We start from the raw sequence: 45,045 nt of genomic DNA, 5'->3' as shown, positions 1-45,045 counted from the left end.
GGTGGCATCGGCAACGATCTGTTGTTGGGCGGTGAAGGTAACGACAACCTTAGCGGCGATGCCGGCGACGACATCCTTGACGGCGGTGCAGGCAACGACAACCTTAACGGTAACGCAGGTAGCGATATCTACCGTTTCAGCCGTGGTTGGGGTCAGGATACGGTCAGCAACTACGACACCAGCGTAGGGAAGGTCGATGCCATCGTCTTCGCCGACGACATTGCACCGGATGACATCGTTGTTACTCGCTCCAGTATCAATTTGATCCTGTCACTCAAAGACAGCAGCGATAAGGTCACCGTCAGCGGTTACTTCAACACTGACGGCACGAGTGCCTACAAGCTGGAAGAGATCCGCTTCGCCAATGGCACCACCTGGACTGTTGACCAGGTCAAGGTCATGGCTCTGCAGAGCACCGATGGAAACGACACCCTGACCGGTTACGCTACAGATGACAGCCTTAGTGGTGGCCTGGGCAACGACTATCTGCATGGCCAGGACGGCAATGATGTGCTCGACGGCGGTGCCGGCGATGATCGTCTGTATGGCGAGAATGGCAATGACACCCTGATCGGCGGCACGGGTGCCGACCAGCTCAACGGTGGCATCGGCAACGATCTGTTGTTGGGCGGTGAAGGTAACGACAACCTTAGCGGCGATGCCGGCGACGACATCCTTGACGGTGGTGCGGGTAACGATTCGCTACTTGGAAGTGCCGGAAACGATATTCTTGACGGCGGCGCCGGTAATGACTCGCTCAGTGGTGGTACTGGTTCGGACACTTACCTGTTCGGCATCAACTCAGATCAAGACACCATCAATAACTACGACACCTCCGCTGGCAGTGTAGATGTGATGCGTTTCACTGAAGGGGTATCGATCGAGCAGTTGTGGTTTAGAAAAAACGGCTCGAGCTTAGATGTCAGCATTATTGGTACTACCGACAAGGCAACGGTCAGCAGTTGGTATTCCGGCAGTAACTACCGTCTGGATCAGTTCCAGACTACCGATGGTAGAACGCTGCTGGATGGCCAAGTGCAAAACCTTGTCGATGCCATGGCCGCGTTCGGCGTTCCGCCCGGAGGTGAGTCCAGTCTCACGGCTGATCAGCGTGCGCAGTTAGATGTGGTAATAGCTGCTAACTGGCAGTAAGTCTCCTGCATAGCCTCCAAGCAAAGGCCCATCATATGATGGGCCTTTGTTTCTTGTGGATATGATTCAGGTAGCTTTCTTAAGATTATGGCGCCGCTCGCTTAGCATCAATTATCTTATGCTAGTAGCGACAAACATATAGCGGTAAATGTGACGGTATTGCGCCACACAGTTTTCTACACATCCCTTCAACAATACGGGTTTTGGCGATCTGTTGATTATCGAGTGGGAGTGATTCAGCCAACAAGGGCAGCGCAAGCTGCCCTTGTTGTTTGTGCTGCGGCATTCTGTCCGCTTCCCAGGGTCGTCAGTCCCATTACTTAAATGAGAAGATATTTCAATTGATAGTCCGGGTTCATTCGGGCTGATAGCTACCCCGGATTGCATCCGGGCTACGGGAATTTCAATGTCCTTTACCCGCAGACAAATGCTGGCCGGTCTGGCTGGTTTAGGTGTCGCCGGCCTTGGCGCTGGCGGTGTGCGCTATTGGCTGGGCCGTCCGGAGAATGTGGCGACCCACGACTATGAGCTGATCGCCGCGCCGCTGGATATCGAGCTGGTTCCGGGGCATCGCACGCCGGCCTGGGCTTACGGTGGTCAGGCGCCTGGTGTGGAGTTGCGCTGCCGGCAGGGTGAGCGCTTGCGCGTGCGCTTTATTAACAAGCTGGAGGTGCCGACCACTATTCACTGGCACGGTATCCGTCTGCCGCTGGAGATGGACGGTGTGCCTTATGTGTCGCAGGCGCCGGTGCTACCGGGTGAGTACTTCGACTACAACTTCATCACCCCTGATGCCGGCAGCTTCTGGTACCACCCGCATGTCGCCAGCGGTGAGCAGCTGGGCCGCGGGTTGGTTGGCGCGCTGATCGTCGAAGAGCACGAGCCGACGGGCTTTCGCCATGACCACACGCTGAACTTGAAGAGCTGGCATGTCGATGAGCGGGGTGCATTTACCAATTTCAGTGTGCCACGCGAAGCGGCGCGCGGTGGTACGCCTGGGCGTCTGAGTACGGTCAATGGCAAACATGCGCCGACCCTGGATCTGCCTGCCGGGCAGGTGGTGCGTCTGCGCCTGATCAACCTGGATAACACCCTGACCTATCGCCTTAATCTGCCCGGCGCGGATGCGCGCATTTATGCGTTGGATGGCAACCCGGTCGAGCCACGGCCGCTGGGCAAGGAGTACTGGTTGGGACCAGGCATGCGCCTAGAGCTCGGGCTAAAGGTACCGGCAGTTGGCACTGAGCTATCGCTGCGTAACGGACTGCTACGCCTGGCGACCTTGCGTGCAGTTTCTAGTGTCGAGCCTGCGAGCGAGTGGCCGCCGGCCTTGCCAGCCAACCCGGTGGCCGAACCTGATCTGGTTAATGCGCAAACCGTCAAATTCAACTTCGAGTGGGCCGGTGCAGTATCGGTCGGCCTGGACCAGGGCGCGGCGCACAGCTTCTGGCAGATCAATGGTCAGGCCTGGGATATCAATGACAAGACCTGCGCCGACCGGCCGATTGCTCGCCTGCAGTTGGGCAAGAGCTATATCTTCGAGCTGCGCAACCTAAGCCAGTATCAGCACCCGATCCATCTGCATGGCATGACCTTCAAGGTGCTGGCTTCGGATCGCAAGGCGATCATTCCGTATTTCACCGACACCTACCTGCTGGGCAAAAATGAGCGCGCGCGCGTCGCGCTGGTTGCCGATAATCCCGGGGTATGGATGTTCCACTGCCATGTGATCGACCATATGGAAACCGGTCTGATGGCATCAATCGAGGTCGTTTAAGCGTGCGCCACCCCCTGATCATTGATCGCAGCCAGGACCAGCACTTTATGCGCGAGGCCCTGGCCCTGGCCGCCGAAGGCGCTGCCCTGGGCGAGGTGCCGGTCGGTGCAGTGCTGGTGCAGGATGGCCAGATTGTTGGGCGCGGTTTTAATTGCCCGATCTCCACCCATGACCCCAGCGCCCATGCCGAGATGGTGGCGATTCGCGCCGCCGCGCAAGCCGTGGATAACTACCGCCTGCCGGGCAGCACCCTGTATGTCACCTTGGAGCCGTGCAGCATGTGCGCTGGCCTAATTGTGCATGCGCGGGTGCAGCGCGTGGTGTACGGCGCGACCGAGCCCAAGGCTGGGGTGGCGATCAGCCGTGGGCAGTTCTTCGGCCAGGCGTTTCTCAATCACCGCGTGTTGATTGAGGGTGGGGTGTTGGCGGAGGAGTGTGGGGCGGTACTTAGCGCATTCTTCAAAGCGCGGCGCGAGCAACGCTAGAACCTGCGCAAAGTCTGCGCGCGTCGGCTCTGCTGCGTAAAAACAGGCTCGGAATGCTCATGTACAGCTCGTACACTCCGCGTCCTCGCCTGTTTTCGCCTTGCATAGCTCTAGCTCGCGAGCCTTTGAGCAGGTTCTGTTAAAGCGGTGGGGTTTGCTCATTCGGCTGACGCTTGTCGATGCCTGGTACATGCTGATTGCTTTCAGCGATTTGCGAGCCTTCCAGCTGTGGCTGGGTTACCCAGGTAAGAATGTCGTAATAGCGGCGGATGTTACGCACAAAGTGCACCGGCTCGCCGCCGCGGGCATAGCCATAACGGGTCTTGCTGTACCACTGCTTCTGCGACAGGCGCGGCAGAATCTTCTGCACATCCAGCCATTTGTTCGGATCCAGGCCTTCGGCTTCGGTGAGCTTGCGCGCATCTTCCAGATGGCCGCCGCCGATGTTGTAGGACGCCAACGCGAACCAGGTGCGATCCGGCTCCTGAATACTTTCCGGCAGCTGGTTCTTTACATAGACAATGTATTTCGCGCCGCCTTCGATGCTCTGCTTAGGGTTCAAACGGTCCGACACGCCCATGGCTTGGGCAGTGCGCAGGGTCAGCATCATCAGTCCGCGTACACCGGTTTTCGAGGTGGCGGTGGGTTGCCAGAGTGATTCCTGGTAACCCATGGCGGCGAGCAGGCGCCAGTCGACCTGATTGGCCTGGGCGGCTTCGCGAAAGTGTTTCTCGTAGCGCGGCAGGCGTTGCTGCAGGTGCTTGGCGAAGGTGTAGGCGCCGACATAACCGAGTACATCAACATGGCCGTAGTAGCGATCCTTCAGGCGCTGCAGGCTGCCGTTCTTGTGCGCGCGCTCGATAAAGGCATTCATCTCGTCAAGCAGGCTGCGGTCTTCACCAGGGGCGGTGGCCCAGGCCAGGTTTTGCGCATCGCCCAGATCAAAGGCCACGCGTACGTTGGAGAAGTACACCTGGTTCATCGCCAGCTCGTTGGAGTCCACCAGGGTCAGGTCGATCTGCCCTTCATCAACCATGCGCAGCAGGTCGACTACCTCGACGGCAGCGGATTCTTCGTAAGTCAGTTCCGGTAATTGCAGCTTGAGTGCGGCCAGCTGTTCGGCATGGCTGCTGCCTTTAAGTACCAGAATGCGTTTGCCAAGTAGATCATCCGGGCGGGTCGGGCGTTGCTGGCCGTTGCGGTAGATCACCTGGGGGGTGACTTCCAAATAGGGTAGGGAGAAACGTGCGTGTTGCTGCCGTCCGTCGCTTTCTACTAAGCCGGCGGCAGCGAGTACGGGGCCGTTGGGCTTGTTCAGGCTGGCGAACAGCTCGTCGAGGTTGTCGGCGGTTTCGATTTTCAGCTCAAGACCCAGATCGTCGGCAAAGCGCTTCACCAGCTCGTATTCGAAGCCGGTCTCGCCGTTACGGTCCTGGAAATAGGTGGCCGGGCTGTTGCGGGTGATCACCCGCAGTACACCCTCCGCCTGAGCGCGCTCGAGTGTGCTGGGTTCTTCAGCACAGCCGCCGAGCAGCAGGAGGATTCCGATCACCGACAGCCAGCAGGCGCAGCGCACACGGAACGCAGATTGGGCAAACATTGGCGCAGTATACGCAAAGCATGGGGCGCGCCATATCTCGACAGCGGGTTGCTTCTCTGCTAGCGCAGTCGCTACGTTTGGCCCGCCTTCACGGGTGCCGTTGGCGGCGCTTTAGGCTAGAATGCACGGCCTCAAAGTACACCCCTTCCCAGAGGCTGTCCCCGATGTTGATCCTGCGCGGCGCTCCCGCCCTTTCTGCTTTCCGTCACGGCAAACTGCTTGAGCAACTGACCAGCAAGGTGCCTGCGGTCACCGGCTTGTATGCCGAGTTTGCGCATTTCGCCGAGGTTACCGGCGTTCTGAGTGCCGACGAAGAGCAGGTATTGGCCCGTTTGCTGAAATACGGCCCGAGTGTGCCGGTGCAGGAGCCAAGCGGCCGCCTGTTCCTGACCATTCCGCGCTTTGGCACCATCTCGCCCTGGTCGAGCAAGGCCAGCGACATTGCTCGCAATTGCGGCCTGGCGAAGATTCAGCGCATCGAGCGCGGCCTGGCGTACTACGTCAGCGGCGAGCTGAATGCCGCCGAGGCGCAGCAGGTTGCGGACGTGCTGCATGACCGCATGACCCAACTGGTGCTGGATAACCTCGAAGGCGCCGCTGCGCTGTTCAGCCACGCTCAGCCCAAGCCGCTGACTGCCGTGGACATCCTCGGTGGTGGGCGCGCTGCGCTGGAGAAGGCCAACGTCGAGCTGGGCCTGGCCCTGGCCGAAGATGAAATCGACTACCTGGTGACCAGCTTCAACGCTCTGGGGCGCAACCCCCACGACATCGAACTAATGATGTTCGCCCAGGCCAACTCCGAGCACTGCCGACACAAGATCTTCAATGCCAGCTGGGATATCGATGGTGAGAGCCAAGAGAAATCCCTGTTCGGCATGATCAAGAACACCTACCAGATGCACAACGAAGGCGTGTTGTCCGCTTATAAGGACAACGCCTCGGTGATCGTCGGCAGTGTCGCTGGTCGCTTCTTCCCGGACCCAGAGACCCGTCAGTACGGCGCGACCCAGGAGCCCGTGCATATCCTGATGAAGGTGGAAACCCACAACCACCCGACGGCTATCTCGCCGTTCTCCGGTGCGTCCACCGGTTCCGGCGGCGAGATTCGCGACGAAGGTGCTACCGGCCGCGGTGCCAAGCCGAAGGCGGGCCTCACCGGTTTCACCGTATCCAACTTGAACATTCCCGGTTTCGAGCAGCCCTGGGAAGTGCCGTACGGCAAGCCTGAGCGCATTGTTACCGCGCTGGACATCATGATTGAAGGCCCGCTGGGTGGCGCGGCGTTCAACAACGAGTTCGGTCGTCCGGCCCTGACCGGCTACTTCCGTACCTTCGAGCAGGCGATCCAGACCCCGCGTGGCGAAGAAGTGCGTGGCTACCACAAGCCGATCATGCTCGCCGGCGGTATGGGCAACATCCGTGCAGATCACGTGCAGAAGGGCGAGATCACCGTCGGCGCCAAGCTGATCGTGCTCGGCGGCCCAGCCATGCTGATCGGCCTGGGTGGCGGCGCCGCGTCGTCGGTCGCCACTGGTGCCAGCTCGGCTGACCTGGATTTCGCCTCGGTACAGCGCGAGAACCCGGAAATGGAGCGTCGTTGCCAGGAAGTGATCGACCGCTGCTGGCAGCTGGGTGACAACAACCCCATCGCTTTCATCCATGACGTTGGTGCGGGCGGTATTTCCAACGCCTTCCCGGAGCTGGTCAACGACGGTGGCCGTGGCGGCCGTTTCGAGCTGCGTAATGTACCGAATGACGAGCCAGGCATGGCCCCGCACGAGATCTGGAGCAACGAGTCCCAGGAGCGTTACGTGCTGGCCGTCAGCGCCGTCGATTTCGAGCGTTTCAAGGCCATCTGTGAGCGCGAGCGCTGCCCATTCGCGGTAGTTGGTGAGGCCACTGAAGAAGCCCACCTGACCGTGACTGACAGCCATTTCGCCAACACCCCGGTGGACATGCCGTTGGAAGTGCTGCTCGGCAAGCCGCCGCGCATGCACCGTTCGGCCGCCCGCGAAGCTGAGCTGGGCGATGATTTCGATGCCACTAGCCTGGCCATCGATGAAGCCGTAACCCGCGTGCTGCACCACCCGGCCGTGGCCAGCAAGAGCTTCCTGATCACCATCGGCGACCGCACCATTACTGGTCTGGTAGCTCGTGATCAGATGGTTGGCCCGTGGCAGGTGCCGGTGGCCGATTGCGCTGTGACTGCCACCAGCTTCGACGTGTACACCGGTGAAGCGATGGCCATGGGCGAACGCACCCCGCTGGCGCTGCTGGATGCTGCAGCATCCGGGCGTATGGCGATTGGTGAGACCCTGACCAACCTGGCCGCATCGCGCATCGAGAAGATGTCCGATATCAAGCTGTCCGCCAACTGGATGGCCGCTGCTGGCCACCCGGGCGAAGACGCGCGTCTTTACGACACCGTGAAAGCAGTCGGCATGGAGCTGTGCCCGGAGCTGGGCATCACCATCCCGGTGGGCAAGGACTCGATGTCGATGAAAACCCAGTGGCGCGACGAAGGCGCGGACAAGAGCGTGACCTCGCCGCTGTCGTTGGTGGTGACCGGCTTTGCTCCGGTCAGCGATATTCGCAAGACCCTGACCCCGCAGCTGCGCATGGACAAGGGCGAAACCGACCTGATCCTGATCGACCTGGGCCGTGGGCAGAACCGTATGGGCGCCTCGATCCTCACCCAGGTGTACGGCAAACTCGGCACCCAGGCGCCGGATGTCGATGACGCCGAAGACCTCAAGGCGTTCTTTGCGGTAATCCAGGGTCTGAATGCTGACGGTCATATCCTCGCTTACCATGACCGTTCCGACGGCGGCCTGATGGTAACTGCGCTGGAAATGGCTTTCGCCGGCCACTGTGGCTTGAACCTGTTCCTCGACGCCTTGGCCGATAGCAGCGCCGAGCTGGCCGCCGTATTGTTCAACGAAGAGCTGGGCGCGGTGATCCAGGTGCATCAGGACGCCACCCCGGAAGTGCTGGCACAGTTCAGTGCCGCCGGTCTGGGCGACTGCGTGGCAGTGATCGGTCAGCCGGTCAACAGCGATGACGTGGCCATCAGCTTCAACGGTCGGCCGGTCTTCGGCGGCCAGCGCCGTCTGTTGCAGCGCCAGTGGGCGCAAACCAGTTACCAGATCCAGCGTCTGCGCGACAACGTGCAGTGCGCCGAGCAGGAGTTCGACGCCATCCTCGATGAGGAAAACCCAGGTTTGTCGGCCAAGCTCAGCTTCGACGTCAATCAGGACATCAGCGCGCCGTACATCCGCAAGGGTGTACGTCCGCAGATCGCCGTACTGCGTGAGCAGGGCGTCAACGGCCAGGTGGAAATGGCAGCGGCCTTCGATCGCGCCGGTTTCAACGCGATCGACGTGCATATGAGCGATATCCTCAGCGGCCGCGTCAGTCTTGAAGAGTTCAAGGGCCTGGTTGCCTGCGGCGGCTTCTCCTACGGCGATGTACTGGGTGCCGGTGAGGGCTGGGCCAAGTCGATCCTGTTCAACGCCCGTGCCCGTGATGGTTTCCAGGCGTTCTTCGAGCGCAAGGACAGCTTCGCCCTTGGCGTGTGCAACGGCTGCCAGATGATGAGCAACCTGCACGAGCTGATCCCTGGCACCGAGTTCTGGCCGCACTTCGTGCGCAACCGCTCGGAGCAGTTCGAGGCGCGCGTGGCCATGGTTCAGGTGCAGGAGTCGGCATCGATCTTCCTGCAGGGCATGGCCGGATCGCGTATGCCGATCGCCATCGCCCACGGCGAAGGGCATGCCGAGTTCGAGAACGAGGAGGCCCTGCTTGAGGCCGATCTGTCCGGCTGCGTGGCCATGCGCTTTATCGACAACCACGGCAAGGTCACCGAAACCTACCCGGCCAACCCCAACGGTTCGCCGCGGGGGATCACCGGTCTGACCAGTCGCGACGGCCGCGTGACCATCATGATGCCGCACCCGGAGCGGGTGTTCCGCGCCGTGCAGAACTCCTGGAAGCCGGATGACTGGCAGGAAGATGCAGGCTGGATGCGCATGTTCCGCAACGCCCGCGTTTGGGTGGATTGATCCGGTTGGTGCGGGCTTATGTCGAGTAAGCCTGCGTCGATTCTGCCTGAGGTGCGCCAGGTCAAACCTGGCGATACCTTGCTGTTGTGCCGCTGCGGACGTTCGTCCCGGCTTCCCGATTGTGTTTCCGCCTGCCCTGGTGCGCTTGAGCTGCGGCCTGAGCGTGAACAGTTTCTGCTGCTTTGCCGTTGTGCACGCTCGCAACGTCTACCTTACTGTGATGGCAGTCATAACCTGCCGGTAAGCGGTTTCATGGCCCGTTGGCGGCGTTTCTGGCGCGGGTATAACTTGGCTGATTGAGCTAATGCGTTGAACACACAGCACATTGCCCGGTCATAGGGTGCAAGTGTGATGGGTTGCGCGAATACCCAATAAGGCAGAATGCCATTATTGTGTGGCATCATTATCGAGCTGTTTTTATCAGTCTTGCCGGCGGAGACTTCGATGTACAAGCTGTGTTTTTATGTGCCTGAAACTCATCTGGATGCCGTGAAAAGCGCGGTATTCAGTGCCGGTGGCGGACGTATTGGCCATTATGATCAGTGTTGTTGGCAAGCCCTGGGGCAGGGCCAGTTCCGTGCTCTGGAAGGTAGTCAGCCATTTATTGGTCAGCCTGGACAGGTCGAACAAGTGGCGGAGTGGAAAGTCGAGATGGTGGTGGCTGACGAGCTGATTCATGACGCGGTCAAGGCCATGAAGAAGCAGCATCCTTATGAGACGCCGGCTTTTGAAGTGTGGCGGCTGTCAGATATCCAGTTCTAGCTCATAAAAAAGGCGCCTCTAAGGCGCCTTTTTTATGTCGGTCGATCAGGGTCTGATTTCGATCAGCGTGCCATCTTTGACCAAGGCCCAGATTTCTCGCATGTCGGTGTTTTTCATGGCGATGCAGCCTTCGGTCCAGTCCAGGGTGTGGAAGAACCATTCGGGGTATTCCTCGTCCAGCGGCGTGCCGTGGATCATGATCATGCCGCCGGCCGACACGCCCTTGGCGCGCGCTTGCGCCTGGTCGCGGGCGTTGGGGTAGGAGATGTGCATCGACAGGTTGTACTTGTCGCTGGTCTTGCGCCAGTCGATCCAGTAGAAGCCTTCCGGGGTGCGCAGGTCGCCTTCGCGTTGTTTCGCCCCTTCAGGCTGTTTGCCCAGCGATACGCGGTAGGACTTGAGGGTATTGCCGCGGCTGATCAGGTGCAGCTTGCGTTCGGACTTGACCACCAGCACTTTGTCGATGGTTTTGCCGTTAAGGGTCGGGGTGGTGCTGGCGTGGCCAGTCAGGGCAACGGTCAGGCAGAGTAGGGCGAACAACCAGCGCATCGTAATTCCCATGGATCAAAAGGCTTTCTTGTAATGTGCGCGCAAGGCTTCGAGCGGCTCGTTGCGGACCGGAAAGTGCTGTTGCACGCGGTCGGCGAAGTAGCATTCTAAGGTACGCCCGATGGTCGGGAAAGCCAGCTCTGACCAGGGGATGTCCTGTTCGTGAAATAGCTGAACCTCAAGGCTCTCTTCGCCCGGGGCAAAGTCCAGATCGATCAGCTCCGCGCGAAACAACATATACACCTGATTGATGTGCGGCAGGTCGAACAGGGTATAGAGGCTCAGGCTGCGCACTCGCGCGCAGGCCTCTTCGTGGGTTTCGCGGGCGGCGGCCTGTTCCAGGGTTTCGCCGTTCTCCATAAAGCCTGCTGGCAGGGTCCAGTAGCCACGCCGTGGCTCGATGGCGCGGCGGCACAGCAGCACCTGTTCGCCCCACACCGGCAGGCAGCCGGCGATGATTCGCGGGTTTTGATAATGCACGGTCTGACACTGCGCGCAGACGTGGCGCAGGCGGTTGTCACCCTGCGGGATGATGTGGCTGATCGCGCCACCACAGTTGCTACAGAACTTCATGCCAGACCCTCGCTGCGTGTTGGTTATCTTGGCGCGCATCTCGGCTGCTCGGCAAGCGGCCTGGCAGACTGAGTTGCCGGGTGTCCGGATGATTGCAGTCGTGGTTCGGGGCTTGGGCCGTGCGCTGCTTTCGTGCCATGATCGAACGCAGAACAAAAGACTGAGAATCCCCATGCTGGACGAGTTGCTCCATCGCATGCGTGGCTATAGCCCGCACATTCTGCAGACCGACAAGCGTTACCCTGAGGCCGCAGTGCTGGTGCCCATCACCCGCAGTGATGAGCCGGAAGTGGTGCTGACCTTGCGCGCCAGCGGTTTGTCCACCCATGGTGGTGAGGTGGCGTTTCCCGGTGGTCGGCGTGACCCGGAAGATGCCGATCTGATCGAGACCGCTTTGCGCGAGGCGGAAGAGGAAATCGGCTTGCCGCCTGGGCTGGTCGAGGTGATCGGGCCGCTCAGCACGCTGGTATCGCGCCATGGTATTCAGGTCACCCCTTATGTCGGTGTGGTGCCGGATTTTGTCGAGTACAAACCCAACGACGGTGAGATTGCCGCTGTATTTGCCGTGCCGCTGGCGTTCTTTCGCGACGACCCGCGGGAAACCACCCACCGTATCGATTACCTCGGGCGTAGCTGGTATGTGCCGAGTTACCGTTATGGCGAATATAAGATCTGGGGGCTAACGGCGATCATGTTGGTCGAGTTGGTCAACCTGGTGTTCGATGATGTGCATATCGATATGCACCAGCCGCCCGAGTACTTTATCAAGCTCACCTGAGCCTATGAGGAAGCATCCATGAAATACCGCCTGGGTTCGTCCCAAGTCGAGGCCCATGCCGACAGCTGGGTTGCACCGAATGCCACGCTGGTCGGCAAGGTCAGGATGGAGCCGGGTGCCAGCGTGTGGTTCAACGCTGTGCTGCGTGGCGACAACGAGCTGATTCATATCGGCGAGAACAGCAACGTGCAGGACGGCACGGTGATGCACACCGACATGGGCTTTCCGCTGTCCATCGGCACTGGCGTGACCATCGGCCACAACGCCATGCTGCACGGCTGCTCGGTGGGTGATTACAGCCTGATCGGCATCAATGCGGTGATTCTCAATGGTGCAAAAATCGGCAAGTACTGCATCATTGGCGCCAATAGCCTGATCGGTGAAGGTAAGGAAATTCCCGATGGCTCGCTGGTCATGGGCTCGCCCGGCAAGGTGGTGCGCGAACTGACCGAGCCGCAGAAGAAGATGCTCGAAGCCAGCGCCGCCCATTACGTGCACAACGCCCAGCGCTATGCCCGTGATCTGCAGGAGCAGGACGACTGATGCAATCGCAGGAACGTCCCGTCGCCTCGCCCTGCGTGCATGTCTGCGCGCTGGACGATGAAGATATCTGCATCGGCTGCCAGCGTACGGTCGCCGAAATCACCCGCTGGAGCCTGATGGAGAACAGTGAGCGCCGTGAGGTGCTGGTGCAGTGTCATGAGCGGGCCAAGGCCAAAGGCATTCTGCTGTAAAAACCGGATCACGATCTGCTGCGCGTCGGCCCTGCTGCGTTAAAAACAGGCTCGGAATGCTCATTTACAGCTCGTAAACTCCGCTTCCTCGCCTGTTTTTGTCTTGCAGTGCTCTAGCTCGCGGATCGTGAGCAGGTTCTAACTTTCTTGATCAGTTTGAGGATTCACCATGCCCCGTATCGGAACCCTTTTGTCGCCGAGCGCGACCCGCGTGCTGTTGTGTGGCTCTGGCGAGCTGGGCAAGGAGGTGGTGATCGAGCTGCAACGCCTCGGCGTCGAGGTGATTGCCGTGGACCGTTACGCGAATGCGCCGGCCATGCAGGTGGCACACCGCAGCCATGTGATCAACATGCTCGATGGTGCGGCCCTGCGTGCAGTGATCGAGCTGGAACAGCCGCACTACATCGTCCCGGAAATCGAGGCGATTGCCACCGCGACTCTGGTCGAGCTGGAAAATGAAGGTTTCACCGTCATCCCCAGCGCTCGCGCTGCACAGCTGACCATGAACCGTGAAGGTATCCGCCGCCTGGCCGCCGAAGAGCTGGGGCTGCCGACCTCGCCCTATCAGTTTGCCGACTCATTCGAAGAGTGTCGCGTGGCGGTGGAGAGCATCGGCTTTCCCTGTCTGATTAAACCGATCATGAGTTCTTCCGGCAAAGGCCAGTCGGTGCTGAAAAGCCTGGATGATCTGCAGGCCGCCTGGGACTACGCCCAGGCCGGTGGCCGCGCCGGAAAAGGGCGGGTGATCGTCGAGGGCTTTATCGATTTCGATTATGAAATCGCGTTACTTACTGTGCGCCACAGTGGCGGCACCACTTTCTGCGCGCCGGTCGGTCATCGGCAGGTCAAGGGCGATTACCAGGAGTCCTGGCAGCCGCAGCCGATGAGCGCCAAAGCTCAGGCCGAAGCCGAGCGTATCGCTCTGGCGGTTACCGGATCGCTGGGTGGGCGTGGGCTGTTTGGAGTTGAGCTGTTCGTCAAAGGTGATCAGGTGTGGTTCTGCGAAATTTCGCCGCGCCCGCACGACACCGGCCTGGTTACCCTGATTTCCCAGGATCTGTCCGAATTCGCCCTGCACGCGCGGGCGATTCTCGGTTTGCCGATTCCGGTCATTCGTCAGTTCGGCCCATCGGCTTCTGCGGTGATCTTGGTTGAGGGGGAGTCGCAGCAAGTCAGCTTCGGCAACCTCGGTGCGGCACTGGCCGAGCCGGATACTGCTCTGCGCCTGTTCGGTAAACCGGAGGTCAGCGGCCAGCGCCGTATGGGCGTGGCGCTGGCGCGAGATGAGTCGTTACAAGCGGCGCGCGCAAAGGCTACGCGTGCGGCGCAGGCGGTCAAGGTCGAGCTGTGAGTGCGTTGCGCACCTATGCCTGGTGGCTGGGCTTGGCGCTGTTGGCGCCGATTGCCTTGCCGCTGGCAGTGCGCACGCGTCGTAGCGCACTGCGCCTACCACCAGCTGCAGGGCCATTGAGTGGCGTGGCGGGCGCGGATCTACCGGGTGAGCCATTGCGTCTGCTGGTGCTGGGTGAGTCGACCGTGGTGGGCGTGGGTGTGGATGAGCTGGATGCCGCGCTGGTAGGGCAGTTGGCTGCGGCGCTGGCTGCGCGCAGCGGTCGTCCGGTTGCCTGGCGTGCTTGCGGTGAAAACGGCATTACCGCCGCGCAGGCCCATCAGCGGCTGTTGCCGCAGGTGCTCGATCAGCCCTTTGATCTGGCGCTGCTGGTGTTCGGCGTCAACGACACCACTCATTTGACCCCATTGCCGCGTTGGGAGGCAGCACTTGGCGGCATGGCTGAAGCGTTGGCCGCTCGCGGTGTTCGGGTGGCGTTTAGCAGTGTGCCGCCACTGCAGCATTTCTCTGCCTTGCCCTGGTTGTTGCGGCGTTTGCTCGGCATACGTGCCGGCTTGTTGGATGCGCGCCTGCGCCGGCTGGCGGCGAGTCTGGGGGCCGGGCATCACGCGGTTGAGCTGGAGTTTTCCGCCGAGTACCTGGCGCGTGATGGTTATCACCCGTCAGGTCTGGGCTATCGCGTGTGGGCTCAGGGGCTGGCCGTTAGTCTTGCGCCGGCTGCTCGGTATGCGTCTTAGGCTTGGTTTGCCAGGCACGCACGCTTTTTACCCGGTTGTCTGACGACTGCAGAATCTCCAGGCGATAAGGGCCGATCTTCAGGCACACGGCGCTGTCGGGGATGCTTTCCAGCGCCTCGGTCACCAGGCCGTTGAGGGTTTTCGGCCCATCGCAGGGCAGGTGCCAGTCCAGTGCTTTGTTGATTTCACGGATATAAGCCGCCCCGTCGATTACCTGGGTGCCGTCTTCCTGAGGATGGATATCCGGGCTGCGCAGAGTGTCCTGGTTGCTGAAGTCACCGACGATTTCTTCGAGGATATCTTCCAGGGTGACGATGCCGATCACGTCGCCGTATTCATCGACGACGATACCGATCCGGCGTTTCTGCTTCTGAAAATTGATCAGCTGAGTCGACAGCGGCGTGCCTTCAGGCACGAAATACGGCTCGTTGCAGGCCGCCAGTAGCGCCTCTTTACTCAGCTCGTTGTGCGTCAGCAGTCGGGCAATCTGGCGCATATGCACGATGCCTTCGATCTGATTGATATCGGTGTGAAACACCGGCAGGCGGGTATGGGTTGTATTGGTCAGCAGGCTGATGATGCTTTCAATGTCGTCATCCAGGTTGATGCCGGTGACTTCGTTGCGTGGAATCATGATGTCATCCACCGTCACCCGCTCAAGGTCAAGAATGCCGAGCAGCATGTTCTGGCGGTTTTTCGGCATGCCGGCGCCAGATTCACGCACTACGCTGCGCAGTTCTTCGGTGGACAGGCTGTCGCTGGCGCGTTGCGAGGGGTCTACGCCGAGCAGGCGCAGCAGCACGTTGCTGATGGCGCTAGTGGCCCAGACCACCGGATAAAGCAGGCGTTGCAGCAGCAGCAGTACGCGGCTGGCGGGAAAGGCCACCAGTTCCGGGCGCAGTGCGGCCAGGGTTTTGGGAGTGATTTCGCCGAAAATCAGCACCACGATGGTCAGGCCGGCGGTGGCAATTGCGATCCCGGCTTCGCCCCAGATATCCACGGCCAGCACAGTGGCGATGGAGGCGGCGAGGATGTTGACCACGTTGTTGCCAACCAGAATGGTGCCGAGCAGTCGATCTGGTCGGCTGAGCAGGGTGGTGACGCGCTTGGCGCCCTTATGCCCTTCCTTGGCCATGTGTTTGAGGCGATAGCGGTTGAGGCTGAGCATGCCGGTCTCCGAGCTGGAGAAGAATGCCGAGCACAGAATCAGAAAAATCAGCAGCCCAAGCAGGTAGCCGGAGTGAAGGTCGTCCACGGAAGGGGTCTCAGATATGCAGGATAAATTCGCGAACCAGCTTGCTGCCGAAGTAGGCCAGCATCAGCAGGCAGAAGCCCGCCAGGGTCCAGCGAATGGCTTTGTGGCCGCGCCAGCCGAGTTGGTGGCGGCCCCACAACAGCACGGCAAATACCACCCAGGCAAAGCACGAGAGAATGGTTTTATGCGCCAAGTGCTGGGCAAACAGGTCACTGATAAATAGCGCGCCAGATAGCAGCGAGAGCGACAGCAGCGCCCAGCCAGCCCAGAGGAAGCCAAACAGCAGGCTTTCCATGGTCTGCAGGGGTGGGAAGTTCTTGATCAGCCCCGATGGATGCTTGTGCTTGAGCTGATGGTCCTGCAGCAGCAGGAGTAGCGACTGGAACACCGCAATCGTCAGCATGCCGTAGGCGGTGATCGACAGCAGGATATGCGCCAGGATGCCGGGCGCTTCATCAATGGCCTGGGTGGTGCCGCTGGGCATAAATTGGGCGAGCAGTACGGTGATAAAGCCCAGAGGGAACAGCAGCAACAGCAGGTTTTCCACCGGGATGCGCGTGCAGGCCAGTAGCGTCAGCAGAATTACGGCCACAGCAATCAGGCTGGCGGCCTTGAAGAAGTCCAGCGATAGGCCGCTGGCATCGAACATCTGCAGAAACAGGCTGCTGCCGTGCAGTAGCAGTGCCAGTGTGCCGAGTGCAATCAGCAGGCGCTTGTTGGACGTGCTGCGCTGTTGCAGGCGCAGGCCTTGATAGAGTGCGGCTCCGGCATAAAGGCAGGCAGCGGCGAGGCTGGGTAGCAGAGGGTGCATAAATCCTTGTCAGGCAAACCCGAAAGGCGGCCAGTGTGGCATACAACCTGTGCGCCACGAAAGCGTCTGGCGGTGTCGGTGCCTTGCAGTCTTCGCTATAATTCGCGACCTGTTGTAAGCCCACCCTCGGCTCGCTTGAGCCAGAAAGGAACGCGCATGTTCGAAAATCTGACTGACCGCCTCTCGCAGACGCTGCGAAATGTCACTGGCAAAGCCAAGCTGAGCGAAGACAACATCAAGGACACCCTGCGTGAAGTGCGCATGGCTTTGCTCGAGGCTGACGTTGCCTTGCCGGTGGTCAAGGACTTCGTTAATAAGGTCAAGGATCGCGCGGTCGGCACTGAAGTGTCGAAGAGCCTGACGCCGGGCCAGGCGTTCGTAAAGATCGTTCGCGCCGAACTCGAAGAGTTGATGGGTGCTGCCAACGAAGACCTCGCGCTGAATGCCGTGCCGCCAGCCGTGGTGCTGATGGCCGGTCTGCAGGGGGCGGGTAAAACCACCACCGCTGGCAAGTTGGCGCGCTTCCTTAAAGAACGCAAGAAAAAGACCGTGATGGTGGTGTCGGCCGACGTTTACCGTCCGGCGGCGATCAAGCAGCTGGAAACCCTGGCCAATGATATTGGCGTGACCTTTTTTCCTTCCGATCTCAGTCAGAAGCCAGTGGCGATTGCCGAGGCAGCGATCAAGGAAGCCAAGCTCAAGTTTATTGATGTAGTGATCGTCGATACCGCCGGTCGTCTGGCCATCGATGCCGAGATGATGGCGGAGATTCAGGCGCTGCACGCGGCGATCAAACCGGTCGAGACTCTGTTCGTGGTCGACGCCATGACCGGGCAGGACGCTGCCAATACAGCCAAAGCCTTCAATGATGCACTGCCGCTGACGGGTGTGGTATTGACCAAGGTCGATGGTGACGCGCGTGGCGGTGCGGCGTTGTCGGTGCGAGCGATTACTGGCAAGCCGATCAAATTTATCGGTATGGGCGAGAAAACCGAGGCGCTGGAGCCCTTCCATCCAGACCGGATCGCCTCGCGCATTCTCGGTATGGGCGACGTACTCAGCCTGATCGAACAGGCCGAGCAGACCCTGGATCGCGAAAAGGCCGAGAAGCTCACCAAGAAGCTGAAAAAGGGTAAGGGCTTCGATCTCGAAGACTTCCGCGATCAGCTGCAGCAGATGAAGAACATGGGCGGCCTCGGCGGCCTGATGGACAAGCTGCCACAGATGGGCGGCGTCAATCTGGCGCAGATGGGCAATGCCCAAGGCGCGGCTGAGAAACAGTTCAAGCAGATGGAGGCGATCATCAACTCGATGACGCCTCAGGAGCGTCGCGATCCGGAAATCATCAGTGGTTCGCGCAAGCGACGCATTGCCATGGGTTCCGGCACCCAAGTGCAGGACATTGGACGCCTGATCAAGCAGCACAAGCAGATGCAGAAGATGATGAAGAAATTTACTGCCAAAGGCGGTATGGCCAAAATGATGCGCGGCATGGGTGGGATGATGCCTGGCGGCCTGCCGAAGATGTAAGGAATCCGCGTCGACAGCGATGTCGGCGCAGGCCCCGCTGAAGCGGGAATTTACAGCAAACCCGCCTTTTGCGGGAGCTGATTGGCCGGTTTGGACTGCGGCCCTCAAGCAAATCTTGACTGCACACTCCTATGCGCCTGAAAAAGCCATTTGCAAAAGTCCGGATATTCCTTAGAATATGCGGCCTTTCGGGCACCCTATGCCCGCCGTGCATTTAGATTTGCAGCACCGACTACAGGAACTATGTTCACATGCTAACGATTCGTCTTGCCCTTGGCGGCTCCAAAAAGCGCCCGTTCTACAAAATCAACGTGACCGACAGCCGTAACCCACGCGACGGTTCGCACAAAGAAGAAATCGGTTTCTTCAACCCGATCGCCCGTGGTCAGGAAGTTCGCCTGTCCGTTAAGCAAGACCGCCTGGCCCATTGGCTGAGCGTTGGTGCACAGCCTTCTGATCGTGTTGCTCAGCTGTTGAAGGACGCTGCTAAGGCTGCGGCCTAAGCAATATGAGTGCGACGCCTGTTTCTACCGATGATTTGATCGTTATCGGCAAGATCTACTCAGTACATGGCGTTCGCGGTGAAGTGAAGGTGTATTCCTTTACTGATCCTGTTGCAAACCTGTTGGAGTACAAGTCCTGGACGCTTAGGCGCGAAGGCAGTGTCAAGCAGGTAGAGCTGGTCAGCGGACGCGGGAGTGACAAATTCCTGGTCGCGAAGCTCAAGGGTCTTGATGATCGTGAAGAAGCGCGTCTTCTCGCCGGTTATGAGATCTGTGTGCCGCGCAGCCTGTTTCCTGAATTGGCTGATGGTGAGTATTACTGGTACCAGTTGGAAGGTCTCAAGGTTATTGATCAAGCAGGGCAGTTGCTCGGCAAGGTTGATCACTTGTTAGAAACTGGTGCCAACGATGTGCTGGTGGTTAAACCCTGCACCGACAGTCTGGATGGTCGTGAGCGCCTGTTGCCCTATACCGAGCAATGCGTGTTGTCGATTGATCTGAGTGCTGGCGAAATGCGGGTCGACTGGGATGCGGACTTCTAAGCCTGATGTCTAATCTGCGCGTTGAAGTCATTACGCTGTTCCCGGAAATGTTTGCTGCCATCAGTGAATACGGCATTACCAGCCGGGCGGTGAAACAGGGCTTGTTGCAATTGACCTGTTGGAATCCGCGCAGCTACACCACTGACCGTCACCACACCGTGGATGATCGGCCTTTTGGTGGTGGCCCTGGCATGGTGATGAAGATCAAGCCGCTTGAAGATGCTTTGCTTGAGGCGAAGCAGGCTACAGGTGGTGCGGCCAGGGTGATTTACCTGTCGCCGCAAGGTCGCCAGCTGACGCAGTCAGCAGTACGCGAACTGGCCAATGAGGATGCGTTAATCCTGATTGCCGGCCGCTACGAAGGCATTGATGAGCGCTTTATTGAAGCGCATGTCGATGAAGAATGGTCGATTGGGGATTACGTCCTGTCTGGCGGTGAGCTGCCGGCCATGGTGCTGATCGACGCGGTAACGCGCCTTTTGCCTGGTGCATTGGGTCATGCAGATTCGGCCGAGGAGGACTCCTTTACGGATGGCCTGCTCGACTGCCCGCACTACACCCGTCCGGAGGTGTATGCGGATAAACGTGTTCCCGAAGTGTTGCTTAGTGGCAACCACGAACACATCCGGCGCTGGCGTTTGCAGCAGTCCCTTGGTCGGACCTACGAACGACGCGCCGATCTTCTGGAAAGCCGCTCGCTTTCTGGAGAAGAGAAAAAGCTGCTGGAGGAATACGTCCGCCAGCGGGACGATAGTTAATGTATCGATGACCGGCCGAGGCCTGTCTTAGGAGCGCAGCATGACCAACAAGATTATTCAGCAGCTCGAAGCTGAACAGATGGGCAAAGAGATCCCGACTTTCGCACCAGGTGACACTGTTGTTGTCCAGGTTAAAGTGAAAGAAGGCGACCGTCAGCGTCTGCAGGCGTTCGAAGGCGTTGTAATCGCCAAGCGTAACCGTGGTCTGAACAGTGCTTTCACTGTTCGTAAGATCTCCAACGGTGTTGGCGTCGAGCGTACTTTCCAGACCTACAGCCCGCTGGTCGACAGCCTGGCCGTTAAGCGTCGTGGTGACGTACGTAAAGCCAAGCTGTACTACCTGCGTGATCTGTCCGGTAAGGCAGCACGCATCAAGGAAAAACTGGGCTAAGTCTCGGTTTTCCAATAAAAAAGCAGCCTTAGGGCTGCTTTTTTCGTTTCTAGGTTCCGATTATCAAGTGTGGCTAGTGCAGGCTGATTTTCAGCGAGGCTTGCGAAAGGTCGATGTCATGCAGGCTCAGGCTGCCCACGCTCTGGCCCTGAGGGGCGCCAGCGACGCGGATATTGTCGAAGCGCAGCTCGCCAATCGAGCTGGGCAGGCGCACATTCACCGAGCCGTCGGCATTGATCACCGAGGTCAGTTTGCTGGTGTCGTACTGCACATCCTTCATAGAGGTTTCCGCCTCAAGGCTGCTCAGTACCGGCATCACCAGTTTGCTCAGCTGGCCAACAGTGCCTAGGCCGTCACCACTGCCGGCTTGGAGAAACAGGCCCTGCAGAACATCGTCCAGGCCCTGTGCGCTGACATTGCTCATTTCCATATCCGTCAGTGGGCGCAAGCCGCTCGGTGTTTGCTCCTGGCTAATCGCGCTGGGCAGATTGCGCGGCGCATCGGCACTGGCAATCTGGAAGGGGCTGAGCAGGGCGGCGACCAGTGTGGCCGCCAGGCGCAGGTTATTCTGCTTGCTGAGGGCCTTTTTCAGTTGGCGTTCGGTTAGCCAGCCTTGCTCGATCAGCGTCTCGCCGAGGCGCTTATGGTTGGTGAGTTGCAGTTGAATGGCAGCATCCAGCTGGCCGCGGTTAATCAGTCCTTTGCTGATCAGAATCTGACCAAGACGTGAATGCTGTTGGCTGGGCATACGTAGGCACCGTTGTGCTGTAGTGGCGTGATGCAATCATGGGCTGCAAATTGATATCTGTCACCCATCCAAGGATAGGGTGACGAGCTTGTTGCTTTTAGAGCTTGCCGTTATTGGATGGCGCCTGCGGGTCATTAATCAGGGCTACCAGGATCCAGTCCGGACCCGGCAAAATTTCAAACGGTCGGGTTGCGATATGTATCCAGCCGCCTGGATCGCAAGCAAGTAGAAGCACAGCTTTGTCACCATGCAGATTCTGGTAGGCCGGCCAGTCAAAGGTGTTGGTCAGTGTCGTCGTGCGTACCTCTGCGCCTTTGCTTAAGAAACTGGCGAACTGCGGGAAACTCAGCTCCTGGTTGCCCAGGGGGCGACCGCGCACGGTGTCGCGGCTGCGATGTTTGTCGCTGCGTCGGCTTTCAGTTCCAGTGGGCAAGGTAAAGCGGCGATTTGCGGCAAAGTCGTGGCGAAAATGCATGCACGCCAGCGCGTTCAGTTCACTGGACGGTGATAGTGCGAGTAAGTGCCCAAGGCCGACCAGATCCAGGTGGGCTTCAGCATCCTGTGAGGTGGGGTTGCCAAAGTAGGTCGGTAGTTTTTGCATGCGGGCGGCGCTGATGTTTTCCCAGCTGGAGTCGCACAGCAGGACACGGTTACCGAGGTCTTGCAGTGCTGTGCCGAGTGCCCGAGCCACCGGATTGGCCCCGATGATAAGAAACCCGCTTGGGGCTGGTTCTGCCACCTTCAAGAGTTTGGCCAGCGGCCGCGCGGTCGCGCTCTGCAAGACCACGGTGCCAATAATAACGGCGAAGGTGAGCGGCACGAGCAGTTGGGCGCCGTCATAGCCCAGTTCCTCCAAGCGGATGGCAAAAATGGCTGAAACGGCCGCAGCCACGATGCCGCGCGGGGATATCCAGGCCAGCAGTGCTCGCTCGCGCCAGTTCAGGCTGGAGCCAAAGGTGGACAGCGCCACGTTGAGTGGGCGTGCGACAAACTGGATGATGGCCAGCAGTATCAATACCGCCGGGCCCAGGGCGAGTAGGGCGCTCAGGTCGAGGCGCGCGGCCAGCAGGATGAACAGGCCGGAAATCAACAGCACGCTGAGGTTTTCCTTGAAGTGCAGAATATGCCGAACGTCGACGCCCTTCATATTCGCCAGCCACATGCCCATCAGTGTCACGGCGAGCAGGCCAGACTCATGCATGGCTGCGTTCGCGGCAATAAACGCCCCCAGCACGGTGGCCAATACGGCCAGGTTATGCAGGTAGTCCGGCAGCCATTGGCGCTTTAACACCTGGCCCAGTGCCCAACCGCTGGCGATCCCGAATCCACTGCCGCAGGCGATCACGCCAGCGAAGGTCACCAGGCCATTGCTCCAGCCATTGCCTTCATTGCTAGCGATGATAAAGCTGTACACGACAACGGCGAGTAGCGCGCCAATCGGGTCAATAACAATGCCTTCCCAACGCAGGATGTTGGCGACGGAGGCTTTCGGGCGGACGACACGAAGCATGGGCACGATGACCGTGGGGCCGGTGACCAGTGTCAGGGTGCCGAACAGCAGTGCCATGTCCCACTCAAAACCCAGCAGGTAGTGCGTGCTTGCAGCAATGACCGCCCAGGTGGCCAGTGCGCCCACAGTTACCATGCGCCTTACTACGCTGCCGATCTCGCGCCACTCGGATAAATGAAGGGTTAGGCTGCCTTCGAACAGAATCAGTGCCACGGCCATTGAAACCAATGGGAATAACAAGCTGCCGAACAGGGCGTGAGGGTCCAGCCAACCCAGTACAGGTCCCGCAAGTATCCCGGCTATCAGCAGAAACAAGATGGCGGGTAGGCGTAAGCGCCAGGCTAGCCACTGGCAGGCGAGGGCGCTTGCGCCGATGGCGGCAAAGGCCAGAAGAATATGCTGTTCGTTCATCAAGGGTCCTTGTGGTGAGCCCTGGCCCTGCATGGCCAAGCTGTGAAAGACTAACCCGCTTTAACCTGCCGCCATAGTTCCGCATGCCCGCCATCGACCACCCCTTGATTGACCGTTTCGTGGAAGCCCTGTGGCTGGAGAAAGGGCTGTCGGCGCACACGCGTGCTGCCTACCGCAGTGATTTGGCGCTGTTTAATGGTTGGTTGCAGGTGCGTGACGTGCAACTGGCCGACGCGGGGCGTGAGTTGATTCTTGATCATCTGGCCTGGCGCCTGAATGAAGGCTACAAGGCGCGCTCTACCGCGCGCTTGCTCTCGGGGTTGCGCGGCTTCTACCGGTTTCTCTTGCGTGAACAGTTAATCAGTCGTGACCCGACGCTGCAGGTGGATTTACCGCAACTGGGGCGACCACTGCCCAAGTCGTTGTCCGAGGCCGATGTCGAGGCTCTGTTGGCCGCTCCTGAGTTGGAAGATCCGATTGGTTTGCGCGATCGTGCGATGCTTGAAGTGCTCTATGCTTGTGGCTTGCGCGTCAGCGAGCTGATCAGCTTAACGCTGGAACAGGTCAATCTGCGTCAGGGCGTGCTGCGGGTGTTTGGCAAGGGCAGCAAGGAGCGCCTGGTGCCGCTGGGTGAAGAGGCGATCGCCTGGATTGAGCGTTACAGCAAGGAGGCGCGGCCATTTCTGCTTGATGGCAAGCCCAGCGATGTGCTGTTCCCGAGCCTGCGTGGCGAGCAGATGACCCGGCAGACTTTCTGGTATCGCATCAAGCACCAGGCCAGGGTAGCGGGTATTGCCAAGAGTCTGTCGCCGCACACCCTGCGCCATGCCTTCGCTACCCATTTGCTCAACCATGGCGCTGATCTGCGTGTGGTGCAGATGCTGCTGGGGCATAGCGATCTTTCAACTACGCAAATCTATACCCATGTTGCTCGTGCGCGCCTGCAGGAGTTGCATGCGCGGCACCACCCGCGCGGCTGAGCGCGCCGTCCAGCCTGCAGTGGTCGGTCTCTGTGGGCTTATATGGTAGGCTGCGTCATCCTTTATTAAGTCATCTTCTGTTGGGAGTTTGTATGCGTTTCAACCGCATTGTTGTCGCGTTAGCCTTGGGGCTAGTCAGCACTATGGGTGTTGCCGCTGATCCTGATCAGGCGATCCGTAGTACTCTCAAGGCGATTGACCCTGAGCTGCCAATCGAGGCCATTGCCGAAAGCCCGATGACCGGTCTGTACCAAGTACAGCTGCAAGGCGGCCGCCAGCTCTATGCCAGCGAAGATGGTCAGTTTTTGCTGCAGGGCTACCTCTTTCAGGTCAAGGATGGCAAGCCGGTTAACTTGACCGAGGCTGCCGAGAGCAAGGGTGTGGTCAAGCTGCTGGATGCCATCCCAGTCTCGGAAATGGTGGTGTTTGCGCCCAAGCAGCCGAAAACCCATATCACTGTATTTACCGACACCGATTGTGGCTATTGCCAGAAGCTGCACAGCGAAGTGCCTGAGCTGAATCGCCTGGGTGTTGAGGTGCGTTATTTGGCCTTCCCGCGCCAGGGGCTGGAAAGCGCGGCGGCAAAAGAGTTGTCGAATGTCTGGTGCGCCAAGGACCAGCAGGATGCCATGAATCGCGCGAAGAGCCGCCAAGGCGTTGCAGATGCTCAGTGCGACAGCCCGGTAGCCAAGCAGTACGCGCTCGGGCAGATGATCGGGGTCAGCGGTACTCCGGCCATCGTGTTGGCCAACGGCAAGATCATTCCCGGCTATCAACCAGCACCGCAGCTGGCGAAAATAGCACTGGAATCCAAGTGATCTGAGGCTCGCGCCTGATTGACTAATAAACAGCCGCTTCGTATGGTGCGGCTCTTTTTCTACGGCCGGGGCTTGCTCCGGCCGTTTTACGCAGTGCAGATGGGGAGTTCAGTGTGAAACCGGTGAAAGTAGGCATCTGTGGGCTGGGTACCGTCGGTGGCGGTACGTTGAATGTACTCAAGCGAAACGCCGAGGAAATTACCCGGCGCGCAGGGCGTGGTATTGAAGTCGCCCAGATTGCCATTCGCTCGCCCAAGCCGCAGTACGACACCACCGGTATTAGCCTGACCAGCGATGTCTTCGAGCTGGTGAACAACCCTGAGATCGATATCGTTATTGAGCTGATCGGCGGTTACACCCTGGCCAAGGACTTGGTGCTCAAGGCCATCGACAACGGCAAGCATGTGGTCACCGCGAACAAGGCGCTGATTGCCGTGCACGGCAATGAAATCTTCGCCAAGGCCCGTGAGAAGGGTGTGATCGTCGCCTTCGAAGCCGCCGTTGCCGGCGGTATCCCGGTGATCAAGGCCATTCGTGAAGGCCTGGCGGCCAACCGCATCAACTGGCTGGCCGGCATCATTAACGGTACTGGCAACTTTATCCTCAGCGAAATGCGCGAAAAAGGCCGTGCCTTTGCCGATGTGCTGGCCGAAGCGCAGGCGTTGGGTTATGCCGAAGCTGATCCGACCTTCGACGTTGAGGGTATCGACGCCGCGCACAAGCTGACCATCCTGGCTTCTATCGCCTTTGGCATTCCGCTGCAGTTCGACAAGGCCTACACCGAAGGCATCACCAAGCTGACCACCGCTGACGTGAATTACGCCGAAGCCTTGGGCTATCGCATCAAGCACCTGGGCATCGCGCGCAGCACTGCTGCGGGCATTGAGCTGCGCGTGCACCCGACGCTGATCCCGGCCGACCGCCTGATCGCCAACGTCAACGGCGTGATGAACGCGGTGATGGTCAACGGCGATGCCGCTGGCAGCACGCTGTTCTATGGCGCCGGCGCCGGCATGGAGCCGACTGCGTCCTCGGTTATCGCCGATCTGGTTGACGTGGTTCGCGCGCTAACGGCCGATCCGACCAACCGCGTGCCGCACCTGGCCTTCCAGCCGGACTCTCTGTCCGATCACCCCATTCTGCCGATCGAAGCCTGCGAGAGCGCCTATTACCTGCGCATTCAGGCCAAGGACCACCCGGGCGTGCTGGCTCAGGTGGCGAGCATCCTGTCGGCGCGCGGGATCAATATCGAGTCGATCATGCAGAAGGAAGTCGAGGAGCAAGATGGTCTGGTGCCGATGATCCTGGTCACTCATCGTGTGGTCGAAGCGCAGATCAATGAGGCGATCAACGCCCTTGAAGCGCTGGACGATGTGGTCGGCAGCGTTGTGCGTATCCGCGTCGAGCAGTTGAACTAATCAGCCTCTGGCCGCAGGCTGCTGCGGCTTTTAAAGATTCAACCGAAGGTTTGCCCCTATGCGCTATATCAGTACCCGTGGCCAAGCACCGGCCCTGAATTTTGAAGATGTGCTGCTCGCTGGCCTGGCCAGTGATGGCGGCCTCTATGTGCCGGAAAACCTGCCGCGTTTCACCCAGGAAGAGATCGCCTCCTGGGCCGGCCTGCCGTACCACGAGTTGGCCTTCCGGGTAATGCGCCCGTTTGTCGCCGGCAGCATTCCGGATACCGACTTCAAAAAGATCCTCGAAGAAACCTACGGCGTGTTCGCCCATAACGCTGTCGCGCCACTGCGTCAGCTGAACGGCAACGAGTGGGTGCTGGAGTTGTTCCACGGTCCGACCCTGGCGTTCAAGGACTTCGCCCTGCAGTTGCTCGGCCGTTTGCTCGACTATGTACTGGCCAAGCGCAACGAACGCGTGGTGATCATGGGGGCGACCTCCGGTGATACCGGCTCGGCGGCCATCGAAGGCTGCAAGGCCTGCGACAACGTTGACATTTTCATCATGCACCCGCACAACCGTGTGTCCGAGGTGCAGCGTCGGCAGATGACCACCATCCTCGGTGACAACATCCATAACATCGCCATCGAAGGCAACTTCGATGACTGCCAGGAAATGGTCAAGGACAGCTTTGCTGACCAGGGCTTCCTCAAGGGCACGCGCCTGGTTGCGGTCAACTCGATCAACTGGGCGCGGATCATGGCCCAGATCGTTTACTACTTCCATGCCGCCCTGCAACTGGGCGGCCCGGCACGCTCCATCTCGTTCTCGGTGCCGACCGGTAACTTCGGCGACATCTTCGCCGGCTACCTGGCGCGCAACATGGGCCTGCCGATCAGTCAGCTAATCGTCGCCACCAACCGCAATGACATCCTCCATCGCTTTATGAGCGGCAATCAGTATGTGAAGGATGAACTGCACCCGACCCTGTCGCCGTCCATGGACATCATGGTCTCGTCGAACTTCGAGCGTCTGCTGTTCGACCTGCACGGTCGCAACGGCGCGGCAATCGCCGAGCTGATGGCCACCTTCAAGCAGGGTGGTGGTTTCAGTGTCGAGCAAGACCGTTGGGCCGAGGCGCGCAAGCTATTCGACTCGCTCGCGGTGGACGATGCGCAGACCTGCGAAACCATCACCGAAGTGTTCAGCGAATGTGGTGAGCTGCTTGATCCGCATACCGCGATTGGCGTGCGTGCCGCTCGTGAGTGCCGCCGCAGCCTGGCGACGCCGATGGTGATCCTGGGCACTGCGCACCCGGTCAAGTTCCCCGAGGCGGTGGAGAAGGCCGGTGTTGGTCAGGCGCCGGCGCTGCCCGCGCATCTGGCGGATCTGTTCGAGCGCGAGGAGCGCTGCACGGTACTGGCCAATGATCTGAAAACCGTACAGAGCTTCGTGGCTCAGCACGGCAATCGCGGCAAGCCGCTGTAAGTCTGGCGCTTGTCGATAAAGCCGGTACCCGTAAGGGGCCGGCTTTTTTTGCGGCTATGCTCTGGGTAGTTTGTTGGGCTGGAGTGTGCCATGGCTGAGTTTGATCAGGATTTGCCGGTGCAGGTGATAGCGGCACTTGAGCGTGGGCAGAAAATCGAGGCAATCAAATTGCTGCGTGAGCTCAAGGGTATTGGCTTGAAAGAGGCCAAGGAGGCCGTGGATGGCTACACGCTTGAGCGACAGCCGGATGGTGCCTCGGTAGTGCAGTCGGGCGGGCATGGCGGTATCTTCTGGTTGTTAGGCTTACTTGTGCTGGGCGCTGCAGTCGCCTGGTTGTTTGGCGCGTTCTAGCGGCAGTGCATCGTACGGTAGGGGTAGTAGGGTGATGGCGTGAAGTGGTTGAGCAATGTGGTTTTTCTGCTGTGTGGTGTCTGTCCCTTGGCTGGCGTCAACGCCGCTACCTTTGAAGTCGGCTTTTATAACTACCCGCCGATGATGATCGAGCAGGGGAAAACCGGTATCTATCAGGACATCTTCGATGAGCTAGGCAAGCTCACGGGTGACACCTTCAGCGTGCAGTACTATCCCTATCCGCGTATTGGCCTGCTGTTCAATGGTGGGCAGCTCGATATCGAGCCGGGAGTCTATCCGGGTTGGGTGCGCAGTCAGCCGACCCCTGGAGTGTTTTCGGTGCCGTTCGGCAAGGTTGTTGATGTCATGATGTTTGCCCCGGGTAAGGCTTTCCCGGTGGCGCGGCCTGAGGATTTACGCGGCAAGTCAGTAGGGCTGGTTCGTGGTTATGCCTACCCTGACTTGCGCGCGCTGATTGAAGCGGGGCAGCTCGATCGGCGCAATGCGTTGAATGAAGCGCAGCTGCTGGAGATGTTGGCGAAATCGCGGTTTGATCAAATTGTGGTCAACAAGGCGATTGCGCAATACAGCCTGGCCAAGACTCCGGATTACCGTCATCTCGAGATTGGCGATGTAATGAGCTCTTTCGATGTCAGCATGCGCGTTCATCCGCGCCACGAAGCTTGGCTGGATAAGCTGGATGCGGCCATTCTGACGCTCAAGCGGCGCGGCATTATTGAGGGGATCTACGCCAAATACGGCGTTCACCTCTAGCAGGTTGTTGGGGCGCTGCCTGCGTTGGCAGTCCTGCGTTAACGCGGCCTGCTAGCTAGAGCCCGTTTGCTTGGGTTGCTGATTAGATGGCGCCATCGCTATGCAATTGGGCGATCTGCTCACGGCTATAACCCAGCCCGCTCAGCACCTGTTCATTGTGCTCGCCCAGCTCCGGGCCGACCCAGTTCACCTCTCCCGGTGTGTCGCTCAGTTTGGGCACGATGCCGGGCATCTTGAAGGCCTTGCCGTCGGGCAGCTTGGCCGATAGAAGCATTTCTCGGGCGAGAAATTGCGGGTCGTGGAACATGTCTTCGGCGCTGAAAATGCGGCTGGCGGGGACATCAGCCTGATTCAAGGCTGCCAGCACTTGCTCCAGCGGCAGCGAGCCGACCCAGCGGTCGATTACGCCATAGATCTCATCGCGTCGGGCGTCGCGACCATCATTGCTGGTTAGCGTCGTGTCATCGGCCAGGTCTTGGCGGCCGATGGCCTGCATAAAACGTTTGAAGATCGCATCACCGTTGGCGCCGATCTGGATATGTTTGCCATCGCTGCTGGTATGGATGGAGGAGGGCGTGATGCCGGGCATGATATTGCCGGTGCGCTCGCGGATAAAACCGAACACATCGAACTCCGGCACCATGGACTCCATCATGGCGAAGATCGCCTCATACAGCGCCACATCCACCATCTGCCCGTTGCCGCCGTTGACCTCGCGATGACGCAGTGCCATCAGCGCGCCGATCACGCCCCACAGCGCGGCGATCGAATCGCCAATCGAGATGCCGGTGCGTACCGGCGGCCTATCCTCGAAACCGGTGATATAGCGCAGCCCGCCCATGGATTCACCCACGGCGCCGAAACCTGGTTGATCCTTCATTGGTCCGGTCTGCCCGAAGCCGGAAAGGCGCACCATCACCAGCTTGGGGTTCAGTGCGTGCAGCACCTCCCAGCCCAGGCCGAGTTTTTCCAGTACGCCTGGGCGAAAGTTCTCAATAAGAATGTCCGCCTCGCTGAGCAACTTCTTCAGCACCTCACGGCCGGCCTCGTGTTTGAGATTGAGGGTGATCGACTGCTTGTTGCGCGCCTGTACAAACCACCACAGCGACGTGCCCTCGTACAGCTTGCGCCACTTGCGCAGCGGGTCGCCGCCATCCGGTGACTCGACTTTGATTACCTCGGCACCGAACTCGGCGCAGATGCGCGATGCAAATGGGCCGGCGATCAAGGTGCCAAGCTCAATCACTTTCAGGTCGGCGAGGGGTTTGTTGGCTGTGCTCATAAGGGCTTCCGTTGGGTGGCGGGCTGGCCAAGGCTATTCGATTGTGAGTGCTGAGTCATATTTCAATGTCCGCTATCAGGCGTTGCGGCTGCGATGGGGTTGGCAGATTTAGCTGTTTAGTTGGTGGGCGATATGGCGTTAAATTGCCGTCACGAATGGATGCTCGGCGCTGCTGGCCCTGGATGGTTTCCCTCCTGCGATTTTTTCCTGCGTGTTCTTTGCGGCGCTGCTCTTGAGCGGTTTGCTTGCGCGTGCCTGAAAATCCACAAACATGCGTTTTAAAATATTACATGTGATGTGTTGATTCATTACATGTGTAGGTCTAGTCTGCGTCCATGGAAAACAAATCATCAGCCCATTACCAGCGTCTTTTTCGTCAGCGTTTGCGCGAGCAGGGGTTGGTCAAGAAGGAAGTCTGGATATTGCCAGAGCATGCCCCGCTGCTTATGGCGTTCGAGCGGAAACTTCGCCAGCCGCACTCATTAAAGCTGGCTTCAATGGAAAAGGAGGAGGGTATGAGCATGCCGCAGGTTTGGACTGCACAGGCTTTATACGATGCGCTATCGGCCGCTGAGCTATTCAAGGGCGGGCAAGCGAGCATTGAGCTGATTCAAAGCTCGGATGCCAGTTTGCACGTGACCATGCACGACTATGGCGATCTGCCGCTGTTTATTGCCGTCTATGGTGAGCAGATCGTGGTCGAGGGCCTGCTGTGGCCTGCCGCCGATGTGTGCGACAGCGCGGCGTTCAATGAGCAGGTGCTGCGCACGCACAAACTGTTTCCGCTGTCTTCTATCGGTCTGGAAACCCTGCCGGACGGCCAGCCTTGCTACACCATGTTTGGTGCGCTGAGTTCGGCGTCGTCATTGACCGACGTGGTGTTCGAGATCGAATTGCTGGCCGACAACGTGATCAAGGCCACCGAAGCCTATGAAGGCTTCCTCAAGGCTGACGCTAAGGAGTGATGCTATGAACGTCTGGAGCAAATTGCTGACAGCGCTGCGTGGCGGCGCCAATGAAGTGGGTGAGGCCGTGGTTGACGGCCAGGCGCTGCGTATTCTCGATCAGGAGATCCGCGATGCCGATCTAGAGCTGCGCAAGTCCAAGGAAGCCTTGGCCGAAATCATGGCCAAACAGAAGCTGGCCAGTGATCGCCTGGGCAAGAGCACGGCGAAGATCGCCGAGTACGAGCAGTACGCGCTCAAGGCCCTGGATGCGGGTAATGAAACCCTGGCCAAGGAAGTTGCCGAGAAGATCGCCAATCTGGAAGCCGAACAAGCCAGCGACCGTGAACAGGCCGATGGTTTCGCGGCCAGTGTGGCGCAGTTGCGCAAAGCCGTGACCCAGGCAGAAGGGCATATCAAACGCCTGAAACAACAGGTCGATACGGTCAAGGCCACGGAAAGCGTGCAGAAAGCCCAGATGGCCGTGGCGCAGCGCTATGGTGGCTCGCAGGCCAAGTTGCATACCGCGGTCGAATCGCTGGAGCGCATCAAGCTCAAGCAGGCCGAGCGTGCAGCCATGATGGAAGCCAGTGCGGAACTGGCCGCAACCAGTGCGCCGGATGATGCTCTGGAGGTCAAGCTGCGCGCTGCCGGTATCGTACCGGATAACGCCAGTGCCGATAGCGTGCTAGCGCGGCTGAAAGGTCGGGTCAAGCCCGAGGCCTGAGCCGGTCATGCGGGAGCTGCGGCTCCCGCTTCTTCTACTACCAGGATGTAAAGAAGATGGAGCTGTTCTTTCAGACTTCGCTGACGTTCCCCGTGGTGCTGTTTAGCTTCCTGCTGTGTGCGGTGTTCCTGTATTGGCTGATTGCTGCTATGGGCATTTTCGAGATAGACGCACTCGACGGGGATGTTTCGCTGGATGGTGAAGGGATTGAGCTTGAGGGCTTGGCCGGGTTGCTGATGAAGCTGGGGCTGGGCGGTGTGCCGGTGACATTGGTGCTGAGCCTGCTGATCTTCTTCGCTTGGGTGGCGTGCTATCTGATCGAAATGTTTGTGCTGCGGTATATCGCTTTTGGCTGGCTGCGCTACCCGCTGGGATTGCTCGCCATCGGCCTGGCACTGGTGCCGGCCGTACCGGTCACTGCTGCACTGTGTCGGCCGCTACGTTCGCTGTTCCAAAAATCACAGAGCACTACTCGCAAGTCGGTGCTCGGTCAGACTGCCGTGGTACGCAGTGGGCGGGTCACCCTGCAGCATGGCGAAGTAACGCTGGAAGACGGCGGCGCGGGGCTGATTTTGCGTGTGCGTGCCGATAAGTCCTGCGGTTTCAAGCGCGGGGATCGGGTGGTGCTGCTGGAGTATCTGGAGGCAGAGCACGCCTACCGAGTGGTCAGCGAAGACGAATTCAACGGGCTCTGACCCGCTATCAAGGAGACGATTTAAAATGCCAGAAGTACTGATGTTGTTCTTGACCGGTCTTGGTCTGTTTTTTGTTTTTCTTTTTGCCTTTTACGTGCTGTTCAAGGCGTTCTATATCAAGGTTCCCCAAGGCACTGCGTTGATCGTCAACGATATGTCTTCCACCCCCAAGGTGCATTTCACCGGTTCGCTGGTCTATCCGGTGATCAACCTCAAGGAGTTCATGAAGATCTCCCTGATCACCCTAGAAGTGGATCGTCGCGCCAAGGACGGGTTGATCTGCAAGGACAACATGCGTGCCGACATTACCGTGGCCTTCTATCTGCGCGTCAATGAAACGCAAGAAGACGTGCTCAAAGTGGCCAAGGCTATTGGGGTGGATCGTGCCTCTGACCGTGAGGCAGTCAATGAGTTGTTCAACGCCAAGTTCTCCGAAGCGCTGAAGACCGTCGGTAAGCAGTTCGACTTCGTCCAGCTGTTCGAGAACCGTCAGGAATTCCGTGACCGTATCGTCGAGGTGATCGGCAACGACCTTAACGGCTATGTGCTGGAAGATGTGGCCATCGATTACCTGGAGCAAACCTCCAAGGCGTCGCTGGACCCGAGCAATATTCTTGATGCCGAGGGTATCCGCAAGATCACTCAGCTGACTGCTGCGCAGAACGTCATCACTAATGACCTGGAGCGCAACGAAGAGCTGGCGATCAAGAAGAAGAATGTGGAAACCCGCGAGGCGACCCTGGCGCTTGAGCGTCAGCAGGCCGATGCCGAAGCACGGCAGAAGCGCGAGATCGAAACCATCCGCGCCCGCGAAGAAGCCGAGACCCTCAAGGTCAAGGAAGAAGAGCGCTTGAAAGCCGAGCAGGCACGCATCACCACCCAGCAGGAGCTGGATATTCGCGCCGAGAACCACCAGCGCGAAGTCGAAGTGGCGCAGCAGAACCGTCAGCGTGCGGTGGTTATCGAAGTGGAAAAAGTCACCCGTGCCAAGGACCTGGAAGTCGTCTCGCGCGAACGTGAAGTCGAGCTGCAGCGCATCGAGAAAGAAAAGGCCCTGGAAGTCGAGCGCAAGAACATTGCTGGGGTGATCCGTGAGCGCGTCGCGGTCGAGAAGACCGTGGCCCAGGAAGAAGAACGCATCAAGGAAGTGCGTGAAGTGTCCGAAGCGGATCGGGCCAAGCAGGTCATGGTGCTCAACGCCCAGGCCGAAGCCGAGCAGGAGCTGGTGCGGCAGGTCAAGCAGGCCGAAGCCGACGAGACCCGTTCCCAGCACAAGGCCGTGGAAATCAACAACCTGGCTCAGGCCGAGTTGGAAGCTGCGGCCAAGCAGGCCGAAGCCAAGAAGAAAATGGCCGAAGGTATCGAAGCCGAGCGCGCGGCGCCTGGTCTGGCCGATGCGCGGGTGCGTGAAGTCACCGCCGCCGCCAAGGAGAAGGAAGGCCTGGCAGAAGCCCGTGTGCAGGCTGAGCAACTGATTGCCGAAGCCAAGGGTGAGCAGGAAAAGGGCCTGGCCGAGGCACGGGTGACCGAAGCCAAAGCTGCCGCCAAGGAAAAAGACGGCCTGGCCGATGCCAAGGTGCTGGAAGAGAAGCTCGGTGCTCAGGCGCGTGGCGAAGAACAGCTCGGCGCAGCCAAGGCCAAGGCTACCCAGGACCTGGGTATGGCCGAGGCCCATGTACTGCTGGAGCGTCTGAATGCCGAGGCCGAGGGCCTGGGCAAGAAGTTCGGCGCGCTCGATGCGCTCAGCGACAGCGCCCGTCAGCACGAAGAATTCCGCATGCAGTTGGAGAAGAACTTCGAGGAAGCCATGGCCGCCATCGCGGCCAACAAGGACATCGCCAAGGATCAGGCCGAGGTGCTGTCCACCGCGCTGGCCAAGGCGAAGATCGAAATCGTCGGCGGCGAAGGCGACTTCTTCAATTCCTTCGCCAAGTCGCTGTCGGTGGGCAAGGCCATCGAAGGTGTGGTCGGCAAGAGCCCGGTGGTGCAGGACGTGTTGGCCCGTCTGCTCAACGGCCGCGTCGGCGAAAGCAAGACGCCAGCGGCTGTGGATAGCAGCGAGAGCTAAGTGTTTGCCGGTAATGGCTGAAAACCAGCGTCTTACCAATAAGTTGGATGTCCTCTTGGGGTTGGCGAAAGCCAACTCCTTGAATGGCCCGTTTATCTCTAATTAGGAAGCCTTATGTCAGAACCACGGGATTATCTGGAAATGTCGTTTCGTTCGATCCAGTGCTTTGCCAATGACGGCCGTCTGGATGTGCAGGAGCTGGGCGCGCTGCTGAATATTGCCGAGCGCGACGGGGTGATTGATGACAATGAAATTCGCGTGCTGAAGAAGATCATTGCGCATATCAAGCCCGAAGAGCTCGATCAGGCGATGCGCGACAAACTGGCCGAAATAACCCAAAAGATTGGTGCCTAAAAAAGTAGAACCATGTGCTTTGCTGTTGGGGCTCGTGAAACCGCCCCTTCGCGTCACCCCACCTTGCTAGCAGACAGCGCAGATTCAGGAAGACCACGATGTCGGATGCTCCAGCCGTAGCCCAACCACAGGATGTATTGGACAAGGCCGTCGCCGAAGGCGGTGCCTATGAGGTGCTGCACAAGCGCCTGCAGGAGCAGGGCCTGCGCCTGCGGCAGACTACCGAGGCGCTGAATGCTCAGCGCTTGCAGGAGTTCGGCAGCAGCCAGATGGAGGTGGTCGGACGGGTACGCATCCGTACCGAAAACAACTGCACGGCGCGCGATATCGTCCAGGTCGGCGAGAACCTGCTATTTGGCTACAACGTGTTCCTCGGCCTGAAAAAGGAAACCCGCGTCGAGGATGTGTTCTCCCTGTATCGCCTGAGCGAGCAGGACGAAGGCTATGAAGCCGAGAGCGTGGCGCTGGCCGACAGCTTTCTCGGTCAGAGCAGCTTCGTTAACGACTTCAAGGAGCTCTACACCTATTACAAGAACACCCACTTGCTGCAGCTGCTGGTGCGTGACGGCAAGCTGTTGGCCAGCTTCCAGATCGGCGAGCGGATCAGCGATATCCGGGTGTTCCGCTGGTCGATCGCCGACGGCGGCAAAGAAGTTCGCTATATCGACAACCGCGGCGAGCGCGATATCGCGCTGCCGGCGCCTTTCGATTTCGAGTGGCAGAAAACTTCCCGCGAGATGGTGGTCAATGGCCGCCATCCGCATATGAATATCCTCGACACCATCTTTGTCGAGACCATCGGTGGCGACCTCACGGTCAAGGTCGAGAACAATACCGAAGACGGCCTGGGCATCTACCGCGAAACCGTGGTGGACAAGACTCAGTCGCTGGACGACGCGCAGATCGAGTACGCCAAACTCGGCAGCCTGATCCTGCTGAAAGTCCTGCCATACCGCGAAGAAGAGTGGCGCTACCTGGTGTTCAACAGCCTGACGCGCAAGGTCGAGCGCATCGACGCCATCGGCCAGGCCTGCGTGCAGCTACCGGAAGACCACGGCATCATCTTTCCCGGCGGCTACTACCTGCAGAATGGCGAGTCCAAGGCCTTCGAGCAGCCCATGGCTGGCATGCGCTTCAAGCGCGCGGTGCGCTCGCCCAATGGCGAGGACGTGCAGTACATCTTCTACCACCCGGAAGAAGGCCGCTCGGCGCTGTTCACCTACAACATGATCAATCGCCAGCTGCACAACCCGATCTTCGGCCACGGCTATGCGCGCCTGGAAGACGGGCGCATGGTGATCTTCGCCGCCGAAGGCACAGAGCCGACCCGTATCCACCCGATGCAGATCTGGCAGACACCGTTCTGCAGCGATGATTTCGCCGCTCGCCAACCGGTGCGCAGCGGCTTCTTCGGGCGCATCGGCAACGCCGAACTGGTGCGCGGCGTCTCCGACCTGCTGGGTCTTAGTCGCGAAATCGAAACCCCGGAAGTCTCGGTGCAGCGTTATACCCAGCTGTGCCAGAACACTCGCCGCCTGTTCGACGTCTACCACTGGCTGGGCGATGCTCAGTGCCAGGGCATGGCGCCTCTGCTGCGTGAAATCGCCGCAACTGGCGAACTGGTGCTCGACGAATTCGAGAAGGTCGAGAGCATTCGCCAGCAATCGGCTCGCGCCATGGCCGAGGCGGAAACCCGGCAGCAGGCGCTGTTATCCAGCCTACTGATCGATAGCTGGGATGAGGTGCAGCACTTTGTCGACGCGCTCAATGGCATCAACGCCCAGCGTGGCCAGCTGCTGACCATTCGCGATTACCGCTATATCGACGTGGCGCGCATCGACGCCATGGAAACCGAGCTGCTGACGGCCCAGGAGCAGGTCGCGGCCGCCACCTCGGCGTTCCTCGCCAGCAAGGCGGCGCTGGAGCCTTATGTGCTGCAGCTGGCCCAGCTCGACGCCCAGGCGCAGAAGGCCGAAAGCGTCAGCCAACTGAATGAGCCGCTGGTGGCGTTGCAGGCCATGGCCGGCAACCTGGATATGCTGTCCAGCCTGATGGCTTCGCTGCCGATTGACGATGCTACCCAGCGTACCGAAATCGTCGAGTCGATTTCCGAGGTCTACGCCCGTCTTAACCAGGCCAAGGCCCGCGCCGAACAGCGGCGCAAGGGCCTGGGCTCGGCGGAGACCGTGGCGCAGTTCGGCGCCCAGTTCAAATTGTTCAGCCAGGGCATCACCAATGCCCTGGCCATGGCCCAGGACCCGGAGCGCTGCGACGAACAGCTGTCGCGCCTGCTGGTACAACTGGAAGAGCTGGAAAGCCAGTTCGGCGATCAGGAGCAGTTCCTCGGCGACATTCTGGCCAAGCGTGAAGAACTGCTGGAAACCTTCGAGGCGCACAAGCAGGCGCTGCTCGACGAGCGTCAGCGCAAGGCCCAGGGCCTGCTCGATGCCGCGCGGCGGATTCTGGAAAGCCTCGGGCGGCGCACCGCGCGCCTGACCCAACCGGATGAGCTGAACGCCTTCTTCGCTTCCGATCCGCTGATTCTCAAGCTGCGAGAACTGGCCGAGCGCCTGCGCGAGCTGAAGGACAGCGTCAAGGCTGAAGACGTCGAGTCACGCCTCAAGGCCGCCCGCGATCAGGCGGTGCGCAGCCTGCGCGACAAGAGCGAGCTGTTCGAGGAGGGCGGCAACGTCATCAAGCTCGGCCCGCGCCACCGCTTCAGCGTCAACACCCAGGAGCTGGACCTGACCCTGATGCCGCGTGGCGATCAGCTCTATCTGCACCTGACTGGCACCGAATTCCTCGAACCGCTGCAGAACACCGAGCTGGAAGCGCTGCGTGATTTCTGGCAGGTAGCCCTGGAGTCCGAGTCCGCCACGCTGTATCGCGCCGAATACCTGGCCGGTGAAGTGCTGGCCGCCGCCGATGCCGGCCGCGATGGGCTTAGCCTGGACCTGCTCAAGCAACAGTTGACCCAGCCGGATGCGCTGATCAAGAGCATTCGCGACTTCGCCGCGCCGCGCTACAAGGAAGGCTACGAGAAGGGCATTCACGACCACGATGCGGCGTTGATCCTCACCCAATTGTTGCCGCTGCGCGACAGCGCTGGACTGCTTAGCTACGGCGCCTTGCCCCGTGCTTTTGCCAGCTTTTTCTGGGGCCAGGCGCAGCGTCGCGACGATGCCAAGCAATGGCCACAGCGCGCGCGCAGTGCCCGGCATATCCAGCAGTTGTTCGGCCAGCGCGACAGCCTGTTGCAGTTGCAGGCGGAAGTTGCCGAGGCCATGGCCGGCTATATCGCCCAGCAGGGCATGAGTCTGACTCCGGCAACGCTGGTCGAGGCGGCGGAATACCTGGTGCAGGAGCTGGCCGCCGAGCGCATCGAATTCGTTTTCAGCAAATACGCCCGCGAGCTGCTGGCCGGTTTGCAGGCGCGTTTGCAGACGGCGCATATGTGGGATGTCTATCAGCAAACCCTGACTCAACTGCAGGATCGCCCAGCGGCGCAATGGGCGCTGGTGGAGAACTGGCTGCGCGGCCTTTGCGCGGCCCAGGAGTTCGCCGCGCTCAGTGCCTATGTGCCTGAAGCCGTGGCCCTGACGCTGCTTGCCGAGGACCTACCCAAGCGCATCACCGAAGTGGATCTGCGCTTTACCGCCAAGGACTTGATGGGCGAACACCCACGAGTGAGCGAACGGCAACTGGTGCTGGCGGTGGACGATTTCTTCGCTCGCCTGCGTGTGCACCGCGAGCAGTTTCTGCCCGGTTTGCAGCGCTATCAGGCATTGCGCCAGGAAGTGGTGGCGCGCGAGCGCGAGGCGCTGCGCCTCAATGAGTTCAAGCCCAAGCCGCTCAGCTCCTTCGTGCGCAACAAGCTGATCAATGATGTCTATCTCGGCGTGATCGGCGACAACCTGGCCAAGCAGATGGGCACCGCCGGGGAGAATCGTCGTTCGGACTTGTCCGGTTTGCTGATGCTGATTTCGCCGCCGGGTTACGGCAAGACCACGTTGATGGAATACGTCGCCCACCGCCTCGGTTTGATCTTTATGAAGATCAACGGCCCGGCGCTGGGTCACGAAGTGCGTTCCCTGGACCCTGCCCAGGCGCCGGATGCCACTTCACGCCAGGAGTTGGAAAAGCTAAACCTGGCGCTGGAGATGGGTAACAACGTGATGCTCTATCTCGACGATATTCAGCACACTCACCCGGAGTTCCTGCAGAAATTTATCTCGCTGTGTGATGGCACGCGGCGTATCGAAGGTGTGTGGAAGGGCCGCACGCGCACCTATGACATGCGTGGGCGCAAGTTCTGCGTGATCATGTCGGGCAACCCCTATACCGAGTCCGGCGACGTATTCAAGATCCCGGATATGCTGGCCAACCGCGCCGACATCTATAACCTCGGCGACACCCTGGGCGGCATGCAGGAAGCTTTTGCGCTGTCCTACATCGAGAACGGCCTGACCTCCAACCCGGTGCTGGCACCGCTGGCCACCCGCGATATGGCTGACGTCTATCGCTTCGTCGCCAAGGCCGAAGGCAAGCCGTTCTCCAGCAATGAACTGAGCCACAGCTACAGCGCGGCTGAGGTCAACGAAATCGTCACCACCTTGCAGCGCCTGATGCAGGTGCGCGATGTGGTCGGTCGGGTCAACCAGCAGTACATCGCCAGCGCCGCCCAGGCCGATCAGTACCGCACCGAACCGCCGTTCAAGCTGCAGGGCAGCTACCGCAATATGAACAAGATGGCGGAGAAGATCAGCGCGGTGATGAACGATGCCGAGGTGCTGCAATTGATCGCCGATCACTACCAGGGTGAATCCCAGTTACTGACGACCGGCGCCGAGGAAAACCTGCTCAAACTCGCCGAGTTGCGCGGCAATATGACCGACGTACAAGCCGAGCGCTGGGCGCAGATCAAGCGCGACTTTATGCGCAACAAGGCCATGGGCGGCAGCGATACCGATGTCGGCGGACGCATGGTGGCGCAGCTCAATGATCTGGTCGAGGGTGTGCGTGGCCTGGCCAAGCTGGCACCGGGCGAGCAAGCCGCAGCGCCGACGATTCCCTGGGCCGAGTTGCTCGCCGGCCTGGATAGTCTGGGTAAGCTGCGCCCGCAGGTGGAGGTGATCACGCCGCCACAACCGGCCGTGCAGAAGGTGCTGGAGAGTCTGGCCGACAGTCTGCAGAACAGCTTCCTTCCGTTGATCCACGCCATGGACAAGAAGATCGATATCGACCTGCGCACCCACAACCGCATGCTGGAAATCTCCACCCAGCTGCGTGATCTTGGCGAGCAACTGGGCCATGAACAGCGCCTGGGTGGTGACAGCGAAAGCGAAACACCATGAAGGCCGGGCTGTTGCCGCGCGTGCAGCTGTTGCTGGGCATTGCCGCATTGATGCTGGTGCTGCAGCTGGGTAACAGCTTGAGTGGTTACAGCCTGAATCTCTGGGGTGTTATTCCGCGGCGGCTTGAGTCATTGCCGGGCGTGCTGTTTGCGCCCTGGCTGCATGGCGGCTGGATGCATCTGTTGAGCAACCTCAGTGGCCTGTTGGTGCTGGGGCTGCTGGCCTTGCTCGAGTCGCGCCGCGACTTTATCCAGGCCAGCCTGTTTATCATCCTCGGCAGTGGGCTGTTGGTCTGGTTGTTCGGCCGCGAGGGTATCCACGTCGGTGCCAGCGGCTGGTTGTTCGGGTTGTGGGCGCTGCTGCTGGCGCGGGCCTGGTTTCGCCGCAGCTGGCTCGATCTGCTGCTGGCGGTGCTGGTGTTCTTTCTACATGGTGGTTGGGTCTTCGGCCTGCTGCCGCAGCAGGGCGTGTCATTCGAATATCATCTGGCCGGTGCGCTGTGCGGTGGGCTCTATGCGGCCTGGCGCTACACGCCGCGCGCACGGCAAGGAGGTTAAATGGATTTCAATCGTCTCGATCAGCAACTGCGTGACAGTTTGGTCGATCTGCGCCTGAGCAATGAGGAACGTGATGAGCTGCGCCAGCTTGGCAGCGAACTGACCCCCGATCAGGTGCGTTATATGCGTAACCGCGCCTTTGCCCTGGTCCGTGAGCTGATTCGTCAGTCGGAGAATGCCGAGCTGGCGCTGAAGTGGCTGGAGCAGGTAATCAAGACCCTGGACGCCAATATCGCGCCTACCAGCAACCTGGCCAGCGCCCATTTCAGCCCCGGCGAGGAATGCCGTCGCAAGATCCGCGAGCTGTGCCGGCAGGCGCGCAAGACTGTGGATATCTGCGTCTACACCATCTCAGATGATCTGCTTAGCGAGGAAATTCTCGCCTGTCACCAGCGCGGCCTGGCCGTGCGGGTAATCAGCGACAACGAGAAACAGTTCGACGCCGGCAGCGATGTGCAGTGGCTGCGCGATAAGGGCGTACCGCTGCGCATCGATAGCGGCCCCTTCCATATGCACCACAAGTTCGCTTTGTTCGACGGTCGCCTGCTGCTCAACGGCAGCTTCAACTGGACCCGTAGCGCCAGCACCAGCAACGAAGAGAACTTTATGGTGGTCGACAACCCACAGCTGCTGGCGGCTTTCAGTCGTGAGTTTGAAAGCCTGTGGGCGCGTTACGTGGATAACTGATGGACGACTCGTCGCCCGTTCACCGGCTTATCGGCTTCTACCGCAGTTGCTACCTGGCCGACAGCCGCGAGCTGGATCTGGATAACCTGAGTAAGTTGCCGGCCGAGCGCTGGGCCTGGTTGGGCGGTCGCGAAGAGCTGGTCAGTGGTGGTTTGCTCAGCCTGCCGTTGAATGCGGAGTTGGGCGCCGCCCTGGAGCGCCAACAAAGCCTCTATCAGCGCGAGCTGCAGCTGATTTACGGCGTGCTGCCGATTTGCGGGCGACTGACCTTGGCCGATGCACCCGCCGTACCGGTCTGCGGTCCACTGTTCTATTACGAAGCTCGATTGCAGCGCACAGCTGACGCGCAGAGCCATTTGCTGACTATCGATCTGCAGCAGCCTCACGGTAATTGGCGACTGTTGCGGCGCTTGCTCGGCGGCGAAGAACAGGATGCGTTTGCCGGGCTGGTGCTGCCCAGCGAGCCGCTGGATAGCCTGGCTCTGGGCGAACTGTTGTCTTGGGTGGTGGCCAATACCCAGGTGCCGGATGTTGTCGCAGCTGCCGGTTTTCCCGTTTTGGCCGATGTGGCCGTGCTGGACAAGGCGCAACGTCGGCGCAGTCTCTCGCTGCAGTCTGGGGCCATGGTTGCGCTGGTGCCACGTGGCACCGGCAGCCGTGGCATCGCCCACGAATTGCAACAATTGCAGGCGGCCAGCGAGCTGTCGCCGCCGCTGCGCCAGTTACTCGGCGAGCCGGCGACTGCAGCAAGTGAGGCCGCTGTCAGTTCGCCGGAAAATCTGCCGGCGCAACTTAGCGCTGCCCAGTGCCGCGCATTGGCTAATGCCGCACGCTATCCCTTGAGCCAGATCAGCGGCCCGCCGGGCACCGGCAAAAGCTACACCCTGGCGGCCCTGGCGCTGGATCGCTACCTGCAAGGCGAAAGCGTATTGCTGGTCAGCCGCAGCGAACAGGCGGTGAAAGTTATCGCGCAAAAGCTGCGTGACGACTTCGGCCTGCGTGACGGCGTGTTGGAGTGCGATGGTCAGGGCCAGCTCAAAGGGCTGCGCGAACGCCTGGCGCGGGCCCTGCAGGGCGAGCTCGAAACGGTCGAGGAGGGCTGCGAGCGCCAGCAGCGCCGTGAACTCAGCAGCCTGCAACGCAACGAGCAGCGCCTGAGCCGGGCTTTTCGCCGCCGCGGCGAGCAGGCGCTGGCCTGGAGTCGCCTGTTGTTGCGCGCCGAGCGTGGCAGCCTGAGCTTCTGGCAGCGGTGGTTGCAGGTGCCCTGGGTGCGCCAGCGCATCTCTGCCAGCGCACGGCCTTGGGCGCTGCTCGATGAGTTGCGCGAATGTCAGCAGCGTCGTCAGCGACTCAGTCGTGAATACCTGAATACGTGCCGGGCATTGGGCTTGCAGCGCTTGCTGGCCAAGGATCGGCAGACATTCGTGCATTACAACCAGGCGATCCGCGCGCGCAACTCGCAGCGGCAGTTGGCGCTGTTCGAGGATATCGATCCGGCGCGCCTGTTGGCGGCGTTCCCGATCTGGGTGGTGACCCTCGACGAGCTGCATCGCATGCTGCCGCTGCGCGCCGGTTTGTTCGATGTGATGGTGATGGACGAGGCGACTCAGTGCGATATCGCCTCGGCGCTGCCGGCCTTCCAGCGTTGCAAGCGCGCGGTGGTGGCAGGCGATGCGCGGCAGTTGCGGCATATCTCGTTTTTATCCATCGCCGCTGAGGCGCGCCTTGCCAGCCGTGCGCACGTGCCGGACGAGCAGGGTGAGCGCTGGAGTTATAGAACCAATAGCGTGCTGGATCTCATGGGCCTGCAACTGGCCCATCAGCAAGCGGTGATCTTTCTCGATGAGCACTTTCGCAGCCGCCCCGCACTGATTCGTTTCAGCAACCAGCGGTTCTACGCCAATCGTTTACGGGTGATGAAAGAGCGCCCGGGGCAGGAGGGCTGCGACAGCCTGCAGCTCGAACGGCTGAGCGGCGAGCGCGGCGCCAACGGGGTCAATCCGGCCGAGGTGGCGCGGGTACTGGCATTGCTCGGCGAACATATGGCGCGCTATGCCGCCAGCCCGGTCAAACCGAGCGTCGGCGTGCTGTCGCCGTTTCGCGATCAGGTCGAGGCGATTCGCAAGCAGGTCGCTGCCACGCTGTCGCTCGAGCAACTGGCTGAGTTTCGCCTGCTGATCGCCACGCCTTACGGCTTTCAGGGCGAGGAGCGCGACCTGATGATCATCAGCTTCGCCATGCACGGCGGCGGTGCTCAGGTTGCTACCTACCTTAATCGAGCGGACATGTTCAACGTTGCCATCACCCGCGCCCGTGAGCGTCAGGTGCTGCTGTTCAGCGGCGACGAACAGCAGTTGCCGGCGCAAAACCTGCTGCGCCGTTATCTGGAGTCGATTCGCCCGTTCGCGTCAGCAGCCCGCGCAACGACCGCTGAGGACGCTTTTCAGCGCGAGGTCTGCGCCGCGCTCGAAGCCAATGGTGTCAGCACCTGGGCCGGCTACCCGCTGGCCGGGCTGCTGCTGGATATCTTCTGCCAGCGTGGCGACAAGTGCCTGGCCATCGACCTGATCGGTTTTCCCGGCGAGGGCGAGGGTTTTCTCGAACTGGAACGCTACCTGGTGTTGGCCCGCGCTGGCCTGGAAAGTCTGCCACTCAGTTATGGCCTGTGGAAGCTTGAGCCGGAGTTGGCGTTGCAGGCGCTGTTACAGCGTTTGTAATAACGTTTCGGCGCAGCGTTGCCTGCGGCCATCCATCCCTGTTCAAGGCAATCGGCCTGGATTCAGGGTAGACTTGCGGCCTTTCCGAATAGCCAAGAAGCCCCGTCCATGGCCCTGCCGTCTACCACTTATAAAATCGAACTGAACCTCACCGACATGGACCGCAGCGTCTATGAAAACCTGCGTTTTACCGTGGCCAGACACCCTTCGGAAACCGAAGAACGCCTGGCGGCGCGCCTGGTGGCCTATGCCTTGTTCTATCACGAGCAGCTGGCGTTCGGTCGCGGCCTGTCGGATGTGGATGAGCCGGCGTTGTGGGAAAAGAGCCTGGATGACCGCGTGCTGCACTGGATCGAAGTCGGTCAGCCGGACAGTGAGCGCATTACCTGGTGTTCGCGGCGTACCGAGAAATTCAGCCTGGTGGCGTATGGCAATCTGCGCGTATGGCAGACCAAGGTGCTCGATCCGGTGCGCAGCCTGAAAAATATCAACGTCGTCGCCCTCGATCAGGAGGCCCTGGCCAAGCTGGCGCTGGATATGCCGCGCTCACTGAACTGGAGCGTGATGATCAGCGACGGCGAGCTGTTCGTCACCGATGAGCGCGGTCAGCATGAGCTGCCGATTGAGTGGCTTGCTGGCGAACGCTAAGGCTTAGCTTGGTAGGGTGGGTTGAGCCTGCGATACCCATCAACTACCGACCATACGATGGGTGTCGCAGGCTCAACCTACGCGGCCCGCCCCATCCTACGTTTCGCTCCGTCATGATGTTGAGAACCCCGCCCCATGCGTATCGAGTCCCGCCCGCTACCCGCCCCCCTGCCTGATCTAGGCTC

General features: G+C 60.0%; 39 protein-coding genes and 1 pseudogene. 32 read left to right on the top strand and 8 right to left on the bottom strand.

The genetic code is table 11. The features are described 5' to 3' along the window. The 3 genes from ACIN8IBEIGE_RS17895 to tadA form a co-directional block, all read left to right on the top strand. The coding region (locus ACIN8IBEIGE_RS17895) for a calcium-binding protein (protein ID WP_306109732.1) at nt 1-1,152 on the top strand (1,152 nt) is incomplete at its 5' end. Nucleotides 1,153-1,558: 406 nt separating this feature from the next. Continuing rightward, a complete protein-coding gene (locus ACIN8IBEIGE_RS17890) occupies nt 1,559-2,929 on the top strand; it encodes a multicopper oxidase family protein (protein WP_160015834.1) in 1,371 nt (456 codons plus the stop codon). A 2-nt stretch (nt 2,930-2,931) separates the two neighbouring features. Continuing rightward, nucleotides 2,932-3,414, top strand: a complete 483-nt coding sequence (tadA, locus tag ACIN8IBEIGE_RS17885) for a tRNA adenosine(34) deaminase TadA (RefSeq protein ID WP_160015833.1) — start codon at nt 2,932-2,934, stop codon at nt 3,412-3,414. Between the two features lie 139 nt (nt 3,415-3,553). Here the strand turns inward: tadA and mltF are convergent, their stop codons facing one another. Beyond that, complete coding sequence (mltF, locus tag ACIN8IBEIGE_RS17880) at nt 3,554-5,014, bottom strand: membrane-bound lytic murein transglycosylase MltF (protein ID WP_160015832.1); 1,461 nt, start codon at nt 5,012-5,014, stop codon at nt 3,554-3,556. Between the two features lie 164 nt (nt 5,015-5,178). Between mltF and purL the strand changes: the two genes are divergently transcribed. From purL to ACIN8IBEIGE_RS17865, 3 genes are all read left to right on the top strand, one after another. Next, a complete protein-coding gene (gene purL, locus ACIN8IBEIGE_RS17875) occupies nt 5,179-9,075 on the top strand; it encodes a phosphoribosylformylglycinamidine synthase (protein WP_160015831.1) in 3,897 nt (1,298 codons plus the stop codon). Nucleotides 9,076-9,093: 18 nt separating this feature from the next. Then, nucleotides 9,094-9,375: a CDGSH iron-sulfur domain-containing protein gene (locus tag ACIN8IBEIGE_RS17870; protein WP_160015830.1), complete on the top strand. Its 282-nt coding sequence runs from the start codon at nt 9,094-9,096 to the stop codon at nt 9,373-9,375. 144 nt (nt 9,376-9,519) lie between these two features. Continuing rightward, on the top strand, nt 9,520-9,837 hold the full coding sequence (locus tag ACIN8IBEIGE_RS17865) for a YqfO family protein (RefSeq protein ID WP_160015829.1): 318 nt from the start codon (nt 9,520-9,522) through the stop codon (nt 9,835-9,837). Nucleotides 9,838-9,882: 45 nt separating this feature from the next. Here ACIN8IBEIGE_RS17865 and ACIN8IBEIGE_RS17860 read toward each other — a convergent pair whose 3' ends face one another. Then, nucleotides 9,883-10,386, bottom strand: coding sequence for a murein L,D-transpeptidase family protein (locus ACIN8IBEIGE_RS17860; protein ID WP_160015828.1), 504 nt, complete (start codon nt 10,384-10,386; stop codon nt 9,883-9,885). 15 nt (nt 10,387-10,401) lie between these two features. Further along, a complete protein-coding gene (locus ACIN8IBEIGE_RS17855; RefSeq protein ID WP_160015827.1) occupies nt 10,402-10,959 on the bottom strand; it encodes an NUDIX hydrolase in 558 nt (185 codons plus the stop codon). A gap of 172 nt (nt 10,960-11,131) precedes the next feature. Here ACIN8IBEIGE_RS17855 and ACIN8IBEIGE_RS17850 point away from each other — a divergent pair, with 172 nt between their 5' ends. The 5 genes from ACIN8IBEIGE_RS17850 to ACIN8IBEIGE_RS17830 all read left to right on the top strand — a co-directional run bounded on the left by ACIN8IBEIGE_RS17850 (nt 11,132) and on the right by ACIN8IBEIGE_RS17830 (nt 14,559). Beyond that, a complete protein-coding gene (locus tag ACIN8IBEIGE_RS17850; RefSeq protein ID WP_160015826.1) occupies nt 11,132-11,737 on the top strand; it encodes a CoA pyrophosphatase in 606 nt (201 codons plus the stop codon). 18 nt (nt 11,738-11,755) lie between these two features. After that, nucleotides 11,756-12,280 carry a gamma carbonic anhydrase family protein gene (locus tag ACIN8IBEIGE_RS17845; protein ID WP_160015825.1) on the top strand — a complete coding sequence of 175 codons (525 nt, stop codon included), beginning with the start codon at nt 11,756-11,758 and terminating at the stop codon, nt 12,278-12,280. Then, nucleotides 12,280-12,471 carry a DUF1289 domain-containing protein gene (locus tag ACIN8IBEIGE_RS17840; RefSeq protein ID WP_160015824.1) on the top strand — a complete coding sequence of 64 codons (192 nt, stop codon included), beginning with the start codon at nt 12,280-12,282 and terminating at the stop codon, nt 12,469-12,471. The genes ACIN8IBEIGE_RS17845 and ACIN8IBEIGE_RS17840 overlap by 1 nt, the downstream gene beginning before the upstream one ends. A gap of 169 nt (nt 12,472-12,640) precedes the next feature. Next, nucleotides 12,641-13,822, top strand: coding sequence for a formate-dependent phosphoribosylglycinamide formyltransferase (gene purT / locus ACIN8IBEIGE_RS17835; RefSeq protein ID WP_160015823.1), 1,182 nt, complete (start codon nt 12,641-12,643; stop codon nt 13,820-13,822). Beyond that, nucleotides 13,819-14,559 (top strand): SGNH/GDSL hydrolase family protein, encoded by a 741-nt coding sequence (locus tag ACIN8IBEIGE_RS17830; RefSeq protein ID WP_256665221.1) that lies wholly within the window; start codon nt 13,819-13,821, stop codon nt 14,557-14,559. Before purT ends, ACIN8IBEIGE_RS17830 begins: the two co-directional genes overlap by 4 nt. On the opposite strand, the gene ACIN8IBEIGE_RS17825 is transcribed toward ACIN8IBEIGE_RS17830, so the two are convergent. Together ACIN8IBEIGE_RS17825 and ACIN8IBEIGE_RS17820 are read right to left on the bottom strand one after the other, a co-directional pair. After that, nucleotides 14,525-15,814 (bottom strand): HlyC/CorC family transporter, encoded by a 1,290-nt coding sequence (locus ACIN8IBEIGE_RS17825; RefSeq protein ID WP_160015822.1) that lies wholly within the window; start codon nt 15,812-15,814, stop codon nt 14,525-14,527. The two genes, ACIN8IBEIGE_RS17830 and ACIN8IBEIGE_RS17825, sit on opposite strands and share 35 nt — an antisense overlap. A 10-nt stretch (nt 15,815-15,824) precedes the next feature. After that, nucleotides 15,825-16,625 carry an inner membrane protein YpjD gene (locus ACIN8IBEIGE_RS17820; protein ID WP_160015821.1) on the bottom strand — a complete coding sequence of 267 codons (801 nt, stop codon included), beginning with the start codon at nt 16,623-16,625 and terminating at the stop codon, nt 15,825-15,827. Between the two features lie 156 nt (nt 16,626-16,781). On the opposite strand from ACIN8IBEIGE_RS17820, the gene ffh reads away from it, so the two are divergent. From ffh to rplS, 5 genes are all read left to right on the top strand, one after another. After that, complete coding sequence (gene ffh, locus ACIN8IBEIGE_RS17815; RefSeq protein WP_160015820.1) at nt 16,782-18,155, top strand: signal recognition particle protein; 1,374 nt, start codon at nt 16,782-16,784, stop codon at nt 18,153-18,155. Between the two features lie 251 nt (nt 18,156-18,406). Next, nucleotides 18,407-18,658 (top strand): 30S ribosomal protein S16, encoded by a 252-nt coding sequence (gene rpsP, locus ACIN8IBEIGE_RS17810; RefSeq protein ID WP_090239277.1) that lies wholly within the window; start codon nt 18,407-18,409, stop codon nt 18,656-18,658. A gap of 5 nt (nt 18,659-18,663) precedes the next feature. Next, nucleotides 18,664-19,200 (top strand): ribosome maturation factor RimM, encoded by a 537-nt coding sequence (rimM, locus tag ACIN8IBEIGE_RS17805; protein WP_160015819.1) that lies wholly within the window; start codon nt 18,664-18,666, stop codon nt 19,198-19,200. Between the two features lie 5 nt (nt 19,201-19,205). Then, nucleotides 19,206-19,958, top strand: coding sequence for a tRNA (guanosine(37)-N1)-methyltransferase TrmD (trmD, locus tag ACIN8IBEIGE_RS17800; RefSeq protein WP_160015818.1), 753 nt, complete (start codon nt 19,206-19,208; stop codon nt 19,956-19,958). Between the two features lie 40 nt (nt 19,959-19,998). Next, a complete protein-coding gene (rplS, locus tag ACIN8IBEIGE_RS17795; protein WP_108486694.1) occupies nt 19,999-20,349 on the top strand; it encodes a 50S ribosomal protein L19 in 351 nt (116 codons plus the stop codon). 73 nt (nt 20,350-20,422) lie between these two features. Here the strand turns inward: rplS and ACIN8IBEIGE_RS17790 are convergent, their stop codons facing one another. Both ACIN8IBEIGE_RS17790 and ACIN8IBEIGE_RS17785 read right to left on the bottom strand, forming a co-directional pair. Continuing rightward, nucleotides 20,423-21,097 (bottom strand): hypothetical protein, encoded by a 675-nt coding sequence (locus tag ACIN8IBEIGE_RS17790; protein ID WP_160015817.1) that lies wholly within the window; start codon nt 21,095-21,097, stop codon nt 20,423-20,425. A gap of 97 nt (nt 21,098-21,194) precedes the next feature. After that, a complete protein-coding gene (locus ACIN8IBEIGE_RS17785; RefSeq protein ID WP_160015816.1) occupies nt 21,195-23,018 on the bottom strand; it encodes a sodium:proton antiporter in 1,824 nt (607 codons plus the stop codon). Nucleotides 23,019-23,101: 83 nt separating this feature from the next. Here ACIN8IBEIGE_RS17785 and xerD point away from each other — a divergent pair, with 83 nt between their 5' ends. The 6 genes from xerD (at nt 23,102) to ACIN8IBEIGE_RS17755 (ending at nt 28,827) form a co-directional block, all read left to right on the top strand. Beyond that, a complete protein-coding gene (xerD, locus tag ACIN8IBEIGE_RS17780; RefSeq protein ID WP_090387907.1) occupies nt 23,102-23,998 on the top strand; it encodes a site-specific tyrosine recombinase XerD in 897 nt (298 codons plus the stop codon). A 92-nt stretch (nt 23,999-24,090) separates the two neighbouring features. Next, nucleotides 24,091-24,816, top strand: coding sequence for a bifunctional protein-disulfide isomerase/oxidoreductase DsbC (gene dsbC, locus ACIN8IBEIGE_RS17775; RefSeq protein WP_160015815.1), 726 nt, complete (start codon nt 24,091-24,093; stop codon nt 24,814-24,816). Between the two features lie 113 nt (nt 24,817-24,929). Next, nucleotides 24,930-26,234 (top strand): homoserine dehydrogenase, encoded by a 1,305-nt coding sequence (locus ACIN8IBEIGE_RS17770; protein ID WP_160015814.1) that lies wholly within the window; start codon nt 24,930-24,932, stop codon nt 26,232-26,234. A gap of 58 nt (nt 26,235-26,292) precedes the next feature. Next, nucleotides 26,293-27,702, top strand: coding sequence for a threonine synthase (gene thrC, locus ACIN8IBEIGE_RS17765; RefSeq protein WP_160015813.1), 1,410 nt, complete (start codon nt 26,293-26,295; stop codon nt 27,700-27,702). A gap of 90 nt (nt 27,703-27,792) precedes the next feature. After that, entirely contained in the window at nt 27,793-28,053 is a 261-nt protein-coding gene (locus ACIN8IBEIGE_RS21280; RefSeq protein WP_160015812.1) for a ribosomal protein L7/L12, read from the top strand. A gap of 39 nt (nt 28,054-28,092) precedes the next feature. Then, nucleotides 28,093-28,827: an ABC transporter substrate-binding protein gene (locus tag ACIN8IBEIGE_RS17755; protein WP_160015811.1), complete on the top strand. Its 735-nt coding sequence runs from the start codon at nt 28,093-28,095 to the stop codon at nt 28,825-28,827. Between the two features lie 82 nt (nt 28,828-28,909). Here ACIN8IBEIGE_RS17755 and ACIN8IBEIGE_RS17750 read toward each other — a convergent pair. Then, nucleotides 28,910-30,140 (bottom strand): annotated as a pseudogene (locus ACIN8IBEIGE_RS17750) (CaiB/BaiF CoA transferase family protein). 304 nt (nt 30,141-30,444) lie between these two features. On the opposite strand from ACIN8IBEIGE_RS17750, the gene ACIN8IBEIGE_RS17745 reads away from it, so the two are divergent. The 10 genes from ACIN8IBEIGE_RS17745 (at nt 30,445) to ACIN8IBEIGE_RS17700 (ending at nt 44,860) form a co-directional block, all read left to right on the top strand. Next, nucleotides 30,445-31,074: a YjfI family protein gene (locus ACIN8IBEIGE_RS17745; protein WP_160015809.1), complete on the top strand. Its 630-nt coding sequence runs from the start codon at nt 30,445-30,447 to the stop codon at nt 31,072-31,074. A gap of 4 nt (nt 31,075-31,078) precedes the next feature. Then, nucleotides 31,079-31,780: a PspA/IM30 family protein gene (locus ACIN8IBEIGE_RS17740; RefSeq protein WP_160015808.1), complete on the top strand. Its 702-nt coding sequence runs from the start codon at nt 31,079-31,081 to the stop codon at nt 31,778-31,780. Between the two features lie 56 nt (nt 31,781-31,836). Next, nucleotides 31,837-32,475: an OB-fold-containig protein gene (locus tag ACIN8IBEIGE_RS17735; RefSeq protein ID WP_160015807.1), complete on the top strand. Its 639-nt coding sequence runs from the start codon at nt 31,837-31,839 to the stop codon at nt 32,473-32,475. 25 nt (nt 32,476-32,500) lie between these two features. After that, nucleotides 32,501-34,543, top strand: coding sequence for a flotillin family protein (locus tag ACIN8IBEIGE_RS17730; RefSeq protein ID WP_160015806.1), 2,043 nt, complete (start codon nt 32,501-32,503; stop codon nt 34,541-34,543). A 114-nt stretch (nt 34,544-34,657) separates the two neighbouring features. Beyond that, entirely contained in the window at nt 34,658-34,897 is a 240-nt protein-coding gene (locus tag ACIN8IBEIGE_RS17725; protein ID WP_160015805.1) for a hypothetical protein, read from the top strand. A 98-nt stretch (nt 34,898-34,995) separates the two neighbouring features. Further along, nucleotides 34,996-40,251, top strand: coding sequence for a DNA repair ATPase (locus ACIN8IBEIGE_RS17720; protein WP_160015804.1), 5,256 nt, complete (start codon nt 34,996-34,998; stop codon nt 40,249-40,251). Next, on the top strand, nt 40,248-40,808 hold the full coding sequence (locus tag ACIN8IBEIGE_RS17715) for a rhomboid family intramembrane serine protease (RefSeq protein WP_090387920.1): 561 nt from the start codon (nt 40,248-40,250) through the stop codon (nt 40,806-40,808). Before ACIN8IBEIGE_RS17720 ends, ACIN8IBEIGE_RS17715 begins: the two co-directional genes overlap by 4 nt. Next, nucleotides 40,809-41,495, top strand: coding sequence for a phospholipase D-like domain-containing protein (locus ACIN8IBEIGE_RS17710; protein WP_090387921.1), 687 nt, complete (start codon nt 40,809-40,811; stop codon nt 41,493-41,495). Then, the gene (locus ACIN8IBEIGE_RS17705) at nt 41,495-44,212 is read left to right on the top strand and encodes a DEAD/DEAH box helicase (protein ID WP_160015803.1); all 2,718 of its coding nucleotides are present in this window, start codon (nt 41,495-41,497) and stop codon (nt 44,210-44,212) included. Before ACIN8IBEIGE_RS17710 ends, ACIN8IBEIGE_RS17705 begins: the two co-directional genes overlap by 1 nt. A 108-nt stretch (nt 44,213-44,320) precedes the next feature. Beyond that, complete coding sequence (locus tag ACIN8IBEIGE_RS17700; RefSeq protein ID WP_160015802.1) at nt 44,321-44,860, top strand: YaeQ family protein; 540 nt, start codon at nt 44,321-44,323, stop codon at nt 44,858-44,860. Nucleotides 44,861-45,045: the final 185 nt, after the last annotated feature.

Origin of the sequence: Pseudomonas sp. 8BK (assembly GCF_902506475.1) — a bacterium.
In the GTDB taxonomy this organism is placed as follows: domain Bacteria; phylum Pseudomonadota; class Gammaproteobacteria; order Pseudomonadales; family Pseudomonadaceae; genus Aquipseudomonas; species Aquipseudomonas anguilliseptica.
The sequence above is the reverse complement of the archived record's forward strand: the minus strand, read 5'-3'. Positions and strand labels throughout refer to the sequence as shown.

Excerpts from the sequence above, each read along its gene's own strand:
- ACIN8IBEIGE_RS17890 (WP_160015834.1), top strand. The coding sequence starts at position 1,559 with ATGTCCTTTACCCGCAGACAAATGCTGGCCGGTCTGGCTGGTTTAGGT.
- mltF (WP_160015832.1), bottom strand. The coding sequence starts at position 5,014 with ATGTTTGCCCAATCTGCGTTCCGTGTGCGCTGCGCCTGCTGGCTGTCG.
- purL (WP_160015831.1), top strand. The coding sequence starts at position 5,179 with ATGTTGATCCTGCGCGGCGCTCCCGCCCTTTCTGCTTTCCGTCACGGC.
- ACIN8IBEIGE_RS17870 (WP_160015830.1), top strand. The coding sequence starts at position 9,094 with ATGTCGAGTAAGCCTGCGTCGATTCTGCCTGAGGTGCGCCAGGTCAAA.
- ACIN8IBEIGE_RS17865 (WP_160015829.1), top strand. The coding sequence starts at position 9,520 with ATGTACAAGCTGTGTTTTTATGTGCCTGAAACTCATCTGGATGCCGTG.
- ACIN8IBEIGE_RS17860 (WP_160015828.1), bottom strand. The coding sequence starts at position 10,386 with ATGCGCTGGTTGTTCGCCCTACTCTGCCTGACCGTTGCCCTGACTGGC.
- ACIN8IBEIGE_RS17855 (WP_160015827.1), bottom strand. The coding sequence starts at position 10,959 with ATGAAGTTCTGTAGCAACTGTGGTGGCGCGATCAGCCACATCATCCCG.
- ACIN8IBEIGE_RS17850 (WP_160015826.1), top strand. The coding sequence starts at position 11,132 with ATGCTGGACGAGTTGCTCCATCGCATGCGTGGCTATAGCCCGCACATT.
- ACIN8IBEIGE_RS17845 (WP_160015825.1), top strand. The coding sequence starts at position 11,756 with ATGAAATACCGCCTGGGTTCGTCCCAAGTCGAGGCCCATGCCGACAGC.
- ACIN8IBEIGE_RS17840 (WP_160015824.1), top strand. The coding sequence starts at position 12,280 with ATGCAATCGCAGGAACGTCCCGTCGCCTCGCCCTGCGTGCATGTCTGC.
- purT (WP_160015823.1), top strand. The coding sequence starts at position 12,641 with ATGCCCCGTATCGGAACCCTTTTGTCGCCGAGCGCGACCCGCGTGCTG.
- ACIN8IBEIGE_RS17820 (WP_160015821.1), bottom strand. The coding sequence starts at position 16,625 with ATGCACCCTCTGCTACCCAGCCTCGCCGCTGCCTGCCTTTATGCCGGA.
- ffh (WP_160015820.1), top strand. The coding sequence starts at position 16,782 with ATGTTCGAAAATCTGACTGACCGCCTCTCGCAGACGCTGCGAAATGTC.
- rpsP (WP_090239277.1), top strand. The coding sequence starts at position 18,407 with ATGCTAACGATTCGTCTTGCCCTTGGCGGCTCCAAAAAGCGCCCGTTC.
- rimM (WP_160015819.1), top strand. The coding sequence starts at position 18,664 with ATGAGTGCGACGCCTGTTTCTACCGATGATTTGATCGTTATCGGCAAG.
- trmD (WP_160015818.1), top strand. The coding sequence starts at position 19,206 with ATGTCTAATCTGCGCGTTGAAGTCATTACGCTGTTCCCGGAAATGTTT.
- rplS (WP_108486694.1), top strand. The coding sequence starts at position 19,999 with ATGACCAACAAGATTATTCAGCAGCTCGAAGCTGAACAGATGGGCAAA.
- ACIN8IBEIGE_RS17790 (WP_160015817.1), bottom strand. The coding sequence starts at position 21,097 with ATGCCCAGCCAACAGCATTCACGTCTTGGTCAGATTCTGATCAGCAAA.
- ACIN8IBEIGE_RS17785 (WP_160015816.1), bottom strand. The coding sequence starts at position 23,018 with ATGAACGAACAGCATATTCTTCTGGCCTTTGCCGCCATCGGCGCAAGC.
- xerD (WP_090387907.1), top strand. The coding sequence starts at position 23,102 with ATGCCCGCCATCGACCACCCCTTGATTGACCGTTTCGTGGAAGCCCTG.
- dsbC (WP_160015815.1), top strand. The coding sequence starts at position 24,091 with ATGCGTTTCAACCGCATTGTTGTCGCGTTAGCCTTGGGGCTAGTCAGC.
- thrC (WP_160015813.1), top strand. The coding sequence starts at position 26,293 with ATGCGCTATATCAGTACCCGTGGCCAAGCACCGGCCCTGAATTTTGAA.
- ACIN8IBEIGE_RS21280 (WP_160015812.1), top strand. The coding sequence starts at position 27,793 with ATGGCTGAGTTTGATCAGGATTTGCCGGTGCAGGTGATAGCGGCACTT.
- ACIN8IBEIGE_RS17745 (WP_160015809.1), top strand. The coding sequence starts at position 30,445 with ATGGAAAACAAATCATCAGCCCATTACCAGCGTCTTTTTCGTCAGCGT.
- ACIN8IBEIGE_RS17740 (WP_160015808.1), top strand. The coding sequence starts at position 31,079 with ATGAACGTCTGGAGCAAATTGCTGACAGCGCTGCGTGGCGGCGCCAAT.
- ACIN8IBEIGE_RS17735 (WP_160015807.1), top strand. The coding sequence starts at position 31,837 with ATGGAGCTGTTCTTTCAGACTTCGCTGACGTTCCCCGTGGTGCTGTTT.
- ACIN8IBEIGE_RS17730 (WP_160015806.1), top strand. The coding sequence starts at position 32,501 with ATGCCAGAAGTACTGATGTTGTTCTTGACCGGTCTTGGTCTGTTTTTT.
- ACIN8IBEIGE_RS17725 (WP_160015805.1), top strand. The coding sequence starts at position 34,658 with ATGTCAGAACCACGGGATTATCTGGAAATGTCGTTTCGTTCGATCCAG.
- ACIN8IBEIGE_RS17720 (WP_160015804.1), top strand. The coding sequence starts at position 34,996 with ATGTCGGATGCTCCAGCCGTAGCCCAACCACAGGATGTATTGGACAAG.
- ACIN8IBEIGE_RS17715 (WP_090387920.1), top strand. The coding sequence starts at position 40,248 with ATGAAGGCCGGGCTGTTGCCGCGCGTGCAGCTGTTGCTGGGCATTGCC.
- ACIN8IBEIGE_RS17710 (WP_090387921.1), top strand. The coding sequence starts at position 40,809 with ATGGATTTCAATCGTCTCGATCAGCAACTGCGTGACAGTTTGGTCGAT.
- ACIN8IBEIGE_RS17705 (WP_160015803.1), top strand. The coding sequence starts at position 41,495 with ATGGACGACTCGTCGCCCGTTCACCGGCTTATCGGCTTCTACCGCAGT.
- ACIN8IBEIGE_RS17700 (WP_160015802.1), top strand. The coding sequence starts at position 44,321 with ATGGCCCTGCCGTCTACCACTTATAAAATCGAACTGAACCTCACCGAC.